The 43,870-nt window shown below is 47.5% G+C and carries 37 protein-coding genes and 2 pseudogenes; all 39 read right to left on the bottom strand.

Annotated elements, in window-relative coordinates; all coding sequences use genetic code 11:
* The coding region (locus AC1DUA_RS01150) for a lysine--tRNA ligase (RefSeq protein WP_477497971.1) at nt 1–830 on the bottom strand (830 nt) is incomplete at its 3' end.
* Between the two features lie 125 nt (nt 831–955).
* Nucleotides 956–1,432: a transcription elongation factor GreA gene (greA, locus tag AC1DUA_RS01145; RefSeq protein ID WP_145669283.1), complete on the bottom strand. Its 477-nt coding sequence runs from the start codon at nt 1,430–1,432 to the stop codon at nt 956–958.
* 222 nt (nt 1,433–1,654) lie between these two features.
* A pseudogene (locus AC1DUA_RS01140) lies at nt 1,655–2,480 on the bottom strand (tRNA dihydrouridine synthase).
* Between the two features lie 17 nt (nt 2,481–2,497).
* Nucleotides 2,498–2,710 carry a helix-turn-helix domain-containing protein gene (locus AC1DUA_RS01135; protein WP_090826647.1) on the bottom strand — a complete coding sequence of 71 codons (213 nt, stop codon included), beginning with the start codon at nt 2,708–2,710 and terminating at the stop codon, nt 2,498–2,500.
* Complete coding sequence (gene folK / locus AC1DUA_RS01130; RefSeq protein ID WP_477497970.1) at nt 2,692–3,207, bottom strand: 2-amino-4-hydroxy-6-hydroxymethyldihydropteridine diphosphokinase; 516 nt, start codon at nt 3,205–3,207, stop codon at nt 2,692–2,694. The genes AC1DUA_RS01135 and folK overlap by 19 nt, the downstream gene beginning before the upstream one ends.
* Complete coding sequence (gene folB, locus AC1DUA_RS01125; RefSeq protein ID WP_477497969.1) at nt 3,204–3,572, bottom strand: dihydroneopterin aldolase; 369 nt, start codon at nt 3,570–3,572, stop codon at nt 3,204–3,206. The genes folK and folB overlap by 4 nt, the downstream gene beginning before the upstream one ends.
* Before the next feature lie 17 nt (nt 3,573–3,589).
* Nucleotides 3,590–4,405: a dihydropteroate synthase gene (gene folP / locus AC1DUA_RS01120; RefSeq protein ID WP_477497973.1), complete on the bottom strand. Its 816-nt coding sequence runs from the start codon at nt 4,403–4,405 to the stop codon at nt 3,590–3,592.
* Nucleotides 4,406–4,439: 34 nt separating this feature from the next.
* A complete protein-coding gene (gene pabC / locus AC1DUA_RS01115; protein WP_477497968.1) occupies nt 4,440–5,300 on the bottom strand; it encodes an aminodeoxychorismate lyase in 861 nt (286 codons plus the stop codon).
* Nucleotides 5,301–5,303: 3 nt separating this feature from the next.
* Nucleotides 5,304–5,885, bottom strand: coding sequence for an aminodeoxychorismate/anthranilate synthase component II (gene pabA, locus AC1DUA_RS01110; RefSeq protein WP_161407595.1), 582 nt, complete (start codon nt 5,883–5,885; stop codon nt 5,304–5,306).
* 33 nt (nt 5,886–5,918) lie between these two features.
* A complete protein-coding gene (locus AC1DUA_RS01105; RefSeq protein WP_477497967.1) occupies nt 5,919–7,457 on the bottom strand; it encodes an anthranilate synthase component I family protein in 1,539 nt (512 codons plus the stop codon).
* Between the two features lie 118 nt (nt 7,458–7,575).
* Entirely contained in the window at nt 7,576–8,517 is a 942-nt protein-coding gene (gene cysK / locus AC1DUA_RS01100) for a cysteine synthase A (protein WP_477497966.1), read from the bottom strand.
* A 116-nt stretch (nt 8,518–8,633) separates the two neighbouring features.
* Nucleotides 8,634–9,584, bottom strand: a complete 951-nt coding sequence (locus AC1DUA_RS01095; protein ID WP_477497965.1) for a peptidyl-prolyl cis-trans isomerase — start codon at nt 9,582–9,584, stop codon at nt 8,634–8,636.
* A 35-nt stretch (nt 9,585–9,619) separates the two neighbouring features.
* Complete coding sequence (gene hslO, locus AC1DUA_RS01090; protein WP_477497964.1) at nt 9,620–10,486, bottom strand: Hsp33 family molecular chaperone HslO; 867 nt, start codon at nt 10,484–10,486, stop codon at nt 9,620–9,622.
* Nucleotides 10,487–10,509: 23 nt separating this feature from the next.
* On the bottom strand, nt 10,510–11,274 hold the full coding sequence (locus AC1DUA_RS01085; RefSeq protein WP_477497963.1) for a type III pantothenate kinase: 765 nt from the start codon (nt 11,272–11,274) through the stop codon (nt 10,510–10,512).
* Complete coding sequence (gene nadC, locus AC1DUA_RS01080; RefSeq protein ID WP_477497962.1) at nt 11,271–12,140, bottom strand: carboxylating nicotinate-nucleotide diphosphorylase; 870 nt, start codon at nt 12,138–12,140, stop codon at nt 11,271–11,273. Before nadC ends, AC1DUA_RS01085 begins: the two co-directional genes overlap by 4 nt.
* A gap of 1 nt (nt 12,141) precedes the next feature.
* Nucleotides 12,142–13,752, bottom strand: coding sequence for an L-aspartate oxidase (nadB, locus tag AC1DUA_RS01075; protein ID WP_477497961.1), 1,611 nt, complete (start codon nt 13,750–13,752; stop codon nt 12,142–12,144).
* Nucleotides 13,753–13,890: 138 nt separating this feature from the next.
* Nucleotides 13,891–14,829 (bottom strand): quinolinate synthase NadA, encoded by a 939-nt coding sequence (nadA, locus tag AC1DUA_RS01070; protein WP_477497960.1) that lies wholly within the window; start codon nt 14,827–14,829, stop codon nt 13,891–13,893.
* A 201-nt stretch (nt 14,830–15,030) separates the two neighbouring features.
* Complete coding sequence (gene ftsH / locus AC1DUA_RS01065; RefSeq protein WP_477497959.1) at nt 15,031–16,983, bottom strand: ATP-dependent zinc metalloprotease FtsH; 1,953 nt, start codon at nt 16,981–16,983, stop codon at nt 15,031–15,033.
* A gap of 97 nt (nt 16,984–17,080) precedes the next feature.
* The gene (gene hpt, locus AC1DUA_RS01060) at nt 17,081–17,620 is read right to left on the bottom strand and encodes a hypoxanthine phosphoribosyltransferase (RefSeq protein WP_477497958.1); all 540 of its coding nucleotides are present in this window, start codon (nt 17,618–17,620) and stop codon (nt 17,081–17,083) included.
* Between the two features lie 70 nt (nt 17,621–17,690).
* Nucleotides 17,691–19,106, bottom strand: a complete 1,416-nt coding sequence (gene tilS / locus AC1DUA_RS01055) for a tRNA lysidine(34) synthetase TilS (RefSeq protein WP_477497957.1) — start codon at nt 19,104–19,106, stop codon at nt 17,691–17,693.
* A gap of 37 nt (nt 19,107–19,143) precedes the next feature.
* On the bottom strand, nt 19,144–20,055 hold the full coding sequence (locus AC1DUA_RS01050) for a protein kinase domain-containing protein (RefSeq protein ID WP_477497956.1): 912 nt from the start codon (nt 20,053–20,055) through the stop codon (nt 19,144–19,146).
* Nucleotides 20,039–20,758, bottom strand: coding sequence for a vWA domain-containing protein (locus tag AC1DUA_RS01045; protein ID WP_477497972.1), 720 nt, complete (start codon nt 20,756–20,758; stop codon nt 20,039–20,041). Before AC1DUA_RS01045 ends, AC1DUA_RS01050 begins: the two co-directional genes overlap by 17 nt.
* Nucleotides 20,759–20,902: 144 nt before the next feature.
* Entirely contained in the window at nt 20,903–21,940 is a 1,038-nt protein-coding gene (locus AC1DUA_RS01040) for an S-layer homology domain-containing protein (RefSeq protein WP_477497955.1), read from the bottom strand.
* Nucleotides 21,882–23,639, bottom strand: a complete 1,758-nt coding sequence (locus tag AC1DUA_RS01035) for a carboxypeptidase regulatory-like domain-containing protein (RefSeq protein ID WP_477497954.1) — start codon at nt 23,637–23,639, stop codon at nt 21,882–21,884. Before AC1DUA_RS01035 ends, AC1DUA_RS01040 begins: the two co-directional genes overlap by 59 nt.
* Entirely contained in the window at nt 23,566–28,593 is a 5,028-nt protein-coding gene (locus tag AC1DUA_RS01030) for a hypothetical protein (RefSeq protein WP_477497953.1), read from the bottom strand. Before AC1DUA_RS01030 ends, AC1DUA_RS01035 begins: the two co-directional genes overlap by 74 nt.
* A gap of 315 nt (nt 28,594–28,908) precedes the next feature.
* Complete coding sequence (locus tag AC1DUA_RS01025) at nt 28,909–31,446, bottom strand: collagen binding domain-containing protein (RefSeq protein ID WP_477497952.1); 2,538 nt, start codon at nt 31,444–31,446, stop codon at nt 28,909–28,911.
* A gap of 26 nt (nt 31,447–31,472) precedes the next feature.
* A complete protein-coding gene (locus AC1DUA_RS01020) occupies nt 31,473–32,183 on the bottom strand; it encodes an Ig-like domain-containing protein (protein WP_477497951.1) in 711 nt (236 codons plus the stop codon).
* 187 nt (nt 32,184–32,370) lie between these two features.
* Nucleotides 32,371–33,132, bottom strand: coding sequence for a class D sortase (locus tag AC1DUA_RS01015; protein WP_477497950.1), 762 nt, complete (start codon nt 33,130–33,132; stop codon nt 32,371–32,373).
* A 93-nt stretch (nt 33,133–33,225) separates the two neighbouring features.
* Entirely contained in the window at nt 33,226–35,718 is a 2,493-nt protein-coding gene (gene spoIIE / locus AC1DUA_RS01010) for a stage II sporulation protein E (protein WP_477497949.1), read from the bottom strand.
* A 401-nt stretch (nt 35,719–36,119) separates the two neighbouring features.
* Nucleotides 36,120–36,710 carry a S1 domain-containing RNA-binding protein gene (locus AC1DUA_RS01005; protein WP_145669331.1) on the bottom strand — a complete coding sequence of 197 codons (591 nt, stop codon included), beginning with the start codon at nt 36,708–36,710 and terminating at the stop codon, nt 36,120–36,122.
* Nucleotides 36,711–36,815: 105 nt separating this feature from the next.
* Nucleotides 36,816–37,136 (bottom strand): FtsB family cell division protein, encoded by a 321-nt coding sequence (locus AC1DUA_RS01000; protein WP_477497948.1) that lies wholly within the window; start codon nt 37,134–37,136, stop codon nt 36,816–36,818.
* A 15-nt stretch (nt 37,137–37,151) separates the two neighbouring features.
* Complete coding sequence (gene yabQ, locus AC1DUA_RS00995) at nt 37,152–37,547, bottom strand: spore cortex biosynthesis protein YabQ (RefSeq protein WP_477497947.1); 396 nt, start codon at nt 37,545–37,547, stop codon at nt 37,152–37,154.
* Nucleotides 37,544–37,831 (bottom strand): sporulation protein YabP, encoded by a 288-nt coding sequence (yabP, locus tag AC1DUA_RS00990; protein ID WP_157324487.1) that lies wholly within the window; start codon nt 37,829–37,831, stop codon nt 37,544–37,546. Before yabP ends, yabQ begins: the two co-directional genes overlap by 4 nt.
* Nucleotides 37,832–37,950: 119 nt before the next feature.
* The gene (locus tag AC1DUA_RS00985) at nt 37,951–38,214 is read right to left on the bottom strand and encodes an RNA-binding S4 domain-containing protein (RefSeq protein ID WP_127457143.1); all 264 of its coding nucleotides are present in this window, start codon (nt 38,212–38,214) and stop codon (nt 37,951–37,953) included.
* Nucleotides 38,214–38,486: an HU family DNA-binding protein gene (locus AC1DUA_RS00980; protein ID WP_029197991.1), complete on the bottom strand. Its 273-nt coding sequence runs from the start codon at nt 38,484–38,486 to the stop codon at nt 38,214–38,216. The genes AC1DUA_RS00985 and AC1DUA_RS00980 overlap by 1 nt, the downstream gene beginning before the upstream one ends.
* 174 nt (nt 38,487–38,660) lie before the next feature.
* A pseudogene (locus AC1DUA_RS00975) lies at nt 38,661–39,840 on the bottom strand (MazG nucleotide pyrophosphohydrolase domain-containing protein).
* A gap of 289 nt (nt 39,841–40,129) precedes the next feature.
* Nucleotides 40,130–41,893 (bottom strand): putative polysaccharide biosynthesis protein, encoded by a 1,764-nt coding sequence (locus AC1DUA_RS00970; RefSeq protein ID WP_477497946.1) that lies wholly within the window; start codon nt 41,891–41,893, stop codon nt 40,130–40,132.
* A 155-nt stretch (nt 41,894–42,048) separates the two neighbouring features.
* A complete protein-coding gene (gene spoVT / locus AC1DUA_RS00965; RefSeq protein ID WP_477497945.1) occupies nt 42,049–42,591 on the bottom strand; it encodes a stage V sporulation protein T in 543 nt (180 codons plus the stop codon).
* A 250-nt stretch (nt 42,592–42,841) separates the two neighbouring features.
* Nucleotides 42,842–43,870, bottom strand: a 1,029-nt coding sequence (locus AC1DUA_RS00960; protein WP_477497944.1) for a peptidylprolyl isomerase, incomplete at its 5' end; no start/stop codon positions are given.

Here is a 43,870-nt window from a genome sequence, read left to right as displayed (position 1 = left end):
GCATAAGCTTCGTACAGCTCAATCATTGTAAACTCTGGGTTATGGCGCGTGGAGATACCCTCGTTCCGGTATACACGACCGATTTCGTAAACTTTCTCTAGTCCGCCAACAATCAGACGCTTCAAATGAAGCTCAATGGCGATACGCATATGAAGCTGCATATCCAAAGCATTGTGATGTGTATTAAACGGACGAGCTGAAGCTCCGCCTGCAACCGAATGAAGTGTTGGTGTTTCCACCTCTAGATAACCCAGCGAGTCCAGGTACCGGCGCATCGACTGAATAATACGGGAACGCTGAATAAATGTCTGCTGAACGTCTTGATTCATAATCAAATCAACATAACGTTGACGATAGCGCAACTCTACATCACTAAGACCATGAAATTTGTCCGGAAGTGGAAGCAATGACTTGGTCAATACCTCAAGAGACTTGACCTTAATGGAAGTTTCACCGGTTTTCGTTTTAAAAACAACACCTTGAACGCCAACCATGTCACCTAGATCCAGAAGATCAAAGGCTTTGTACTTGTTCGCATCCAACGCATCTTCTCGTACGTAGATTTGAATTTTCCCAGTAATATCCTGGATATGAGCGAAACTCGCTTTACCCATGCCTCTTTTCTGCATAATACGTCCTGCAATACTAACTTCATGATGCTCTTCGTCCAGCTCTTCCTTCGTTTTATCCTGGTAAGCTGTCAAGATTTCAAGCGTTGTATGCGTTCTAACGTATTTGCTGCCGAAAGGATCTACACCCAGACCGCGAAGCTCGTCCAATTTGTTACGGCGAATGACGAGCAATTCGTTCAATTCCACTTCCTGGCTCATGTTTTCATCTCCTACATATTTTAGTAAAGGGTGCTAAAACCGGAAAAAAGCTTCCGTAAGGAAGCTTTCCAGACAATTTGCCTATGCTAAGCAAAGGTAAACTGCAACGGGGCTGCGGCTGCACGCTACTTTTTAATATCAACAATTTGATACTGAATGACGCCAGCTGGAACGTTAACATCAACGGTTGCGCCCTTTTGCTTGCCTAGAATTGCTTTGCCCACCGGGCTTTCATTGGAAATCTTATTCTGTAGCGGATCAGACTCCGCACTACCTACGATATTGTACTCAACCAAATCACCGAATTCCAAATCCTTCAGTGTAACAATAGATCCTACACTTACCGTGTTGATATCAACATCGTCGTTATTAATAATCCGCGCATTGCGCAGCATTTTTTCTAAAGTAATAATTCTACCTTCAATAAAGGCTTGTTCGTTCTTCGCATCTTCGTACTCGGAGTTCTCACTGATGTCGCCATAACCGATGGCAACCTTAATTCTCTCCGCAACTTCGCGGCGCTTCACTGATTTAAGATGCTCAAGCTCGTCCTCGAGCCTTCTCAAACCTTCTGGTGTAAGAATGACCTCTTTTTCAGCCATTACCAACTGATCTCCCGTCATGTGAAAGATTTTCATATCGTTGAATCGATGCTTCCTGCTAGGAGTTAGGTCTTTATAGAGCTGATTCAAGTAGTATGAATTCACGGTTATAAAAATTAGGAACTTACTCGTTTGTCTTTCAATATATGCAGGAACACATTAATATTGACTGATTATATTGCAACCGTTTCAAAATGTCAATCTCAACCATAGCTGCATGATTTAATGCAGTACGGGAGATTCTTCTTGGCTGGATGACGACGATTGTGCACCAAGGTGCTCAACGTATTCATTCAGAGTCCGAACCATTTCATCACGCTTCAACGTCTCCATAATGACGTCCTTCACACGAGCTGCTCCGGTCATTCCTTTGAGGTACCATGCCATATGTTTACGCATTTCTTTTACGGCAACGTGCTCACCTTTAAGTGCAATGAGTCGGTCCATATGCAGGATTGCGATGCGGATCTTCTCTTCCGGCGTTGGCTCCGGAGGCAACTCTCCATTGGCAAGATATTGAACCGCGCGTACGACCGTGAACGCTAACTGCGCTACCTCCGCCTCTTTCGACAGCTTTCGCATTTTCGACAGCATAGATATGATCAGAATCCCAGCCGATCCGCATTTTCACGGTGACCGGCTTGTTAACAGCCTTAACGACGGTCTCAATCATTTGTTCAATTTTATCCGGTTGAAGCAACCAGCGTGCACCAGCATCACATTTCGTGATTTTGGGTACCGGACAGCCCATATTAATATCAATAATGTCTGCGTTGGTATGTTGATCAACGATTTTGGCCGCTTGCACGAGTGTCTCTGTGTCTCCGCCAAATATTTGTAGGCTGAGCGGTTTCTCCCGATCATCTACATACAGCATTTCCATGGAACGAGTATTCCCATGAACGATAGCTTTATCACTTACCATCTCCGCACATACCAACCCTGTGCCAAACTCTTTGGCAATCAGACGGAATGCAGGATTACAAACGCCTGCCATCGGGGCAAGCACAACTTTATTGGGAGCTTCGACATTACCTATTTTCAGCACCGAAGATTCCACCTCTCTTATCTCGCAACCACTGCGACTAACTCGTCTGGCTCTATATCAAGCACCTGCGAGATCTTATTAATGATTTTCGTATCTGGCTTACGTGTTCCTCTTTCAATTGCGCCCAAAATGGCGATCGATACGCCGAGCAGATCAGCTAATTCATTCTGGGTATACCCTTTTAACTTACGAAAAGCGCGTATGCGCTGAGCTACTGAGCTTTTTTCCATAACACAACGCCTTCCTTTCCTTCCAGTTTCTCCAGATTCGCGGAGATGAATTCAAAAGCAGCATCTTGCCGCTCGTAGAGAACCTCTGAGAGAGGGACTAATACAAAAGCCCGCTCATGCATCCGCGGATGCGGAATGATCAAGTCGGGGGTCGTAAGCTGCTCATCGCCGTACAGAAGTAAATCCAAATCGATAGTTCTCGGACCCCAGCGCACGTCACGTTTTCTCCCCAGTCGATTCTCAATAGCCAGCAATTTGAATAGCAGATCTTCTGCAGGAATAACCGTTTGAATCTGAACGACCATATTAAGAAAAGCAGACTGGTCTACATAACCGACCGGCTCGGTTTCGTAAATACTGGACAAGCCAGTCACGACAATACCGGGCTCCTGGTTCAGCGCTGTAATCGCATCCTGCAAATATTGTTCGCGATTATTAATATTGGATCCTAATGCGACATAAGCTGCAATGCTTCGTTCTCGTTCTTCGGCTGTCATGACGTTGCCCGCTTTCGGTTGATCTCTACAGTCACGCCGTCAAAAATAACGGCAAAGGGCGGATGCGGCTTAATGACGCGAACCGTCACTTCATTGATACTAGTATAAGTATGAAGAAGCTCTGATGCAATGTTTTCCGCTAAAGCTTCAATTAATTGGAAAGTGCGCCCTTCGACAATTTCTTTCACTTTGAAAAAAACCTCGCCGTAATTCACTGTATCATCGAGATGATCCGACTTACCGGGTTTGTGAAGCGGAAGCATCAGCTCTACATCCACATAAAACCGTTGGCCCAATTTATTCTCTTCCGGAAAAACACCATGATTACCAAAAAACTGCATGCGGGACAGTGTGATTTTGTCCATTTATATGACCTCCTTCATTATGAGCGAATAATGGCATCCGTCATGATGGCGGCGCGCTTGGTTGCTTGTACATCATGCACACGAACGATACCACAGCCCTGTGCAATTCCCAGCACGACAGTTGAAAGTGATCCTTCAAGCCGCTCTGCTGGTGGCAGATTCAATGTCATGCCGATCACGCTTTTGCGCGATGTGCCCAAGAGAACTGGATACCCAAGATCAACAAGTGGACGCAGCTGGTTCATAAGTTGCAAGTTCTGTTCGTAGGATTTGGCAAAACCGATGCCGGGGTCCAAAATAACCCGCTCATCGCGAACACCTGCGTCTCGTGCTTGACTGACATAGTGCTGTAAATCGCCTAGCACCTCTGATAGAAAATCCTTATATTCCGTGTTCAATCGGTTATGAGTAATAATGAAGGGACAATCGTAGCTCGCCGCTACGCCAGCCATTCGGGCGTCGGCCTGCCCGCCCCACACATCGTTGATGATATGCGCCCCCGCCGCCATAGCTTGCTTGGCGACTTCTGCTTTATATGTATCTATAGAAATAGGAACGTTAATTTCACGACTTAGCGCTTCAATGACGGGGATTACCCGACGAAGCTCTTCCTCCTCCGTCACCTCAGCAGATCCCGGACGGGTGGACTCGCCTCCGATGTCAATGATGTCTGCGCCATCTTCAACCATCTGTCGAGCTCTACGTATGGCGTCTTCCACAGTGACATAAGAGCCGCCATCCGAAAAGGAATCCGGCGTTACGTTCAATATGCCCATGATGATCGTTCGATCACCGATGGGCAGCTCGTGTCCTTTGCAGGATAACACTTTCATCTGCTGTTCACTTCCTGTATGTTTTATCAATTTATCAATATTCGTTATATTTCCGACTGAGCTCAAGAGTTATTGATCCTACTGTTGTGCCAACTTGAATCGCTTGACCACTAGGTGTATAAAGCGTAGTAACTGGAACTATTTCTTGAATAGAATTGACCAGAAACACCTCATCGGCATCCGCTAAATCTTCCCATCGGTATAAACCATCCTGGGTAGGTATCTGTGCTTGCTGGGCAATTCGCAGTACATGCGCTCTAGTGATTCCTGCCAAAATGCCTGTATCCAGTGATGGGGTGTAGCAAGTGCCGTCCTTTATGAAAAAGATATTGCTGACAATGCCTTCGGCCACATATCCCTCTTCACTCATCATTAGACCCTCTGCGCCTGTGGCCCAAGGGTATTGGGCTAGCTCTCTTTTGGCCAAAATATTGTTCATATAGTGAAAGGACTTGAATCGGTACAAGCCCTCCGGTGTATTTCGTGGCAGCTTCAGCAGCTGCAAGGCTTTGCCCTCTTCGTAGATCTTCGTATCCCTAGGCGGGAGAGCCTTGATATAGACAATTTCGGTAGGCTGCCCGTAGTCCCCCGAAGGAAGACCAAGCGCCTCTACTCCAGCTGATACTGAAAAACGAATATAGGCATCCTGAAGCTCGTTCGCAGCCAACAGTTCGTTGATTAGCTTCTGGACGTAATCAAGATCAGGCTCATACCTAATATCTAGTTCCTTACACGCCTCTGCAAGGCGATTCATGTGTTCAGCGAGAAGAAAAGGGACCTTGTTATAGGTACGGAAGGTCTCAAAGAGACCTAATCCGTAAAGAAAACCGTGATCATAAACCGAGACCACGGCTTGTTGTTCATCCATAAGTTTGCCATTGATGCTAATCTTCATAAATTAAGCTCCTGCTTTGGCCGTGCGGCGAAGAAAATTGCGCAGCATTTGGTGGCCATGCTCCGTGATAATGGATTCGGGGTGAAACTGAACGCCCTCAATTGGGTATTCCTTATGACGCAGCGCCATGATTTCACCTTCTGCAGTACGGGCACTGACTTCCAAGCAATCAGGCAGCGTCTCTGCTTTGACGATTAAGGAATGGTAGCGCGTTGCAATGAAAGGAGAAGGTAACCCTTCAAATAACGTTTGGCCATCATGAAAGATTTCTGAGGTCTTGCCGTGCATTAAACGCTCAGCACGAATGACGTCGCCGCCAAAAGCTTGTCCAATGGACTGATGTCCCAGACAAACGCCGAAAATGGGGATTTTACCCTTGAAATGGTCAATCAGTGATAGGCTAATACCGGCTTCATTCGGCGTGCAAGGACCCGGAGATATTAAGATATGGTCGGGCGCTAAGGCCTCCACACCTGCTAAATCAATTTCGTCGTTGCGACGAACGATGACTTCTTCCCCGATTTCCCCCAAGTATTGGACGAGGTTGTACGTAAACGAATCATAATTATCAATCACTAAAATCATTCTAAGCTCCCCTTTCGTCAGCCCTGCTCAGGCTTAAGCTCGGCTCATGCTCCGCTCGCTATATTCGATTGCTTTCCACATCGCTTTGGCTTTATTCAAGGATTCGATATACTCACGCTCCGGAATAGAATCAATGACGATTCCCGCTCCCGCTTGAATATGCCCCATACCTTCCGCCGCCACCAGCGTGCGTATAATAATATTAAATTCCATATTCCCATTATAGTCAATCCACCCCATAGAACCTGTGTACGGGCCGCGGCGGACTGGTTCTAATTCTTCGATGATTTCCATCGTCCGAATCTTTGGCGCGCCCGTGATCGTTCCTCCTGGGAACGTGGCCGCAATGACATCGTACGCATCCTTTCCTTCCGCCAGCTCGCCGACCACTTCGGAGACGATGTGCATGACATGGGAATAATACTCGATGACCATAAAATCTTTGACGCGGACGGAGCCGTACTTGGAGATGCGGCCAAGGTCGTTGYGCTCGAGATCGACCAGCATGACGTGCTCGGCGCGCTCTTTTTCGTTGTCGATGAGCTCGCCGGCCAGGCGCAGGTCATCTTGTTCGTCCTTGCCGCGCGGGCGCGTGCCTGCGATAGGACGCGTCCGCAGGACGCCGTCCTCCAGCTGCACGAGCAGCTCCGGCGAGCCAGAGACGAGGGCGAAGCCTGCGAAGCGCAGCAAGCCCATGTAAGGCGAGGGATTGACGATGCGCAGCGCCTCGTAGATCTCTTCCGGCGTCGTGTTCAGCCGCCGGCTCTGTCTCACGGACAAGTTGACTTGGAACACGTCACCTTGAGAGATGTAGGCTTGGATGCGCTGCACCGCCGCCATGTAGTCGGCTTTGCCGAACGCAGGCTGTATGCCTGCGATGCTCTCTACATCGATGTGCAGCTGCTCGCGCGCGATCGATGCTCCTTCCGGGCCGCTGTGCGACGAGCCCGCCGCGCCGTTAGCGCAGATGCCCTGCCAGCGGCGGAGCATGGCATCTGCCTGTTCTTTCGCCTGCGCGTATAGCTGCTGCAGATACGCGCCATCCGCAGCCAGGTCTGGCTGCAGGCGCATGTGGACCGTGAGGTATAGGCTCTTCTCAAGGTGATCCACAGCCCATACTTGATCATACATCGCGAAGCTATAATCTGGAATTGGCAGATCATCTGCTGCTTGGGTTGGAAGCTTCTCAATGGTACGAATGACATCGTAACTCCAATACCCGACGCATCCACCCAAAAATTTCGGGCCTCCTTCTACTTTGGGGCTATGATAGGAGGACATCCATTGTTTCACGATCGAAAGCGGTTCGCCTTCCCTACGTGTTACATTGCCGGACAAAGTAATTTCGGCCTTCAACCCTTTTCCGTGTATAGTCGAAAATGGTTGTAGCCCGAGGAATGTGTATCGTCCCCCCTTGCCGCTCTCCAGCACAAAGGAATCTGGCGCCGCTTCCTTCCAAGCTGATTCCCAAGAGGCGATGCGATCTTGCTCCAGTTCAAGCTTAACGACGTACGGCAGCATGGTATATACGGAGGACCAACTGCGCCACTGCTCTAGGGTTGTTACTATCATGATTGCCCCTCCTTCCAATAATATCCGAGGATTAGTTGTCCATTAGTATACTCCAACCTAACACAGAAAAAAAGCCCCAGCTGCGGGAGCTGAGGCTTGTTGGGTCGGAAGTCAACTATTATTGCTCTTCGAATTGGTAAAGCGGCGTAGACAGGTAACGTTCGCCGTTACTTGGCACGATAGCAACAACACGTTTGCCAGCTCCAAGTTCTTTTGCCACTTTCAAAGCTGCAAAAATCGCTGCGCCTGAGGAAATACCACCAAGAATACCTTCTTCTTTGGCTACACGACGGGAAGTTTCGAAAGCATCATCATTCTCCACCGCAATGATTTCATCGTAAATGTTTGTGTTCAAAATACCAGGAACAAAACCTGCACCGATACCTTGAATTTTGTGAGGACCTGGCTTACCGCCGGAAAGAACCGGTGAAGCCGCAGGCTCTACAGCATAAATTTTGATGTCTGGGAAGCTTTCTTTCAATACGCCGCCAGCGCCTGAAATCGTTCCGCCTGTACCGATACCGGAAATGAAAGCATCCAATTTACCATCGTGGCCTTTGATTGCTTCCACGATTTCTGGACCTGTAGTTTCACGGTGAACTTTCACGTTAGCTGGGTTCTCGAATTGTTGCGGGATGAAGTAGGAAGGGTTCTCCGCTTTCAGTTCTTCCGCACGTTTGATTGCACCCTTCATTCCTTCTGCTCCCGGTGTAAGAACGAGTTGCGCACCGTAAGCACGAAGCAGGTTACGTCTTTCTAGAGACATCGTTTCTGGCATAACCAGAATCGCTTTATATCCTTTAGCAGCTGCAACTAGTGCAATTCCGATTCCTGTGTTACCGCTAGTTGGCTCAACAATTGTATCACCAGGCTTAATTTTGCCTTCTTGCTCAGCTACTTCGATCATGGAGATGGCAATACGGTCTTTTACGCTAGCACCAGGGTTCTGATACTCCAATTTAACATAAACCTCTGCGCTTCCTTCCGGAACGACACGGTTCAAACGAACAAGCGGTGTATCTCCAATCAAATCCGTAATGCTTTGTACTAATCTTGCCATTGCTAGTTCCCCTCCAGATTGAGTAATAGATGATTTCCGAGTTAATTAGTCGGTATTATACATTTAATCTTATCAATGCACCAACTAGTTGTCAACCACATTTTTTTCACTAGGTGCTACTTAAACTCCGGATCGATAATCGCTACTTTCCACTTCGTTCGAAGCTGCGAAATATAATCCTTCAGCGGCGGCGCTTCTTGTAGTGCCAGCTCTCTACGCACATTTTCGCGAATAAACGCTTGATCCGGATTTTCTTTCTCACGCTTGTTTTTCAACTTCACTACGGCAAATCCTTGCGTTAAGGCTACCGGCTTGCTCACTTGCCCAGCCTTCAGCAACTTCGCTGCCTCCAGAACCGGTGCTGCCACAAAAGGGTCATCTCCTTCAATCCAGCCGAGGTCCCCTCCGGTGTTATTGGTTGCATCGTCCAGAGAGCGATCTCTGGCCAGAATTTCGAAGCTTTCACCTTTCGCCAGCGCGGTTATAACCTTGTTCGCCTGGTCCTTGGTAGAAACAATAATCTGTTGGATATTGTACTCGGTTTCCTGCTTAAACTCATCAGGGTGCGCTTGGACATAAGATTCCACTTGAGCATCCGTTATTTGAATGTGACTGGTTGCGAGCTTCTCCAAAAGCAGTTTATTCGTGACATCCTCTTTGATTTCTTGCTGGGATAGCCCCAACTGATTTTGCATAGAGGCATAGAATTGTTCTTCACTCTCATAACCTTGCTGCATCCGTTTCAACTCACGTGCAATCTCCGCTTCCGCAATAGCAGTCCCCGTCTCGTTTCCTTCCAGACGTATCACTTCACGATCCAACAGTTGACCTAACAATTCTGCACCATAATGACGTTCCAGCGCTGTTTGAAGCTCTTGTCTTGTAATTTCTCGACTTCCAATTTTGGCTACGACCTGCTCATTGTTCTGCTCGCCTTGCTGCTCAGGATCCGCTGGGTGACTCGATTCTGATTGGTTCATAGTATGGGTGATCAGCAAGGATGCGAGCACGAGATTACATACAGCCATCAAAATGATGACTCCCCACAATCGCTTTACGTTCTGCATCCTGACTCCCTCTTCATTTCCATAATGCTGCTGATCTACAGATCAATCATCCGTTGCAACTCTTCTTCATCGAAACGATATGCCTCGTTACAGAAGTGACACACGACCTCGGCGAAGCCTTCGTCATCGAGAATTTCTTGAAGCTCTGCTTTCCCTAGGGAAATGAGCGTGGATTCAATCCTTTCCCTGCTGCATTTGCAGCGGAACATGACGTCCATCTGATCAAGTGTTTTAAAAGAAGGTAATACGGTCTGTAAAATTCCTTCCAGATCTAATCCACTGCCGAGCATGCTCGTAAAGGAAGGGATACGCGAGAGCATTTCCTCAATTTCGCCAATTTCTTGGTCGCTTAATCCAGGAAGCAATTGAATCACGAATCCGCCTGCCGCCAGGATGGAGTGATCGGTATTTACCAAAACTCCAAGGGCTACAGCTGATGGCGTCTGTTCCGATTTCGCGAAATAGTAGGTGAAATCTTCAGCTAGTTCTCCGGTAACTAATGGCGTACTGCCTTTGTAAGGCTCTTTGAGACCTAAATCTTTGGTTATGTACAAAAAGCCGTCCGTTCCCACAGCAGCGGCAACATCCAGCTTGCCATTCGCTTTAAGCGGAGGGTCAACTAGCGGATTATCCACATAACCGCGCACCTCGCCCTTGGCGTTGGCATCGACCACTATCTGCCCGATTGGACCGTCTCCTTTGACTTGGATAATGAGATGCTCCTCACCTTTGAGCATGGCACCCAGCAATAGACCAGCAGCTGCCGTTCTTCCTAAAGCGGCTGTGGCTGTAGGGGTCGTTTGGTGTCTTCGGCTAAGTTCATCTGTGAGGTCGGTGGTTTGTACCGCAAAAGCACGAACTCTCCCCTGGAGGGCCGTTCCTCGAATTAAGTAATCGCCCATGTTACTTCCTTTCCTTAAACAGCTTATGCATTTCTCTCATAAATCATTTGTAAACCTTGCAATGTCAGCAGAGGATTCACGATTTGAATCGTTCGGGACTCACTGGAGATCAACTCTGCAAGCCCACCCGTTGCTATGACGGTAGGATTTACATTAAACTCCTGTTTTACACGTTCTACAATCCCATCAACCTGACCGACGTAACCGTAAATAATCCCAGCCTGCATAGCGGCTACTGTATTTTTACCCACTACGCTTTTGGGCTTCACAAGTTCAATGCGCGGAAGTTTCGCCGCCTTTTGATATAACGCTTCTGTAGAAATACCGATTCCCGGCGCAATCGCACATCCGACGAGCTGTTGCGCTGGATCGATATAGTCATAGGTTGTAGCAGTTCCGAAATCAACAATGATACAAGGTGCTCCATAAAGTTCAAGAGCCGCAACAGCATTTACAATGCGATCCGCCCCAACCTCTTTGGGATTATCTACCCGCACATTCAATCCCGTCTTAATGCCGGGACCTACGGTAAATGGCGTCCTTTTTAAATAATGCTTACACAGGTTTTCCATCACACTAACGAGTGGAGGAACAACCGAAGAGACGATTACACCATCAACTTCGCTGAATTTAATCCCTGAGTGTTGAAACAGGCTATGCAACTGCATGCCATACTCATCAATAGTAGCCGAACGATTCGTGCTCACTCGCCAGTGATGTAGGAGCGTACGCTCTTTGTAAAGGCCCAGCACAATATTGGTGTTCCCCACATCGATTACGAGAATCATAACGCTGTCCCCTTCCGCTCATTAAGGTCAAGTGAAATATCCAGCGCTGCAACCGAGTAGGTTAACCGTCCAACCGAGATCACATCTACGCCCGATTCAGCCATAGCTTTAATGGTCTGAGCCGTTACAGATCCTGAGCCCTCTACTACAATATGCGGAGCCTTGCTTTTAATTATGGAAACTGCTTCCTTCATTTTCGCCGGTTCCATATTATCCAGCATGATGATGTCAGCTCGGACCGATAGTGCTTCATGCAGTTGGTCAAAATCTTCGACCTCTACCTCAATTTTCATGGTGTGGGGGATCTGCTGTCTGGCCGCTTGCACAGCCTGTGTGATGCCTCCAGAGCCCTTGATGTGATTATCTTTAATCATTACAGCATCATACAGACCGAAACGGTGATTATGACCACCGCCTACGCGAACGGCATATTTCTCAAGAAGTCTGTGACCCGGTGTCGTCTTCCTTGTGTCCACAAGTCTAGTCGGCAAACCTTCCAGGGCATTAACAAACTCCCGCGTTCTGGTCGCAATACCGGACAACCTTTGCATGAGGTTAAGGCTCAAACGCTCGCCAAGCAGAATGCTCCGCGTGTTTCCTTCCACTTCAGCTATAATCGTCCCTTTAGTAACAGACGATCCTTCTACTACTTTTGTTTCAAAATGAAGAGATGAATCGACGACAGCAAAAACCTCTCGCGCGATTGGCAGGCCGCAGATGATTCCATCTTCTTTGACGTGGATAATCCCTTTGGACGCATGGTCCAAAGGGATCGTTGTCAGAGTCGTGACATCACCGGTGCCAATATCTTCTTCTAACCAAAGCCGAATCTGTTTACGAATAAGTTCCATATTTAAATCCAGCATATTAAATCCACTCCTCTATGCTATCTTCCCCGCGCTTAAAAACAATATGCTTCTTCCAAGTCTGATCATCCCGTTCAGGGAAATCCTCCCGGTAATGGCCGCCGCGGCTTTCCTCACGTGCCAAAGCCGCCGTTGTCGTAAGCAGGGCACAACTCAATAAATTAGCAAACTCATAATCTTCACGTTTCGTCATCAAGGAACCATAGACGGAAAGCTGTCTGGACAGCTCGTCATGGCCTTTTTGCAGACCTTTGGCTGAACGCTTCAGCCCAGCGTAGCGCAGCATGACTTTCTGCAGCTTCAGCTTCTTCTCAACAACTGCCTGATTCGAAATCTCCGTTCTTGGGGCTTCTGACTCTGCACGAATTTGAATGTCGCCTTCGAGAGCGGGCAGCTCTTGAATACGTTCTATGATTCTTCTGCCGAATACGATAGCCTCCGATAACGAGTTGCTCGCTAAGCGGTTAGCGCCGTGAACACCTGTAGAAGACACCTCACCGCATGCGAAAAGTCGACGGACATGTGTTTCTCCGTGCAAGTCAGTCTTCACGCCACCCATCATATAGTGAGCGGCAGGAGCAACTGGGATCCAGTCCGTACTCATATCTAAACCATAATTCAGGCAATACTCATAAATGGTTGGAAACCGATGTTTAATGAGCTCCTCAGATTCGTGTGTAATATCTATGTATACAAAAGTGGACTTGCAATTCTCCATCTCATCGATGATAGCGCGAGCTACAACATCCCTTGGCGCTAACTCAAGCTGGGGATGATATTTCTCCATAAAGCGCTCACCCTTGATGTTGCGAAGGTAAGCCCCCTCGCCGCGCACCGCTTCGGAGATAAGGAAGCGCGGAGCGCCAGGATAGCACAGCGCCGTTGGGTGGAATTGAACAAATTCCACATCCTGAATTTGCGCACCGGCGCGGTAAGCAATCGCGATGCCGTCAGCCGTCGCGATATCGGGATTGGTGGTGTAGCGGAACAGCTGCCCCGCACCACCAGAACAGAGGATCGTGGCGTTGCCGCGGACAAACACACGCTGGCCGCCCGGCTTCTGCACGAGTGCGCCGTAGCACTCGCCATCTTGCGTGATCAGGTCGATCACGAAGTGATCGTCCCAGATCTCGATGTTCGGATCTTGCTTCGTGCGCTCCGATAGGGCTCGTACAATTTCGGCGCCGGTAGCATCACCATGCGCATGCAAGATGCGTCGTTGGCTGTGAGCCCCTTCCTTCGTCAAAGCGAACTCTCCATTCTCTAGATCGAATTGAGTTCCCATTTGAATCAAGTCCTGTACGCCATTAGGTCCTTCGTGAACAAGAACGTCAACAGCCTCTGGTGAGCAGAGACCAGCGCCGGCGATCAAAGTATCCTGCATATGATATTCAGGTGAATCCTCATCGGAAATAACAGCTGCAATCCCGCCTTGTGCATAACGCGTATTGCTATCGAGGAGAGATTTCTTCGTAATCATCAGAACTTTCTTATTTTCACTAGCACGCAGAGCCGTAAACAATCCTGCAATACCTGCGCCAATCACAATCACATCTGTATGTACATGAGGAATGGAATTTAAGTCTACATCTACGAGGTATCTAGGAATCATGCCGCTCACCCGTTCTTCACCATTAATTCTCACAAAGAAACAGAATCTGGAATCAAGTGAGATTCTGTTTCTTCACGAGGGTAAACTAACCAAAATGATTTGATGCGTTCTTTCAATTAAACAAGAGAGTAGCGCATGCTACTTTACTTGTAACATGCGCTCTAAGGACAATCTTGCTTTATCGGCTACATCTTCCGGCACATAAATCTCTGGCTGCATGGTCTCTAGACATTTCACAATTTTCTTTAAATTGTTTACTTTCATATTCGGGCAGACCAGATATTTGGTTGCAAAATGGAATTGTTTGTCCGGGCTGTCCAAGCGCAGTTGGTAACCTGTCCCGTCTTCCGTCCCAACAATAAACTCTTGGCAGTCTGACTCTTTGCAATATTTAATAATCGCTGTCGTGCTTCCCACGAAATCGCCTAATTTCACAACTTCTGGCCGGCACTCCGGATGCACAACAAATTGCGCATTCGGATACTGCGCTTTCATTTCCTCTACATCTTTGACAGTCAGCATATCATGCGTGTTGCAGTAGCCTTCCCAGATGATCACTTTCTTGCTTGTGAATTTTGATACATAGTCGCCCAAATTTTTATCCGGTACCCAGATGATCTCATCCGAATCGACGGAATTAATAACATTTATGGCATTTGCGGAAGTACAACAAATATCTGTTTCTGATTTGACATCGGCTGACGTGTTGATGTAGGCAACGACCTTAGCTTTAGGATGTTGGCGCTTCAAGGCACGAAGACCCTCAACATTGACCATGTCCGCCATTGGACAACCTGCACGTTCATCCGGAATGATCACGGTTTTGTTTGGCGCCAAAATTTTAGCGCTTTCTCCCATGAAATGGACGCCGCAGAAAACAATAACATCTGCATCGGTTTGTGCCGCCTTTTGCGCTAGCAAAAAGGAATCCCCCCGGAAATCGGCAACTTCTTGAACCTCGTCACGCTGATAATAATGAGCAAGAATAATAGCATTCCGTTCTTTCTTCAATTGAAGCAACCGCTCTTTCAATTCTCGGTTCTGCTCCGCTTTGCGCTCTAGTGCTAAAGCTTCCATGGATGCTTCCTCCCCTGTCTGGGATGTAAAGTGTACTTCTTAACTATCCAAAAGTAGTATGATCTAAGCTCGTTAAAATTAGAGATTTACAACTAATTTACACATTCCAGCATCCCCTGTCAATGCGTAAAAAAGCCGAAATAAGCAGAAAATCCGGGTACACGTGATGTGTACACCGGATTTACGAGTTGCCATTGCTTGTTACTCTTCGGATTGACCCGAGTTTGGATCTTTATCTTTTTCGAACTCTAACTTGTTGCTTTCATTCTCTTTGCTTTGTGGTTGGATGTTCACTTTAACGTCCTCGTCAACCCCACCAGCATTCAGCTTGCCTTTTTCCAGAAGCTCAATAATTTCATCCTTATCAAGCGTTTCTTTATCAAGCAGCGTTTTGGCTACGAGATGTATCTGATCGGCATGCTCAGTAAGAATGGCGCGTGCGCGGTCATAACAAGTGCGAATAAAGCTTTGCATCTCTTGGTCAATCTCATAAGCGATTGCATCGCTATAGTTCTGTTCATGGCCGATGTCGCGGCCCAAGAACACTTGACCTTGAGAGCTTCCGAACTGCATCGGTCCAAGCTTATCGCTCATACCGTATTCCATAATCATGCGGCGAACGATACCTGTAGCCTTTTGGAAGTCACTGTATGCCCCTGTGCCAATCTCACCGATAAATAGTTCTTCGGAAACACGACCACCAAGGAGTCCAGTTACTTTATCCAACAGCTCGTTCTTCGTCTGCATCATGCGGTCTTCGCCTTCTTTGGGCAACATCATCACGTAACCGCCAGCGCGTCCGCGCGGAACGATCGTTACTTTGTGCACCATATCTGCATTCTCCGCATGATAACCAATGATTGCGTGACCGGCTTCATGATAAGCAACAATACGCTTCTCAACATCGCTGATGATCCGGCTTTTCTTTTGCGTACCTACAATGATACGGTCAAAAGCTTCCTCGACCTCAGCCATGGAAATATCTTTACGGTTACGACGAGCAGCAATTAGAGCTGCTTCATTCAATAGATTCTCTAGATCAGCGCCTGTAAATCCAGTCGTGTAACGGGACAAAGCGTCCAGCTTCACATCTTTGGCAAGCGGTTTATTGCGCGCATGTACTTTCAGTACAGCTTCGCGGCCTTTGATATCCGGACGGTCAACCGTGATTTGACGGTCGAAACGACCTGGACGCAATAAGGCTGGGTCAAGAATATCAGGGCGGTTCGTTGCAGCCACGATAATGATACCTTCGTTAGCGCCAAACCCGTCCATCTCAACTAGCAACTGATTGAGGGTTTGCTCACGCTCGTCATGTCCGCCGCCTAAACCAGCGCCACGTTGACGACCGACCGCATCGATCTCATCAATGAAAATGATACAAGGCGAGTTCTTTTTCGCGTTCTCGAACAAGTCACGAACACGGGATGCGCCGACACCGACGAACATCTCTACGAAGTCAGAACCGGAAATACTGAAGAACGGAACGCCTGCTTCACCGGCAACTGCCCGTGCAAGCAATGTTTTACCTGTTCCCGGAGGACCATTGAGCAGGACCCCTTTAGGGATTCTAGCCCCAACCGCTGCGAATTTCCTTGGATCTTTGAGGAATTCAACAACTTCGATTAATTCTTGTTTCTCTTCATCAGCACCGGCCACGTCTTCAAATGTGACACGTTTCTTCTCCTCGTTGTATAAGCGAGCACGGCTTTTGCCAAAGTTCATGACTTTGCCGCCGCCACCCTGAGCTTGGTTCAGCAAGAAGAAAAACAAGATGAAGATAATAACGAATGGGATGATAGAGGTTAGGAAGCTAATCCAGACGCTATCCCGCTCCATTGTCTCATACGTTTCTGATGGAACACCATTTGCTTCGATCAATTGGACGACCAAAGGCTCATACGGAGCATGGGTTTCGAAACTCTTCTTATCCGCTCCGCTTGGCGGGTTAATATACTTACCTTTAATCAAATACGTGTATCCATCGAACTTCAACGTTACGGATTCCACATTTTTGTTAACCACCGCTTGGCGGAATTTATCGTAAGTAATTAATTCCTTTTGTTCGTTTTGGGTACTGATGAAATGGACGATACCTACTGTTACCAAAAATATAAGTAAATAAAAACCGGTATTCCGGATAATTCGATTCATCCCAAGCCTCCTCTCGAACGGCACACTTTTATTATTTTACCATATCCCGGTAAAGCACTACAACATAACCGCATTGAAGAAGCCCGGAGATATGACATTAAGTTGAGTAAATCTCTGGTTTCAATATGCCGATAAATGGAAGGTTACGGTATTTCTCTGCATAATCCAGACCATATCCGACAACGAACTCATCTGGAAGCACATAACCTGCGTAATCAGGTTCGAGTTCAACGGTTCTGCGTGCCGGTTTATTAAACAGCGCAACGACCGAGATCGTCTTCGCATTGCGTCGCTCTAACACATCTATCAGATAACTCAGCGTTAAACCGCTATCGATAATGTCCTCCACGATAAGAATGTGCCGTCCTTCTACGGGAACATCAAGATCTTTGATAATCTTAACGACACCGGATGACTTCGTGGATTGACCATAGCTCGAAACGGCCATGAAGTCGAGTTCCAATGGCACTTTAATTTGCTTCACAAGGTCAGCCATGAAAATGAAAGCTCCCTTAAGTACGCAAATGACCAATGGATTCTTGCCTTCGTAATCTTTGGAGAGTTGATCTCCTAATTCTTTAATCTTCCCTTGAATCTGTTCTTCACTGTAAAGAACGTCTTGAATGTCGCTGTACAAGGATGAACCCCCTAGTTTATATTATGAATCCTTATAAATTTACATTCTAGAAGAACGAAATTTACGCATGTTACTTCAGCACGAGCTTCAGATGAAGCACACGTTCTGTGTCGGGACCGACAAGAGCGTGCTTAGACCTACGAAAGCCGGCAATCCAAAGGATTTGTCCGGAAGCATCGACAAGTAACGGGATGACCTCACGCCGACTTAGCGGCATTTTGGCATCAATGAACATATCTTTTACCTTTTTGGACCCGTTTAAACCATACGGTTCCAATCGATCTCCCGACCTGCGGCTTCGAAGAACAAGCGGCAGCTGAAGTTGATCCAGATCCAAAAATACGTCCGTTGCGGATGAGAGCAAAGCAGCTGTCTCTAGCGAACTGACTGGCATCCATGAGCAAAGCAGCTTGGCTTCTATTTCCGGCAAGTGTAGCACATCAGTATCGGACTCGATCGCATAAGCATAAGGCTTCGGCGAGGGAGCAGATGTCTGAAATTGTATGGCTTCATATTCTCTCACAATATAAAGGGCATCATCTACCTGCAGTACTTGATTAGAAACCTGATCCTGTAAGATCAGCTCGCGAATACTTTCAATCCGGTTAAATTCCAGCYGGTCCATTCCCAAACAAAGACAGTTTAATATTAATTTAATCAAACGTCTTTGTAAAGCAACGTGAAGTCCGCCAAAATCACTTCTCTGTAGCCGGCAAGCCGCTTCCTGAAAAGTCACTATCCGGCGTAAAACCTGCTCGGTCTCCTCAGCCAAATAATCATCCTCAGCGCGCATCATATCCGTCAATCGATTCAGCGACTCCGGAAGATGTTCATTGTACTGCTTCAGCATCGGCATGACATCCAGCCGAATCTGATTGCGAAAGTACTTCCGCAGCTCATTGCTGCTGTCTTTACAATAAGTAATTTTGTGCTGATCGCAATAATTCACAATATCTGATTTGTATATACGTAGGAAAGGACGAATCAGTTCCACTTTTTTTTCTCGCCTGCGTTCCGGCATGCCGACAAGCCCGGATGGGCCTGTTCCGCGGAGGATTCTCATCACGACCGTTTCCGCTTGATCATCGGCATGATGGGCGAATGCAATTCGCTGAGCGCCATAATCTTCAGCAACTTGATGAAGGAATTCATACCGCTTCTCACGCGCCGCTGCTTGTCCATTCAACACGGTTTCCTCAATATAAGCCGGCACATCGATAACACCAATTTCATAAGGGAGACTCAGCTCCTTCGCAAGCTCCATTACGAAAGCGGCTTCCGCATCCGATTCCGCACCCCGGAACTGGTGATTCACATGAGCTACAACTAACTTCCAGTTGAAACTGGCCGCTAGCGCAAAAAAGACATGAAGCAGCGCCACGGAATCAGGTCCTCCCGAAACCGCAACGACGACGACATCTCCCGAATCCGCCAACTTCTCCTCTGTAACGCGCTGCCGCACTTTGGCGACAAGATCGATTTCCATTCTGTCTTCCTTTCCGACTTGCCTGTTCCCCTAGTAATTAGTTCAACCAATACATGTAAACAGTAGCTGCAAAAATAAAAATGGAGGCGGCGAAGCATATTTTCAGCCATGGCATCTTCAGAGCGGGCTGTGTAAGCTTTTTACCCGAGATGAGCCTCTTCCAATAGTTAAAAGCTTCCTGCGACGTGGCAAATTCGCCTTTCAAGGCTTTTTGAAGAAATGGTGCAAGCTGGGCTGCTACTGAATTCTCTCGCATAATGGCCGCAAGTTGATCCATATCTCTGTTCTGAGGGAGCATTTTGTTCATAGCTGAGAAGCGTTTGCGGTGATCGAGCGATTTTAAAAGTAAAATGGCAAATGAAAATAAATCATAACTCTCTTCCGCAACCCGCTCCCCCATATTCCAATAGCCGCGGTCGTACACTTCTGTTAGTTGCTTAATCGCTCTGCCCTTCGGTGTCACCCCGCCAAAATCAATGAGATCCACATCGCCATACTTGGATACGATCATATTCTCAATCTTCAAATCTCCAAACACATAACCGCTCTTATGGATCTCCGTCAGCTTTCGAAGCAAGTTTGAGCCAATGACATAAATCCAATCCTGCCCGCGCTTATGTATAAAATGAGAGATCGTCATTCCATCAATATACCGCATGACATAGAAAGATATATCTTTCCCGCGAACCTTCATATCATCCGCATCGATTAAGAAATTCTTAAAAGAAGTATCTGTGAGGGATATGGCCAGAAGCGAATTTATCTCCGATTGGTGGTCAACCGTTTCGTGTCCTGCTTTTAAAGCAAATCTGGCCGTTCCTCTTCGTACGAGAACCACAACACCGTTAGAGCCAGCACCTAATAAACGCTCGACCACATAACTGTGGCCGTTCCATTTGCCTTGGATTTCTGTCCCTGGACGGAAAGCTTCCTCATACCACGTAGTCACTCAGCATCCCATCCTCGGTTGTTGGTGCGACAGGCTTCTCCGTCACGAACTGCAGCGTTTGCAGGAGCGCCGGACCTGTCGGAGTCGTACCCTTCATGTTTATTTTATAGAACATCTTGTCTAAATTTGCAAGCTGATTCGTCCAGCTGAGATCCATCTCCAGCTCTTGGTCTCTCGTTTTGGTTGACGGAAAGTGGAACACGGCTAATTCACTTTTGCCGCTGCGGGCTCTAAGGCTTAGCAGAAGATCATGAATAGCTTCCCGCACAGCTGCAAGTTTAGGCTTCATACTAGCACTAGCATCTATTAAAAGCGCTACGCGTAGGGAAGTAGTTTCACTCATTGAATCGATCACCTGGACGACCTCTGCCCGCTTCTCTGGCGGAAGCTGCTCTAATTGATTAACCCCCAGAATGCTTTGCAATTCTTTACCTACCGCATGCTGAATCGTGGTCGTTACGGTTTTACGCGTCATCATCTGGACCGTTTGCGACAACTGCACCGAATTGACAATCCGGCTCATCCCCCCGCCTGCTGCGGCTATCTCGCGAATTTCCTCGGTGCCTAACATGCCTAACTCCCCTTGATCGACTACACCTATGACATTAACAGTTACACCTTCTGTATGCGCTTGTGCGGCCGCTATGACTGGACTCACACCAACGTTCGAACATCCATCCGTAATTAACAAAATTTGTTTCATCATGACATTTGCCTCCCTGGCTCAGGAAAATTTGCTCTCTAGCAGTTCTTCTCCTAGTTTTTCCATATTTAAGAGGCTCTAATCACCTGGAATAGTAAAGAAAAGAAGCAGGATACCCCGGAGGGGCTCCTGCTTCTATTTTCATTACCAAAGTGGCTCAGGTATCAGCTTGGTTAAAGTTTCTGAACCGTCTTCATTACGTTTGTATTCATGCGTATTGGCGCTTTCCTCTACTTGCTCGAAGCCCCAATAAGACGGTGAGACGTCAGGGAAAGACTGACTGGCATTCTTCAGTGGACCCCGGTGCAGGAGACGATTAATCATCGTCACGGCTTCTGCACGAATCATAGCTTGCCCTGGTTGGAAGGAGCCGTCTGGATATCCGTTAATGATGTGATAACGGTAAATCTCCTCGATGTCATTCTTCGCCCAGTGCGTAGAAATGTCATTGAAATGAAGATTGTTTGAAGCGTCTGCTTTCAGGTTCAGGTAACGGGCTATGACAGCCGATAGCTCGGCACGCGTAATCGCTGTATCCGGGCGGAAGGAACGATCCTCGTACCCGCCAAATAAACCGGCTCTCGTAGCAGCCTCAATGTACTCGCTGCCCCAATAAGCGATTGGCACATCCGGGTAGAGTACTTCCCCTTTCACTGTACTTTGCAAATTCATGATTCTTGCAAAAATCGCCGCCACTTCAGCGCGCGTAATATTGCGCAGCGGCTTAAACTCCAGATCAGGATATCCCATGATATATCTCGTGTGCTTGCCATCCTCATAACGGTTCGAGAACAACATCACTTGAAGAGTGGACTTATCGTCTTCCAGGTTTACGAGTGTTGTCTTGCTTGAAATCGATGCTTCGTTCGTCACGTTTTGTTCTGCTTTGGGAAGAGCGTTGGATAACACTTTCACTTTGTAGGTCAACGACCCTTTCCCATTCGCTGCCAAATCACCGATCGTCCACGTGATCGTGTTTCCGTTCACTGATCCGCCAGCTGCGTCCGCGACCGTCGTATATGTCGGAATTTGTGCGGTAACGTTAACTCCCTGCGCTAATGTACCTGTTTTGTTGCTGTATTCAACAGTAAACGTGATATCTTGTTCTTCCCCATAATTGGCTTTATGCGTAATCTCCGGCAGCGTCTGTATTCTGCGGGTTCTTATTATCGTTTGGTGCAAAGCCTACGAGAATAGGAAGTGGTACCATGGTGTGCTTAATTTTTCCAGCAGTTGCGTTTCTAGGCGTATCTGCATAGTACAGCTCAACATGCGCACCCTCGATTATAGCCCCAGTGAAGGCATCCGTAACTTTGCCRTAAGGGTCAATTAGCTCAAGCGCAATGTTCAGTTCGCCATCACTGCTAATTTTCAGCTTCGACAGCTCCCCTTGCGCGTTCTCATTCAGAACAATGAATACGCCTGGCTCTACTTCGTAGCTAATTTCCATCTTGTATTCGCCTTGCGTCATTCCGTTCACACTGAACGTTCCGTTCGCTTGAAGCGGAGTGTTCGAAATTTCATGATTCGAGCTGTCCAGCAATCGAACCCTCATCTTGCTCGTCATATCCGCAGGAAACACACCGACACTCTGGTTGTCGTTACCTACTGCAATAAGACCGCTGGCCCCTTTGGAAGGCATAAATTCTTCATGTCCTGTTCCGGAAATCGCACCTGCCGTTATCGTTTGTGTGTAGGTGATAAACTGGGTGTGTCCGCCTATTTGGACAGGCTTCGTAATTTGCATTTGATAATCAACGCCACCGCGAGGGATCGCGATTTTGTAATATCCTTGGTACGTATCTTTCGTAACCGTATAAGCTTCGCCGGTAAAGTCGATACCAGGATTCCCATCAAAATCTGCCGTAATGACAACATGTGCTCCATTAACCGGTGTTACAACACCGTCGATCATCTCGGTAACAATCCCTACAATACTTGCCGGCTCAAAGGTCATGATAATTTGCGCCTTAGCATGCAGATCGCGTGGACTATCGTCAGCAATGGCCTGAATCGGGAACCGCTCGGAGATGATGCCCTCAATGATAGCAGACTTGAACGTTACTTTTGCTTCGCCCTTTTCATTCGTAGTAGCCGATGAGCCACCCACGAAAGTGCCTAACGGAGCACTGAAGTTAACTTGAACATTCGAAAGTGGTTGACCCGTTTGATCCAATACAACTGCCGTTAAAATAGTAGTGGACTCCCCATCGCCGACAATACTGCTAGGATCAGCTGTTAAGACTATGCGATATTGGCTGAGCTCAGCATCAACAATAACTTGGTTGCTTCCAACTGTGCTCGGTATAGCATAGAACGTTTTGCTTGCCTCTGCGTAATTCTCAGCTTGTACCATGATACTGTAACGTGCTGCCGGACGTTGTCCGAAATTGTAGCCACCGCTTGCATTTGTTGTTGTCTTCGCGATTTCTTGATGATTAGCATCTTCATTATATAAGGTAATAATAGCGCCAGCGATTGGCTGGTGGTCGCCTGCATCTGTAATGGTACCAAGAATTTCAATTGCATTCTTCACCGCAAAGCCATTATTACCGCCTAATGCACCATTAGGTGCATCTGTCTGGATGTCATGGCCGCCGGTTGCTGCATCAAAACCTCTGAAGGTTAGCTTGAACGACTCCGAAGTCAGATCACCTAGAATATCGTCCGGCAACCGTGTCAGCACGTTTTTCCATTCCTTGTGACCATCTGCGATGAATGTATCCGAATTTGTCAGCACGAATTGGATGACTTCAGAATGTGAGCCATAGAAATAGATGGCTTCTACTCTTTGCACATCGTTGGAGCTAACACCTGAAAGTTTCAATGGATCTCCCGGTGCAAGCACTGGCTCTGTCCATGGCGAACGCGGCGAAGACATCTACACCGGCTCCCGTATTCGTAACTATGTGCGGGAACATTGCCGTTTGTCCGGCTTTCACACTTTGATCCGGAGCTGTATTCAACGTGTGCTGCCCTAGTACGACAGCGTTGATTAAGTTCGAACCCAGCTCATCATACTTCTTCCCACCCTTCGAAGGGAGAGAGTAGTATTCGTTCAAGGTATATTGAACGCTATATACTGAGCTAACCACGGTAGCGTTATCCGCTTGTACCTTAAATTGTAATTCACCGTTACTGCCTGGCTGAATCGGCATACTTTCCCAAGTCAGGCTATAAGTAGATCCGCTTACTGTAGCCCTAGGATCTGCCCAGCTGATATGAACGCCTGTGGGAAGCTGGATTGTCGCGAACGGATTAAACGCAGTACTTTGCCCGTTATTCGTCAGCTTCATGGTGAAGAGAAGTTCTTCACTCGCCGCATCGAACGGAATGGAGCCATCCGGACGTGCTGGTTTGACGCTGCTTAACAACAGAGATATGTCCGGTTGCACGACGTTTACGGACAGCATTCCGGCAGATATTGTTCGTGGCGCACCTGCCGTTTGCGCTGTCTGATAGTCAAGCTTCGGAGTGAACTGTGCGAAGTATCCGCCAGTCGGTCCATCTGTTTTCAACCTTGTAACAATTTGATACTGTGCGGACGGGTCCGTCTGACTGGCATCCCCTGTGATAGACCCAAGCGGATACTTATCTCCAACTTTCGGAATGTCGGTGACAGAGCCGCCAACGATTTTACCTACAGAAATGATTTCCTGTTGGACAAGCCCAGACAGCGAATCAAGATTTACATGATACGTGGTCGTATTAAGCGGCTGATCCAGACTCAGGAGATAGGTCACTTCATCCCCAGGGCGCACTGTCGTCGTGCTGTTGTTCGTCGATTCTTTGATCGAAGCCGATACCGTCAACACATCTACAGAAAGTACCTGCGGCAAGGACACTATAGGAGTGTAAATGGCAACCGGGGTGGTCTCCCGGGACTCGTATCCGGTTATTTTACCGTTGATCGTAATGCCTGTCGTCCCCGGTAAAACTTCTGGCTTCGTAGTGACTATGAACGTCACTTTCTTCTTACCGCTTACAGCAAGATCAGTGAGTGCGGACCATGTAAGCGTGTCGCCACCGCTAAGGGATCCGCCGTCCGAGATCGAGCCTGGCTTCACGTTCAGCTCGCTTGGCAGCTTCACTTCCACCGAAGGCTTGTATGCTGTCGCGTTCCCAACGTTATTCAGTTCAAACTCAACGGTGATTTCAGTGTTGGTTTTGGAAAACTTCGTATCGGCAATCGCTACCGGACTTATGGTTAATTTCGGCTGCATAATTGCAATGCTCGTTATAGCATCAGCCGTTTGCGCTGGGTCAGAACCATTTTGCTTGTTCCACTTAGCTACAGCCGTAGTTTTGTATGGAACTACTTCCGCCGAGTCAAAAACATCTGCCTTCGCTCGCGCTTGGAAGTTGTACGTGAACACCTTAGCCCCTAGCGAGGCATCAGTATCTGAATTAGTTAAAGCTTTAGTGAGTTTGTTTCCTGCAACTGTAAAATTGTCAGGATTGCTCGTTAAAGTAAAGTTGCTTCCAAGAGAGTCGACTACATCTTCGACAACAACGTCGTACGCTATCGTCCCGTTAGGTATAGTCACTTCAACTTGATAGTTGACGGTATCCCCTGGACGAATCTTGGAAAGATCACCACTGCTAGTCGCTGTAATAACATTCGTAATCGTGACTCGAGGAACCTCAACTGTAGCTGAACCCGCTACATAATCGTACTTGGCACCGCTACTACCAGTCAGACTGTAGTAGTCTCCTGTTAAGGCTTGAATGCTTTGCGTTGATCCTGACCCCTTGACGTTGTCAAGACGGGCAGTGAATGTATAAGTTAGCACGGCATTCGCAGCAAGCACTGGCACTTGCAGGAACGTCATTGTAACCCCGGCGGCTGTCCCGTCTTCTGACACGAAACTAAATCCCGCAGGCAGAGTTACTGTTGGTGTAAAGTTATAGGCCGGATTCAGCCCCTTGTTCTTCACAGTGACGGTATAGGCTTGGGTGTCGCCTGCTTTCATTGATGTTGTACTAGGATTTAAGGTGATTTCCAGCTGCGGCGCTTTAATCGTCACGGTAGGCTTCTGTGCGTTCTGAACGGACAAGCTTTTGTCCGCACCGGATGCCTCTACCTTCCACTTGAAGGTTGCGCCAGACGTATCACTTACCGATGTACCGGCGTTAATCTTCTTAACGGTGGCTTTAACATAATACGTATACGTCGCGCCCGGCGCCTCCGCCATTCCGGCAAGTTTAATGAGGCCCGCTGTTGTCGTATCGACGGTTTGCGATCCCGTCCCTGTATGCGCTTCGGAATCATACCCCGTATACGTTGCGGCATAATCTTCATTGCTTGGTATTTCAATTTCAAGCGATGGCGAATAAGTTACATTATTGGCTGGTACTTTCACTTCCACCTTGTAAACTACCCAGTCGCCAGGTTTCAAAGCAGTTGCCGTACCCGAAGTATCCTCAACTGTCTTCGTAATCGTCGGTCCGGCCGCTGTCAGTTTGGTCGTCGTCGTCTCTTGCCCGGTGTAAGGGCGATTGATGACTTCTTCCGAAGTATCGCTTTGCCCAAAGTAGGTCCAGGTCGCATCTTTCAGCACAATATCTCTGCTCGCGCCGATTGGATCAATTAGCTGAGCTGTATACGTCAGCGTTACTGAATTAGCATCGCCTGGCTCTATGGAGGAAATTTCATTAAATTTGATCGAAGTGCCTGTCTGTGTATAGTTTGGACTAACCGGCAAGTTTTGCAAACCATCCGCTAACTTGTCTGTCAGCTTGACATGATAAGCCGGCGTCGATCCATTGTTCGTTAGCTTGATTGTAACTACAACGGATTCATTGCCGTGAAGGTCCGTCGTTTTGCTCACCGTGCGCGTTATGCTCACATCCGGTTCTACATAAGCTAATTCAACTTCCTTACGTTTGCTTTCAACGATACCTTCTGAATTCTCATAGGTAAGGACGACTAGATTTTTAGCCCCTTTGTCCTTGGCAACGTAGCTGGTATCGTCTTGAATCCGCACTTTTAACTCCGTGGCAAGTTGGCTAACCTGACCCTCAAAGAGATCCGTATTGCCAAAATCCCACACGATGGCTTGCATATCAGCTTCGTATGTAGGCGTTATTCCGTTAATTTGATAACTGCTAAGCGAGCCTTCATACATCGTGCCGAGAGGCAGATAGTCATACAGCTTGACTTTGTGCTGTTTCGCCGGAAGTCCCACAGCGTCGTAAGCCACTCTAAAGCTAGCCGTGTCGCCTACGGTTACCGCCTGCTTCAGCTCATTAACCGGCTGGCCCCCCACGGTGGTTCCATCGTTCACTCTAACGATTTTCTCACTAACATTAGGCGTCGTCACATGAATATCGGTTGAATCGGAATCGGTGACTGTTCCAGACGAAATGGATATTCCGCTTACCTCAGCCTTATTGACCAGAACATCCGCTGCTACTACATTGCTTCCTCCGAATTTAGCAACCCTCCAGGTCGACCGAACGGTGGCTTCATAAGTAATAGTGAATTCACGATCCGTAGTACTTGTGTAGTCCATATCGCCAAGCGTCCACGTTAATGCTGTTGTTCCATCTCCTGAACCTGTTTTCAAGAAACCTCTGGACACTATTGCACTAGTTGCGTCTCGGACTACTACCGAACTATCGACGAAGTCCTGCCCATCACCTAACGTATCTTCCACGGTGATCCCTGTCACAGGAACGTACTCGTTTACCTTGACACGCAGCGAGTATACAAGCCTGTCATTGTATCCGACCTCACTTCCCGCTGAAGAACCTGCCTTTTTCTGTACGCCTTTATAAATCACGATATCTCTAGCAGTCACCTTCTGTGTCACAGACCCCGTAAAGGTTTGACCGTCCACAGTAGCTGAATAGTCAAACTTATCGTCCTTCTGTGTACCATGTGTCATGATATGATTGCCTGCGTCCGTATTCAGAAAGGCCGCTTGGTAACTAAACGTTTTCTTGCCTTTTCCGTCCTCGCCTGCCACCGTTAGTACCGGAAGCGTCCAATTAATGGTGCGCACTCCGCTGGCAACCGTTTGTACCGGCGTTCCAGTTTGACCTGTAAAACCATAGTGCTCAACTACCGCATCCGTTGTCTCTTTAAAGAGTGTGAACGTTGTAGATGACCGTGCATTGTTAACCATTTCGATCTTGTAAGGAAGCTCTCCCCACTCTGAGCCGCCTGCAGGGGGTGCATCATTAAGCCCGGCCCCCTTCACATTCTTCACATCATTGATAAGTCGGATGGAAAAAGGCGTGACCTTGATTGCTTTGCTCCACATCTTGGTAGGCTGCGCAGCGTCATAGTATAACTTGCGTGGATCACTGCTCGCATACAGCCGAACCGTAGGCGACAGCAGGGTTCCAAACGGAACCAAACCTCCGCCATTTGCTTTCCTATAGTTATTAGAAACTTTGATTTTCACTGGGAAATCGAAGTTTTCCCCGGCAGCGATATCTTTGATATCTTTCCAGAAAGCCGTAATGGTTCCTGTTACGCCATCTGTTACTACCGTACTGGGACTCATATCCGATGCCAACTCAAGACCGTCCGGCAGCACCACTTCAATGCCAACGTTGAAGGCCATCGCTCCCGGAGCTTTATTATGGGCATGGACCAAAATTTCCGTATCGCGCCCTAATACAGCTTCCGTTAACTCTTTCTTTTGTAGTCCTTCCGGATCATTAGGATCTGCATCGTACCCGGTTACACTGAACTCATCGAGCTTGCTTCCGTCAAATGCATAGGCTGGCGGTGCAGCCTGCACCGCGCCAAGCATACCGCCAATTAACTGGATGACCAGCATCAGCGACATCAGGATTGCTATTTTCTTCCGATAACGAAGCATGATTTACCTCCACTATAATTGTTGCAACCAAAAACCCATTTGCTCGTTGCTTTAATGTAAAATTCCATATTTCCTCTGCTCAAACACCTGATTTAACGCTTTCCCCATTAACGACTCTCAAGGCAACTTCGCCATAACTCACCCCATTTTTTTCAACTGTAAAGAATCTATATATAGTTAACCATGATCATAGTCCTATTGGCAACAATTTATAGGTCTTAATCCCTAAAAAATACAAGAAATATGTCAAAATTTCCCGGGACAAAACAAAAAAACCCCTAACAGCGAAAGGGCTGTTAGGGGTTGACATCAACTTTAATTTTTACGCCATTTTCTCCGTAAGAGGAAACCTAGAAGAATAAGCGCTATACCGGATAGCTTCACAGCAGTATGACTGGATTCACCAGTCACTGGGAGCGTCTCCGGCTGCTGTCCTTCCATCGTCGTTGGCTCTGGACTAACTGAAGGCGCAGAACCATTCGATTGAGCAGGCGTTGGACTCGGCGACAGACCAGGACTTGGACTTGGACTTGTGCTTGGACTCGGACCTGGGCTTGTGCTCAGACCCGGACTTGGTGAACCGGACGGAGCAGGCGATACACTTGGCTTCGGTGATGTTGAAGCACTCGGCGTCGGATCCGGATCATTCGATGATGTATCGTTATTTGGCGGATTAGTTGGCGTGCTAGATGGTGGATTAGACGGCGTACTCGATGGTGAGTCAGTTGGCGTGCTAGTCGGCGGGTTAGATGGTACGGTAGCCCTTGTATTGGTTACAGTGATCGAATAATTCTCACCCGAACTTAAGGATACGGGATATTCCTTAGCAGCATCCAGAGCGTACCCAACAGGCGCTATACTCTCCTTCACGACATAATTGCCCTTCAACAAGCCGGTGAAATTAGCAATTCCGTTTTCATTCGTGGTCATTGTACCGATCCGATCCAACGTCCCGTCGGACTTCCGGTACAAGTCGAAGGTTGCTCCGCTGAGCAATACCGTGTTATTCGATACATCCACCTTCTTCACGGAGAGCGAACCCCTTACTCCACTGCCTGTGCCGGAACCGCTCGAAACGCCAACAATAATATCCTGCACAGTTTCCTTGATAACTGTCGTTACATTGTTACCACTCAGGCTAACTTTATTGGAAACAGTATCCTTATCATTGGCCGCGATGAGCGATTGGTACTCCAAGATATAGGCGGAGTGAATCGGATTCACAAATTGCAGGCGGAACGTTTGTTTGCCGCTCGCATCAGTATCGATAGCTAATGTATAGTCGACTCCCTTGGTTAACTCTGCCCCTTTCGTTACATTTCCACTCATATCTACAATCGTTTTGAACAGATGGAATGTATCAAGCAACAGCAACTGATTTACCGTAGGCATATCAATTAATACAGCATCGTTCAAAGTTGATTGTCCTTGGTTAATCGTTATCGTCCAATTAATCTTGTCGCCGCTTTGCAAACCTTTCTTGCTGACGTACTCGCCTCCATGTGGAATGTTGACGGTCGCAATTAAATCATTCGACACGGGCTTATTCCCGTCGAATAGTTTGGCAGTGTTGCTCACTTTACTGTCATTAATAAGCTGACCATCAAGGCTCGTTTTGAAGACTACAAGAAACGGCTCTAAAATTGGCTGCTTAAATGTCAGAATGAGCTTATTGTTAGCATCGATATGGTAGTCATAGCTGAGACGATCTACAATCGCGCCTATAGTAGTTACGCCATTCGCTTGGACCTTCATGTGGTAGACGTTAAAAGTAACGGAACCATCGGAATTCTCCACCAACTTTTGATTGGATTCCAGAAGATCCTCGAGCACGGCTGCTTCAAGCGGTTTACTGTTGTAATTAAAGCCAACATTCCATGTGATTTGTTTTGAATTTAAATCGTACGTTCCGTTTTTGAACCCGTTGTTCTTCACTTCATCCTTAGGAACAAACCTTGTCGTGACAGTTTTGGTGTACGCGACCTCAGAACGATCAATCCAGTCTAATTTAGCCGTATTAGGAAATTCGGTTGTACTGCCCGCAGGTTGTAGCCAATCCAGATTAAACTCTGCTTTGTAAGTAATTAAGGTAGGTTTGGTGAGCATATTCGCAAATGTAATTTTGAAGCCTTCGTCCGGGGCTGCCGGGCCATCGATTGTATACTCTGTTGCATCTAGTATGGTGTCACCCTGTTTAATGACCAAAGTACCGGGAATGATGCGGAGTCCTTTGTTCGGAAACGTATCAGTCACAACAACGTTTCTCATTTCCTGGCTATCCTCGTTAATCTTTATATTCCACACAACAGTGTGGGCCCCATAGTCAACCGCACCAAAAGTCTTGGCAAGGACTCCCTGTATAATGGGCCGTGTAATTATTTTTACTATTCCGCTGCCAGTAGTAACTTGGTTGGATATAGTAGCATTATTAATAACGGGGCTGCTCGCCCTCGTCTGATAAATGATTTTATAAGCCGATGAAATATCGTTATTAAACTGCAGTTTGAACCCTTTCTTGGAAGCAGCCGTTAATGACGTCAGTGTATATTCTGTAGCAGGCACTTCACCTCCCAGCGTTTCATCGCCAGAGGAACTGAACGTCACAGGGTACACATGCATAGAACCAGGCACCAATGCTTGGGTATCATTGAATAAGTCCGCTAATGATGCTTGCTCCTTCGCTATCGTCTCTTCGCTATAGTTATACTTGATTATCCAACCAATGGTCTGAGTGCTGGGAATATATTCGGAATCAGGGGAAATCTTATCAAGCGGGATTCCATGCTGTACAGTAACCGTTGCAGTCGCCTGAACAGGGGTTTTATTGGTTCCTGACAACGTTGCTGTATTCACAAACGGTCCTTTGGACTGATCATTAATTAGTGTCGTGTATTGAATACGATAGGCAGAACGAAGAGGACTGTCTGTAAAGCTGTTACAACCGCTTGCTGAATGGCGTCCATCGACTTGTTCACATCAACGGTCCAATCAATTTTTTTGGCATTAAAACCGTTAGCTGCACCTGCTTTGCTTATTGTAGAAGGAACGTCTGGCCTGAAAATGAGCGTGAACACCTGTTCTCCCGATTGAATAGGGATCGTAATGATTTGCGTTGTGCTTCCCGTTATTTGGCTTTTATTGAACTGGGTATTAATCGTGAGGGTCCCCCTCACATTATCATGACTTTCAATGAAGTTATTAAATGTAATGATGATTTGGCGGCTGTCCTTGTTCACATGAAAAGTTCCAACTTGATCGTCACCGGTAGTCAAAGTCCCGCCCACGTTGTTAAATAACAAAAATTGCTCTGGCAGAATGAACGTATAGGTATCGCCTGCGCGGTAACTATGACCATCCGGCAAAGACCAGGTATAGTCCAGCCTTACTCTAGCGCCCTGATCGTATACGTCTCCCGTCACGACTTGTCCCGCACTATCGTAAACAGCCATCGTCACACTCTCCAGGATGTTATCTTGATTGGAGATTTCAGTAGCACTTGCTTTGGTTGACACGCTGACAGCATACAAGCACTGCATGAAGACTAACAAAATGACGAGTAGTAGCTTCAATTCCTTCTTCAACATGTTCATAATTCCCTCCATTCCTATGCGTGTGTGGACCAAAGAAAAACTCTCTATTGATACAAAATGTATCAGAAATTTCAGCAATTTACAATACAGAATGTATCATTATAGTTATTATATGATACATTCTGTATTGTATGCTTCATAACTATTTCACATCGGGCTAAAGTGAAAGCAAAATCCTTTTTCTCACTTAGTCCGATGATTCTGCAATTTTCCCTTTTATAATTAAACGGTGCGTCGGATTATCCATGGGGTCGCATGTAATTAATGTTATTTCCGTATCCTTACCATTGCCCTTTAAGACCGATATGTCCGTAGGAAGAACATATTGCTTATCCTCCACAATGTATTTGAAATGTTTACTCCCTGTTTCCACCTGAATGATGTCGCCTAGATCAACCTCGTCTAATCGGTTAAAATTCTTCCCATAAGTCAAATTTCTATGGCCAGCTATCGCATAGTTGCCTACCACGCCCGGTTTCCCCGTATTGGCTATACTTGCAACAGAAACTTTCAAATTCTTCACCGTTGCGTCCGTCAAGATCGGAAGTTTCAAATTGATTTTATCGATCTGCAGCACACCCTCTACATTCTTGGGCAGAGGTGTCGGTTTTGGTGCAGCTTGCATGCCCAAAGACTGTGCTGGCTTTACACTAGGCAGACTCGTAGGAGAATTAGTAGCGGTCGAGTCAGCTGATTCCACGGAATCCAGTGAGCCCATAGTACCCAAACTACCAATTGCCTCGACTTTTCCTATGAGATTATCCACACCCTCCGATTGTGCGACCTCACTCTCCTCCGTCGAGATCTGATCCATGATCTGCAAATTTTCCTGCCATTGATTCATAATCTTCTGCTGCTGATAACTCTCGTACCGGTCATTCAAGGCTGGATATAGAAAAATCAAGACCCCGAGGATGATGCATGCGAGAGAGAGCACTTTCCTGAACATGCCATACCGCCTTTCTTATAAATCCTGTAATCCCCTTATTTTCCCACACCAAAACCGCAACAGCAAATGAGCTGTTACGGCTTCATTTTCTAACTAACTGACCGTTTTCGGACGCTCCATGCGCGTAATCCCTGGCCAGCGGAACGTCGCCCACTCTGGCTGCCGCTTCTCTATGCGAGCAACAACGACGGTCATATCATCTTGAATTTCGCCATGATGATGGCGGAAAATTCGCTCCAACAAACAATCCGCGAACTCTTGCGGCAAGCTCGTATCAATTTCCTGGATCATCCGCTTCATCCACATCTCCTTATTCACCGCATGGCCAGGGGCATCATAGATCCCATCGGTCATCATGACGAGGATATCCCCCGATTGGAGAGGAATAGAAACTAGATCGACATCGATCTCGCTCAAAATTCCCACGGGCAGATTATTCGCGGAGATCGAAATTACTTCGTTCCCACGCTTAATAAAGCTCGGTATGGAGCCAATTTTCATGAACGTTGTATTTGCATTATACATGTCAATTAATGCCATATCCACCGTTGCATACATTTCATCGGAGGATCGGAGCATGAGCACGGAGTTCAGCGACTTGATCGCCAGCTTCTCATCCATCCCAGACTGCAGCAGCTGCTGCAGGATGCTAAGGGCGGTCTGACTCTCGGCACGCGCCCGCTCGCCATTGCCCATGCCGTCGCTAAGCGCAACGGCATACTTGCCATTGCCCAGCTCCACCGTGGAGAAGCTGTCGCCCGAGAAGAGGTCGCCTCCTTTGGCTGCGCCGGCGACCCCGGTCTCTACCTCGAATTCCTTGGCAGAGCCGAATACGACCGTGCTGTAGCCCTCGCCGCGCTCATGCATCTCCTCGCGCATCACGGCGACATTCTCGCCGATGATTTCGCTCAGCAGCGGCGCAATGATTTTCCGGCATTCATCGAAGCCCTTCGTGTATTGATGAATAATTTCAATTTCAATATTTCCTTCATCTAAGGAAATGATATCGATCGTATGAATAGATAAGCCTAACTCCTCCAGCGCATTACGGATTTGCTCTTCCTGAAGGAACAACTCCTGTCCTTCCCGTTTAATTTCCTTCGCTAGGTCCTCCATCACCTGCGAGACGCCAGACAGCTGATCTGCTACGAGATGGCGGCTATCCATAATTTGTTTTTTCCAGTGCAAATCATTCTTGTACAAGCTATACTGCTGCTTCATCACATCGAGCACCTGATCTGTACGATTACACACCTTCTTCCATTCCGCAGGTATTTGCTTCTTCGTCATATTCTCCTTTGTCTCAATAGTAGTCATCATATCCGTCATAAAGGTATACGTTTGGTAAAATTTCTGATCCCAGCACTGGCTTTTTTTCCAGCAGGATTCACAAGTCTTCTGAGCGACGGCATTCATGAAATGCCCAACTTCCTCCTCCTTGCGGCTTACCGCATCATCCGTCGTTAATTGCTTAAAGCTGCGCGACAGTTGCCGGAACACTTCCGAGAACTGTTCCACACGGCTGGCTGTCACATCACGCACCCTCTTCGCGTAGTCCTGCTGCGATTTGAGATTCTCCTGCGTGCCCGGAACATATTTGGCAAGTGTAAGAATCAGACTCCGAGGCGTGAGGAGAAACAGCGTAACGGCCGCAAGCGATTCCCAAGCGGAATTGATCATATCAGCACTAGAACCTATATAGAACGATAGAATCGATGATCCTAGCAACATACCGAAAGCAACAGCGAGCCGATTCCCTTCCTTGAGAAGTCCGGCTAACATCCCGGAGAAGGCAAGCAAGCTCATTTGGTAGATCGCGTTACTATTCGCAAGACTTAAGATTAGCCCTGTGATGACGCCAACCGAAGCTCCAAAAGGCGCTCCGCCTACCAATGCAAATAACAGAATCAAGTATCGGGAGAGCACGTGCTCCACCGTGACAGGCCCCATGACCCAGCTCACCGTCCCTGTCATAACGGATGCTAGTAAAATAATTAAGCAAATAATTTCCTCGTGTTTCAAATGATAGTTTTTCCGGGTAAGTGTGAATACAGGAATAGCTTGTATGAAAATTAAGGTCAGCACTAGACTGAGCAGTGCCTCTACAGATAACATCATCAGCGAATACCAGCTTAAGTTTGAAACCACCAGCTCTGCAAAAAGCTGAACCAAGAAGGTTGAGCTGAAAACAAGGAGCGGTGCCAATGTTAGATCTGAACGTTCAAACTTCTCGAACGCTTTTTGAATGAGCAGGAAGACGATAATCTCGGTTACGAGATATCCCGTATTTGAATGCAGGGACAGTAAGCTACCAGCAAATGCCGCTATCCCCACCCAGTGTAAAATGTCTCTCCGCGTAAAATAGATTACCGCGATAAAGGCTAATGCAAACGGAGATAGCTGTTCCAGGATCATCGCACGACCAAGAAGGAAAGCCATAACGATGAGCAGAAAAGTCCACTTCTTAGCCACAAAAGCTTGAACAAAACGATTTTCCACTGCAGCGCTGTGAGCACCTGTTTTCGCTCTTAGCCATATCCCTGACCATCCACCACTAATCGTTGCGCCTAGGCTTCTTCTTTGCATGCTTTGAACACCATCCATTCTTCCCTTATTTGTTTCTCTAGTATAGAGACAATCTAGTAGAAAGTTTGTCAGAATGAGTTGATAGATTCAAAGAAATTTCCGACAAGCCGCGCCAGCCGTGTCATTAACTCCCAGCCCTTGCCGTGTCTCGCTTTACAGACCTGAAAGCGTATCCAAAAGTCTGATCCTCCCGAACTTTCGCCACGCAGATGGGGGAGATACCCGTAACTCCATGTCGATTGGAATTGACCATACGATGAATTGTAATAATTGGAAATTTTTGATTTATGCGCTTAGAGGTGTCAAGGTTGAGCGAAGCATAAGTAAAAACTTATACTTTCTTATCTACATAAAAAAACCACATCCGCCTAAGCGAAATGTGGTTCTATTATAAGCATCTATTAGTCTCTTCTTCCGCCTCGACCACCGCGTTTGGACTCGGTGTTCTTCTTCAGAGACGAAATCCGCTCTTCACTATCTTTAAGGAAACGAGATACTTTATCTTCGAACGAGAACGGTCTAGCTCCGCCTTGCTGCTTGTTAAAGCCGCCGCGACCGCCACCACCACCGCCGCCACGATTGAAGCCGCCGCCGCCTGGACGACCACCGCCTGGACCACCGCTTGGAGGACCACTACGTTCTCCGCCACTGCTTGGACGACCACCTTGGAAGCCGCCTGGACGATCTCCGCTCGGGCGTCCTTGATAGCTGCTGCCACCTGTACGTTCAGGACGAGCTGGTCTTTCCTCAACTGGCTTGTCAACCGTTTGCTTGATCGACAGTCCGATCTTGCCATCCTTGTCCACGTTAATCACTTTGACCAATACTTTGTCTTCCAGCTTTAAATGGTCATTAACGTCTTTCACATAATTGTCCGCGATCTCCGAAATGTGAACAAGACCGGTAACTCCTTCAGCAAGCTCGACGAATGCTCCAAAGTGAGTAATCCCCGTCACTCTACCCTCTAACTTGGTGCCAACTTCAATTGCCATAAAGTAAAATGTTCCTCCCTTAAAATGTTGAAAACACTGGCTACGCCGATTATAACCGATGCAGAAACCACGGTCAACACGGCATTCGCCCCTTCTACAATCCTTTTATTGCTTCGAGACACTAAGTGGCGTCTCTCCCGTTTTGCTATAGTGAAAATCCCGGCGAATAATTTGATCTAAGTATTCGTCATTATGAAGCCTACCGATTTCCTTTTGCGTCTGCTCCTTGACCTTCCTCGCATCAACGAGCTGTTGCTCCATATTCGCCACGGCATTTCTCTTCTCGTGAAGCTTAGCGAACTGCCCCCAAATGTTAACAGCAGCCCAACTCATAAAACAAAGGACAAAAATCATGAGAAAACGCAGTCTTCGCTTTGAGCCTACACTACTGCTGCGCTTGTTTGGTGCGGTTGCTTGAGCCTGCATGTATAGGAATTCCTCCTACTTTGAGAATAACCTGTGATATAACGTTACGATCTTACCCGTCAGCTTCTTCAACCAATCAGGGATCACGAAATATTTATGCACAGGCCGAGTCATCCAGAGGAGTAGCGTTAGATGAACCACTACCTTGCTGAGGAAGGCGAAATAAAAGCAAATCCCGATCCCCATCCCCAGAAAAATAAACATCCGAACTTGTCCTTCATTGCTGTAAATGAGCAGGCGGAACACGAGGATTGTCGCCACAATCCAATACACGGTATCAACGAGCGGAATCGTCCATCGCGGCAGCCTGAGCTTACCGGAAAGCACACGAAACACATCAAACATCGCACTTATGGCGACCCCGCTCAAAAACATCATGAAAATCGTATGGAATTGAACGTTCAGGGTCACTTGAATAATTTACCAAGGAACCCCTTGGATTTCTCCTGGGTATTTCCATCCACATACGACAATTCTTGAATAAGTCCTTCGATGGCGACTAACCCCTGCTCCAAACTCAAGTTCTTAATGTGCAAATTCTGCCCTTTAATCATCAGGTAGCCCATTTCCGTTTCAAGGAGGAACTCTTCGCTGTCAAAGCTCTCTACGTTCAAAACTCCGGAGATCTCCAAGAGCTTGCGATTCAGCATTTTGATTTCTTGCCGTTTGTTCGTGTTTTTAACGGGTTCCATCATGGCCTGTACCCCTCCTTCATCTATCATTACGATATGGGAGGATGTCCTATTTTAGAACCAAAAAAAAGCCCAAGATCCCTCATCCGGGAATCCTGGACTATTCGGTATTTATACCCGTGTTACTCGGACTGATAAGCTTCTTCCTTGACCAGTGTGTACATCTTCGCAGCGTCTTCCTTACGGGTCGACTCCGATAGKAGCTCCACGCGAATCGTCACCTTTTTCTGACCAAATTGAATAGCTAGTTCGTCGCCGACTTTCACTTGCGTACTCGCCTTGGCATCTCTGCCGTTAATCCAGACACGTCCTTGGTCGGACACGTCCTTCGCTACGGTTCGGCGCTTAATCAGTCGAGATACTTTTAGAAACTTATCAATTCGCATTATTTTACAGCGTCTTTAAGCTTGTTACCCGCTTTGAAAGCTGGAACGTTGGATTCCGCGATCACGATTGGGTTACCAGTTTGTGGGTTGCGGCCTGTACGACCAGAACGTTTACGAGTTTCGAAAGTTCCGAAACCGATCAATTGAACTTTATCTCCGGATGAAAGAGCGTCTGTAACTTCACCAAGGAATCCGTTAAGTACTACTTCTACGTCCTTCTTAGTTAGTCCGCTTTTTTCTGCAATGTTGTTGATCAAATCCGTTTTGTTCATGTGATTTGTTACCTCCCAAAAATAGTTGAAGATCATGTCTTCTATGTACGAAAGCCGCAAAGCTGAGAGACTTTGAACAACGTTCAAATATCCCTACTATTTAATTTCCATATTCAACCTTACACCTTACACCAAACTTAGTATTCTTCTTTTTTCGTCAAATTCCTTCTATTACTAGCGAAGTTTTGTAACTTTTTTTGCTTCCTGCCAATAATTTTCCATCTCTGATAACCCAGTTTGTTCAAAAGAAAGCCCTTTTAAACGTAGCTGATCTTCCATATATGAAAATCTTTGAATAAATTTGCGATTTGTGTGCGCAATAGCTTCTTCCGGATCAATTTTGAGGAATCTAGCAACATTTACGATAGAAAAAAGCACATCCCCGAGCTCCTCAAGTCGATCTTGAGCCGCCTCTTCTGACCTCTTCCATCTGCGCATGGAGCATAACTTGCAGCAGCAAATCTCCCAACTCTTCGCACATATGCTCAGGATCATCTTCATCGATCGTTTCCAGTACTTCGTAAGCTTCTTCGATGAGATTTTTGCGGAGGCTGGCGTGCGTCTGCTCGCGATCCCAAGGACAGCCTTCTGGACTCCGAAGAACTTGCACGATTTCATGCAAATGGCCAAAAGTCCGATAGCGAACCTCATCCTCCTCGCTCTTAGGCACCCAAACTAAAGATAGATTCCCGTAACCTTTTACATGATCCAGCTCATGCAGAGGTACTTCAATGATCTGCTCGGCACCTGCCACACCTAGGGAGTGGCCCACAACAACGCGGTATTCATCCGGATATGTATCCATGAGGGAAATTTTGAGGTCTGACGCCGTATAGGTATCGTAGACCTGCCCAACAATGGTATGCATCTGAGGATTCAGTGCATAGCGACTAAGGCTAGTAGCGTCGAGCAGCTGAAATCCATCGATAGGATCAAAGCCGAAGCGTAAGAAAGCCTGATCCAGAAAGCTTTCTCCCCCCATCACTTGAAGCGAAATCCCTTCTTCTGGGCACCGCTGCTTCAAAAGCTGAACCGTAAATTCCGCCACCATGGGGTGACCCGGCACGGCGTAGATGACCTCGGTAGATGAGTTCTTAGCAGATTGAATGAGTGCTTCCGCAATAGATTCATAAACGCCTTCAAAACTTTGATGAGCCATATAATTGGAGTCGAAGGTTTCGTAAGGGATTTGATTGCTGTCTAGCATGTTGACCATTGGATGGTCCTCCGTACGCAAATAGAGCGTGGCTTGTGACTTCGCTGCACTTTGGAGCTTTTTCCAGACACCGAGTGTGAGCTGGTCTTCGTCTCCCGTTCCGAGTCCGACGACTGTAATGTGAGCTTGAGTTGACATGGGTGGCACCTCCTGAAATGTGTGATTATTTGAAAGATGGCCTGCTGGCTATGTTGTATTTTGTGCAAGCATTTCATTATTTTCCCGGTAAACATGCTACCTATATTGTACTAAGTACAACCATTTGAAGCGTTTTTTCATAAAATGCAGCCATTTTGCTCATCTCGTTGCACAAAATACAATATAGGAGCACCGAGCCACCTTTCTAGGGCAAAATCATTGTATATTGTGCAACATATAGATGGGTTTGAGCGGCAAGCTCATTAAAGCAGGCTCGCGAGCCACAGGGCTACCGGCCGGCCGAACGCCCCGCCGGCCAAATCCGAGCCAGGACCGGCGCCAGCTTCCGGTCCAGCTCTGGCATCAGCCGCAGCTCCTCACGGCTGATGCTGCCGCTGCGCAGCAGCGCAAGCCCGTAGACGGCCGCGCCGCCGACTACCCCAACCAAAGCGATTGCGCTCGCGCTCAATCGCTCAGGCACGTGCCATGCCGCCACAGCGGGCATGGCCAGCAGTTGCAGCGCTGCGAGGCAGACGCCCATCGCCACCACGCCCAGCGTGGGTGCGATGACGTACGGCCGCAGCGCGAAGCGTGCCCCGGTGCAGCGGCGCAGCTGCACCAGATTCAGCCCCGCCGCAGCGGCGTAGGCGATCACCGCGCTGAGCGCGGCGCCTTCGATGCCCCAGCGGGGCATGAGCACGACGTTGCCGAGTGCTTTCAGCACGATGGCAACGAGCAAGGCCTGCGCCGGCGTGTGAATTGCGCCGGCCCCCTGCAGCACGCTGGCGGAGACAGCGTTCAGCGTGCTGAACAGGGCCGTGAACGCTAGAACCGCCATCGTTAGGCTGGCCTCGCTGTTTTTGTACAGCATCATATTGATCGGCACCGCGGCAAATGCCAGTCCAAACGAGGCGCCCAGCCCGATAAGCCAAGAGAGCCTGATGGACATTTCCGCCCGAGAGCGCATCACATCAGTCAGTCCTCGTGCCTTCGCATCCGCCATCGCAGGCACGAGGACTGCTGACATCGAGGAGGCAACCATAACAACAAGCTGGACAAGCGGTAATCCCCGGTTATACAAACCAAACTGCCGCATAGCCTCAAGTTCGCTGCCTTGCGAAGCTTCTAGCAGCCGCGGCATCGTGAACGTGTCGACCAAAGTCAACAGCGGTACAACGATCGCACCTAAGCAGACAGGAATCGCATAGGCTCCAATCCGCCTCGTCCACTGCCATGAGGACAGAGGTCTAGCTGTCGCCTTTAGTTTTGGTTCTGTCCCTGGCTTTCGCTTTTCCTTCTGCTCCTGCGGCTGCCTAAGCTCCGCCCAGTCTCCGCCCTCCGAATGCCTCAAACTCCGCATCGCTTTCCGCCAATATACGTACATAACGACTAAACCTGCAGCTGCGCCAGTAACGGAACCAAAAGTCGCTCCTGCCGCAATCCACTCCTCGTCATAAGCGAGTGCCGCCAAATAAAGCAGTAAAGCAACCATCGTAATAACTCGAATCAACTGCTCAATTACTTGTGAGATAGCGGTTGGCAGCATGTTTTGATACCCTTGAAAATAACCGCGCAGAACAGCTAGTGTCGGAGCTAGAAGCAGCGCAAAGGAAACGCTGCGAATCRCCTTTTCCGTCTGCTGAATCCCAATCCAACCAGCAATCTCACCCGCTCCAAAATAGAGCAATACAAACAAAACAATACCGCTAACTAGTAACACAGCTCCAGATATGCGGGCGATGCGTTTTGCCTCCAGATGATCGCCGTGGATGACACTCTCTGCCACAAACTTGGAGACAGCGACAGGAAAACCTGCTGTAGCCGCAAATAAAATCAAAATATAAAGCGGATAAACCGCATTATAGATGCCAAAAGCGGCATCCCCCGCTACATTTTGCAGCGGTATCTTTTGCAAGGTACCGAGTAATTTCGAGAGTACAGCCGCGACTCCAAGAACAGCAGCCCCTTTTAACAGCTTGGCCGTACCCTGTTTTCCGACATTCTGCTGGAGCTCTTCGCGTTCCATGTGATGCCCCTTGCCGGTCTCTCCCATCCTATTGCTCCTCTACCTGATGTGATGCATATAAACGTATTATAACGAAATAGCTCTTTGCAGACAAAAAAAGCTTCTCTTACAGATGAACATCACCTCAGTAAGGAAGCCTTTGTGTCTTATGTTTTGACTTATGTTGTGTCTTATGTTTTTGTCTATTGTTCCATCTGTTTCGCCAGAAAACCAGCCGCTGTTTCTACCATCTTCACTTCCATATTGCCCATCTTCACATTCTCATCTTTCGAGATCAAAATAACGGAGCCAATGGGATCGCCACCAGCGACAATCGGAGCTGCAACGAAAGAAGAGAACGTTTCGTTCATATCTTTAATAATCTCAAATTGCCCGGAACTGCTCTCCAAAAGCGGTTTGCGGTTTTCCATACAGGATTCAATAATTGGCCCAACTGATTTTTCTAAGTAATCCTTTTTGGACCCACCAGCCATAGCAATAATCGTGTCTCGGTCTGAAATCATAGCAACATGATTGGTACTCTCAAACAACGACTCTGCGTACTCCTTAGCAAAATCACCAAGCTCACCAATAGGTGAATATTTCTTCAGAATCACTTCACCATCGCGATCAACGAAAATTTCCAAAGGGTCACCTTCGCGAATTCGCAGTGTGCGTCGTATTTCCTTGGGGATAACAACTCTCCCTAAATCATCTATCCGACGGACAATTCCAGTTGCTTTCATACCTCTAGATGCCTCACTTTCCGCTCAAGAATTAGATACGACAGGAGCATGAAATCTTGTATGCTAGATCGGGTTTTGGTGGGAACTTGAATTCTATCCATAGTATTCTTCACTTCCCAATCTTCTATGCAGTCGCTTCTGCTAAGGAATTTTTCTTTATGTAGCTTTGCATTGCACCCTGCTGTGATTATGTTGTCCAAAAATAACAAATAAAAACAGGATGTCCATATTCGGACATCCTGGTAAGTTCTTACTTTGCCGCAGGGCTTGCTGCAGGGCTCGCTGCTGGACTTGCAGCAGGGCTTGCCGCTGGAGCTGGGCTTGCTTCCGGTTTAGGCAAATTATTCGTTTCGATCAAGCTTGGGTATTCTTTCTCTGCGAACTCAGAAAGGGATTTCTCCGCAAGCTGAGATTTGATTTGTGTTTTAAGTGTATCATCAAGCGGTTTCGTGCTTCTGGATTCCACTTTCATAACGTGATAACCAAAAGAGGATTCAACTGGATCGGAAATTTTGTTCAAAGGAAGCGTGCTTGCAGCTTCTTTAAATTCAGGCACCCATTGGTTGATGTCTGCATCTTTATACGTACCGCCGGCATCTTTGGAACCTGGATCATCGGAATACTCTTTCGCTAGCGCCGCGAAATCTCCGCCACCATCCAATTTGCCTTTTACTTCTTTCGCTCTTGCCAAAGCCTCATCCTTCGTGCGCAGATCTTTCTGAGTAGCTGCATCCTTCAAGGAGATCAGAATGTGGCTAACTGTCGCGATATCGAACGCATGCGTTGCTGCTTGCTCGTTATAGGAATCTTGAACAGCTTTGTCAGTAATTTTGCTTTCCATGCTGCCCATTGTGTAGAAGCTCATTTTCATCAAAGATTCGATATCCTTCAACTCGATACCGTTGTCTTTCAACTGCTTGTCCATTCCGCCTTCTTGTTTACCGAAGTAATCCGTAATAGCTTTCATTTGCTCTGTGACTTGTTTGTCAGCATCAGCTTTTACTTTGTCATCAGCTTTCGCAGACAACACACGGAAAGTAACCATTTGTTTCAACATATCTTGTTGAAAAGCTGGGTCTGCCATGAACTGCGCCAATTGCGGCGAGAACATTTTGTTCACGTTGATGAAAGAGTCAAATTCGCCGCGAGTGATTTTGCCGCCCTCTTTGTAAGTGGCAATCACGTCAGCTGGATTACCTGTTCCTGTCGTTGCTGCTGCAGATGGGGAAGGTGAAGCCGTTGCTGCACCCTCCTTTTTGCTTCCACAAGCACTTAGTAC

This window comes from Paenibacillus sp. 01T422 (assembly GCF_056398785.1).
This window is presented reverse-complemented; position numbering and strand designations above follow the sequence as displayed.

What these genes read in the sequence shown, in the direction of transcription:
- greA (WP_145669283.1), bottom strand. Translation starts at nt 1,432, where the DNA reads ATGGCTGAAAAAGAGGTCATTCTTACACCAGAAGGTTTGAGAAGGCTC.
- AC1DUA_RS01135 (WP_090826647.1), bottom strand. Translation starts at nt 2,710, where the DNA reads ATGGAAAAAAGCTCAGTAGCTCAGCGCATACGCGCTTTTCGTAAGTTA.
- folK (WP_477497970.1), bottom strand. Translation starts at nt 3,207, where the DNA reads ATGACAGCCGAAGAACGAGAACGAAGCATTGCAGCTTATGTCGCATTA.
- folB (WP_477497969.1), bottom strand. Translation starts at nt 3,572, where the DNA reads ATGGACAAAATCACACTGTCCCGCATGCAGTTTTTTGGTAATCATGGT.
- folP (WP_477497973.1), bottom strand. Translation starts at nt 4,405, where the DNA reads ATGAAAGTGTTATCCTGCAAAGGACACGAGCTGCCCATCGGTGATCGA.
- pabC (WP_477497968.1), bottom strand. Translation starts at nt 5,300, where the DNA reads ATGAAGATTAGCATCAATGGCAAACTTATGGATGAACAACAAGCCGTG.
- pabA (WP_161407595.1), bottom strand. Translation starts at nt 5,885, where the DNA reads ATGATTTTAGTGATTGATAATTATGATTCGTTTACGTACAACCTCGTC.
- cysK (WP_477497966.1), bottom strand. Translation starts at nt 8,517, where the DNA reads ATGGCAAGATTAGTACAAAGCATTACGGATTTGATTGGAGATACACCG.
- AC1DUA_RS01095 (WP_477497965.1), bottom strand. Translation starts at nt 9,584, where the DNA reads ATGCAGAACGTAAAGCGATTGTGGGGAGTCATCATTTTGATGGCTGTA.
- hslO (WP_477497964.1), bottom strand. Translation starts at nt 10,486, where the DNA reads ATGGGCGATTACTTAATTCGAGGAACGGCCCTCCAGGGGAGAGTTCGT.
- AC1DUA_RS01085 (WP_477497963.1), bottom strand. Translation starts at nt 11,274, where the DNA reads ATGATTCTCGTAATCGATGTGGGGAACACCAATATTGTGCTGGGCCTT.
- nadC (WP_477497962.1), bottom strand. Translation starts at nt 12,140, where the DNA reads ATGCTGGATTTAAATATGGAACTTATTCGTAAACAGATTCGGCTTTGG.
- nadB (WP_477497961.1), bottom strand. Translation starts at nt 13,752, where the DNA reads ATGATTCCTAGATACCTCGTAGATGTAGACTTAAATTCCATTCCTCAT.
- nadA (WP_477497960.1), bottom strand. Translation starts at nt 14,829, where the DNA reads ATGGAAGCTTTAGCACTAGAGCGCAAAGCGGAGCAGAACCGAGAATTG.
- ftsH (WP_477497959.1), bottom strand. Translation starts at nt 16,983, where the DNA reads ATGAATCGAATTATCCGGAATACCGGTTTTTATTTACTTATATTTTTG.
- AC1DUA_RS01045 (WP_477497972.1), bottom strand. Translation starts at nt 20,758, where the DNA reads ATGAAACAAATTTTGTTAATTACGGATGGATGTTCGAACGTTGGTGTG.
- AC1DUA_RS01030 (WP_477497953.1), bottom strand. Translation starts at nt 28,593, where the DNA reads ATGCTTCGTTATCGGAAGAAAATAGCAATCCTGATGTCGCTGATGCTG.
- AC1DUA_RS01020 (WP_477497951.1), bottom strand. Translation starts at nt 32,183, where the DNA reads ATGAACATGTTGAAGAAGGAATTGAAGCTACTACTCGTCATTTTGTTA.
- AC1DUA_RS01015 (WP_477497950.1), bottom strand. Translation starts at nt 33,132, where the DNA reads ATGTTCAGGAAAGTGCTCTCTCTCGCATGCATCATCCTCGGGGTCTTG.
- spoIIE (WP_477497949.1), bottom strand. Translation starts at nt 35,718, where the DNA reads ATGCAAAGAAGAAGCCTAGGCGCAACGATTAGTGGTGGATGGTCAGGG.
- AC1DUA_RS01005 (WP_145669331.1), bottom strand. Translation starts at nt 36,710, where the DNA reads ATGGCAATTGAAGTTGGCACCAAGTTAGAGGGTAGAGTGACGGGGATT.
- AC1DUA_RS01000 (WP_477497948.1), bottom strand. Translation starts at nt 37,136, where the DNA reads ATGCAGGCTCAAGCAACCGCACCAAACAAGCGCAGCAGTAGTGTAGGC.
- yabP (WP_157324487.1), bottom strand. Translation starts at nt 37,831, where the DNA reads ATGATGGAACCCGTTAAAAACACGAACAAACGGCAAGAAATCAAAATG.
- AC1DUA_RS00980 (WP_029197991.1), bottom strand. Translation starts at nt 38,486, where the DNA reads ATGAACAAAACGGATTTGATCAACAACATTGCAGAAAAAAGCGGACTA.
- spoVT (WP_477497945.1), bottom strand. Translation starts at nt 42,591, where the DNA reads ATGAAAGCAACTGGAATTGTCCGTCGGATAGATGATTTAGGGAGAGTT.